The following is a 55,829-nucleotide window of genomic DNA, read 5'->3' as shown; positions in this document are numbered from 1 at the left end:
GCCGCCCGAGCGCGAGCGGCGCGAATATCCGCACGGCAGCGGCGACCGCAATGCCTTCTCGCCCACGCGCAAGGATCCGATGCCGCGCCACGAAGGCGGCACCCAGCGCAAGGCGCCGCCCGAACCCGATACCGCCGGATGATCGACGTCATCATCGTGGGCGGCGGGCCGGCCGGGCTGACCGCCGCCACCTACCTCCGGCGCTTCCATCGCGCGTGCCTGCTCATCGACGCCGGCGACAGCCGCGCGCGGTGGATCCCGGAAAGCAACAATTGCCCCGGCTTCCCGCAGGGCGTTTCGGGCGACGGCCTGCTGCGGCGCATGCGCGAGCAGGCGGCGACCGTGGACGTGCCGATCGAGGAGGCCACGGTGGACGCCATCGCCCCGCACGGCGACGGGTTCGAGGTGCGTGCGGATGGACGCAGCTGGCAGGCGCGGCGCGTGATCCTTGCGACCGGCGTGCGCGACCGCCTGCCGGACGAACCCTGGGTGGAGGCCGCGGTGGCCTGCCACGCGCTCCGGCTGTGTTCGATCTGCGACGCCTACGAGGCCAGCGACCTGTCGATCGGCGTGCTCGGGCCCAGCGAAGCCGTGGGCAGCCACGCCCTGTTCCTGCGCAGCTACTCGCCGTCCATCCATGTGCTTCCGCTTGACGCCGGCGACGGCGGCGAGACGGGCAACGCATCGCGCGATGCCGGTGCGAGCTGGCTGCCGGCAGGCGGACGCCTGGGCTTCGACGGACGGCGCTGCACGTGGACCACGCCCGGGGCCGAGCCGGTCGCCTTCGACACGGTCTATGCCTACCTCGGCTTCGACACCTGTGCGGGGCTGGCCCGCGCCGCCGGTGCGGAGCTCGATGACACCGGCGAGATCATCGTCGACCGCGACCAGCAGACGCGGCTGCCGGGGCTCTATGCCATCGGCGACGTGGTCAGCGGGCTGAACCAGATCTCGGTCGCGGTGGGGCAGGCCGCGATCGCCGCGACCCACATGCACAACGCGTTGCCGTTCGCGGCACGCGAGCGCAGCTGATCGCGCGGAAAACAAAAAACCCGCGCCGGAGCGCGGGTTTTCTGCTGTAGCTGGTGCCCAGGAGAGGACTCGAACCTCCACGGTTTTACCCGCTAGTACCTGAAACTAGTGCGTCTACCAATTCCGCCACCTGGGCAGGTGGGCGCGTATGGTGCAGCGCATCGACGAGTCTGTCAACGGTTGACGTGCACGGACCGCCACGACGCACGCGTACAATCGCCTGATGACGAAAACCACAGGCAAGGGCGGCTCCGGCCGCAACAGGAATGCCGCTAAGGCGGGCGCGGACGGGACCACCACCAGCAAGGCACGCAAGGGCAGCCCGCCCGCCGCGAAGAAGACCGCCAGGCCCGCCGCGGTCGGCGGCGAGCCCAGGGGCGGCGCCGCGCCGCCGGCCTGGATGCCCGATCCAGGACTGCTGCGCGCGATGAAGCCGCGCGATCCCACGGATGCGGCGCCGGCTTCCGTCCGGCCCGCGGGCGCGACGGATGTTGCAGCGCCCGCTGCCCGCACCACGCCCCCGGCCCCGCGTGCCGCATCGCGCGGCCGTGCCGGCGCGGGCTTCGTGGATCCGCAGGCCGCCCGCGAGGCAGGCCGCTACGAGAACCCGATCCCCAGCCGCGAGGCGATCCTGCAGGTGCTGTCGGACGCCGACGGCCCGCTCGACGCGGAGCGCGTGCAGCAGGTGCTGGGACTCGACGACCCCGACCAGGCCGCTGCGCTCGACAAGCGCATGGCCGCGATGCTGCGCGACGGCCAGGTGCTGAAGAACCGCCGCGGCGGCTTCGTGCCGGCCGCGCGCGCCGACCTGGTGCCGGGCACGATCATCGCCAACCCCGAGGGCTTCGGCTTCCTGCGCCCCGAGAGCGGCGTCGGCGACGACCTGTTCCTGCCGCCGTTCGAGATGCGCAAGGTCATGCATGGCGATCGCGTGCTCGGCAGCGTCACCGGCGTCGACCGCCGCGGCCGTCGCGAGGGTTCGATCGTCGAAGTGCTGGAGCGCCGCGTCACGCGCCTGATCGGACGGTTCACGCTCGACTCCGGCATCAGCTACGTGGTGCCGGACGACCGCCGCATCCAGCGCAACGTGCAGGTCCCGACCGATGCGCGCCTGGACGCGCGCGACGGCCAGCTCGTCGTGTGCGAGATCGTGACCCCGCCCGACAACCACCGGCCGCCGATCGGACGCGTGCTGGCGGTGCTGGGTGACCGGCTGACCGCCTCGATCGCGGTCGAGGCCGCGATCCATGGCCACGACATCCCGCACGAGTTCCCCGCCGAAGTGCTGGATGCGGCGGCGGCCGTGCCGGTGGACGTGCAGGCGGCGGAGGTCCCGGGCCGCCTCGACCTGCGCAAGCTGCCGCTGGTGACCATCGACGGCGAGGACGCGAAGGATTTCGACGACGCCGTGTACTGCGAGCCCAACCGCGACGGCTTCCGCCTGATCGTGGCCATTGCCGACGTCTCGCACTACGTGCGCCCGTCCGAGCCGCTGGACGTGGAGGCGCAGAAGCGCGCGACTTCGGTGTATTTCCCCGGCTTCGTCGTGCCGATGCTGCCGGAGACGCTGTCCAACGGCATCTGCTCGCTGAAGCCCAGGGTCGACCGGCTGTGCTTCGCCTGCGACATGCAGGTGGACCGCCGCGGCCACGTGGTGTCGTACGCGTTCCACGAGGCGGTGATGCATTCGCATGCGCGCCTGACCTATACCCAGGTGTGGAACGCGGTGGGCGATGGCGTGCCGGAGGCCGACCGCGATGCGGCGCAGGCCTTCATCGGTCCGCAGATGCAGCAGGTCCGCCAGCTGCACCAGCTCTACAAGGTGTTCGAGAAGGCACGCGCCCAGCGCGGCGCGATCGACTTCGAAACCTCGGAAGTGCGCTTCGTGCTCGGCCCGCAGGGCGAAGTCACCCAGGCCGGGATGATCCAGCGCAACGATGCCCACAAGCTGATCGAGGAGTGCATGATCTCGGCCAACGTCGCGGCCGCGCACGCGCTGCTGGAAGTCGGCGTCCCGGCGCCGTTCCGCGACCACGACCGCCCGCCGGAAGGCAAGTACGCCGACCTGCTGGAGTTCCTGAAGGAGTTCCAGCTGCGCCTGCCGCCGTGGGCCAAGGTTCGGCCCAAGGATTTCCGCAAGCTGCTCGAGACGGTGCGCGAGCGCCCCGACGCGGCGCTGCTGGAGTCGGTGCTGCTGCGCAGCCAGTCGCTGGCGGTGTACTCCCCGGACAACATCGGGCACTTCGGCCTGGCGCTGGAGGCCTACGCGCACTTCACCTCGCCGATCCGCCGCTATGCCGACCTGCTGGTGCATCGCGCGATCAAGCACGCGCTCACCGGCGGCCGCGCCGCCACCTACACCTATTCCGCGCACGAAATGGCGACGCTGTCGCTGCAGTGTTCCGAACGCTCGCGCCGCGCCGACGAGGCCCAGCGCGAGGTCGACGAGCGCTACCGCGCGGCGTGGATGGAAGAGCACGTGGGCCGCGAGTTCGACGGCGTGGTCAGCGGCGTCACCAGCTTCGGCCTGTTCGTGGAGCTGGCCGAATCGAAGGTCAATGGCCTGGTGCACGTGACCCAGCTGCCCAACGACTTCTACCAGTTCGATCCCATCCGCAAGACCCTGACCGGCCAGCGCTCCGGGCGCGAGCACCGGCTGGGTGACCAGGTACGGATCGTGGTGCTGAAGGCCAGCGTGGAGGAGCTCAAGATCGACTTCCGCCTGGTCGAGGACGGCCAGCACGCGAAGGGCGAGACCAGGCCGCCGGCGGCCCGCGGACCTTCCGCGAAGCGCGGCAAGCAGAAGCACTGACCAAGAGGGTCCGATGGGCAACAAGCAGAACCAGTGGATCGTCGGCATCAATGCCGTCGGTTCGGCCGTCGAGCACGACGCCGACAACGTGCGCGAGATCCTGCTCGAAGCGGGCGCGAAGAACCCGCGCATTTCCGCGATCGAGGAGGATGCGCGGCGTCGCGGCATCGAGGTGAGGCGGGTGTCGCAGCAGGCGCTGGACGGCGTCGCGGGCGGCCTGCGCCACCAGGGCGCGGTCGCGCGCTATGCCGCGGCGAAGACGCATGACGAGGACGACCTCCAGGGCCTCGTGGAGGCGGCGGAGGGCCGTGCGCTGCTGCTGGTGCTGGACGGCGTGCAGGATCCGCACAACCTCGGCGCCTGCCTGCGCAGCGCCGCGGCGGCCGGCGTGACCGCGGTCGTGATCCCCAAGGACAAGGCCGTGCAGGTCAACGCCACGGTGCGCAAGACGTCGGCCGGCGCCGCCGATGCGATCCCGGTGGTGCGCGTCACCAACCTGTCGCGCAGCCTGCGCGAGCTGCAGAAGCAGGGCGTGTGGATCTATGGCCTGGCCGGCGATTCCACCGCCTCGCTGTACGCCGTCGACCTGCGCGGAAACGTCGCCCTGGTCCTGGGCGGCGAGGCCGAAGGCCTGCGCCGGCTCACCCGCGAGCACTGCGACCAGCTGGTCGCGCTGCCGATGCCGGGTGCCGTCGAAGCCGGCGTCGAGAGCCTCAACGTCTCGGTGGCGGCGGGCGTGTGCCTGTTCGAAGCCGTGCGCCAGCGCCTCTGACGGCGGGGCTTGGCGTGGGGTCAAGAGCTCTTTGCCACGGATGACGTGGATTACGCGGATTTACGCGGATAGAGCAGGAACGATTCGGCGGAAGACCTTCCAGGCGAACGGCGAACGGCGAAGGCGAAGACAGTCAGTGGCATTCGCCGTTCGCCGGGGGGCTTCCATGCCGCTAGATGTTCTTCGCCTTATCCGCGTGAATCCGCGTAATCCGCGTGATCCGTGGCAAAGCTTTTCAAGAACGTGTTCGCCTCAACGCGATGTCGGCGGCGCCGCGTGCCGGCCCATGGCGTTGGCGATGATGCAGAAGAGCTGGGCGGTGCGCTCGGTGTCGTAGACGGCCGAGTGGGCGTCTTCGCTGTTCCAGTCCAGGCCCGCGGCCTGCACGGCGCGGGCGAGTACGGTCTGGCCATAGGCCAGGCCGGCCATGGTCACCGTGTCGAACACGCTGAAGGGATGGAAGGGGTTGCGCTTGTGGCCGCTGCGCGCGACCGCGGCGTTGAGGAAGTTGAGGTCGAAGTGCGCGTTGTGCCCGACCAGGATCGCGCGCTGGCAGCCATGCTTCTTCACCGCGGTGCGCACCGCGGTGAACACGTGTTCCAGCGCGTCCTTCTCCGCCTTGGCGAAGCGGAAGGGATGATCGAGGTCGATGCCGGTGATCTGCAGCGACTTCGGGTCGATCTCGGTGCCAGGTGCCGGGACCAGGTGCGCGCTTGCGCCCTCGCCAGCCACGTAGCGGCCCTCGGCGTCGAGGTCGATCGGCAGCACCGCGATTTCCAGCAGCGCGTGCCGGTTCCAGTCGAAGCCGCCGGTTTCCACGTCCACGACCACCGGCAGGTAGCCGCGGAAGCGGGCGGACATCGGCGCGAAGGCGGGCGTGGCCTCGGGGGCCGGGGGCGGGAGCGGACTGGTCACCGGCGCTAGTCTAGCCGAGCGTGGTGCCGGTCCAGTCCGGGCTCAGCGCCGGATACCGGGAACGATGCCGTCCCGGTGCCAGCGCAGCAGCATCGCAGCGCCCTGCTGGAGGAAGCCGGCATCGGCGGCAACGCCCGCCTCCGCGGCCAGGGCCTCGAGCTGCGCGCGCCCGCCGAGCTCGCCCGCCTCGTCCAGGCGCTGCAGCAGCCGCCAGGCCAGCGGGCTGGGTGCGTGGAAGCGCACGCGGCCATCCTCGGCGCGGTGGAGCAGCAGCAGGGTCGGCGCGGCGGGCGGGGCCTCGGGCAGGAAATCGGGACCGATACGCTGAACCGGCCAGGCATAGGCCAGCGGCCAGGCCAGTGGCGAGAGCAGTGGCCGGCCATCCAGCAGCGCGGCGGCCACGTCGAGGCCTGGCGCGTCCAGGCGGTCATGCGCGACGTCGTCCGCCGTGGCCTCGCTGACCTGCAGGGCCAGCTCGACCCATTCGTAATGCGCCAGCTCGGCGAGCCAGGGCTCGTGGCCGTCGCTGTCTTCGAGCCAGCGCAGGAATTCCCGCGGAATCTCCGGGAACAGCGGAGTGCGACAGCCGTGGTCGCGGTAGAACCGGCGCACCATCGCCGGCCAGGCATCCCCGCGGATGCGGCGGATCACCGGGAAGTTGCCGGCCAGCAGCCGGGAGACATTGTTGAAGAACAGGTCGCGGTAGACCTGCATGCGGCGCGGATCGACGCCGGGCGGCGACGGATGCCGGTCGGGGTCGCGGATGTGCGCGGCGAATGCCTCCTGCTCCGCGTGCATCTCAGGCCGCCAGGCTGCGTGCCGGCGCGCCGGCCAGGTGGCCGCGCACCACGTCGAGTTCGCCCAGCAATTCGTCGAACGGCGGGAAATCGAAGTCGCGTTCGAGCAGGGTCGGGCGCGGCCCGAGCAGGGCGTAGGCCTCGGCCAGCAGCGCCCAGACCGGATCCGACACTGCCGCCCCGTGGGTATCGATCTTCAGGTCGGGGGCCTCGTCGCGGTGCCCGGCGACGTGGATGTAGGCCACGCGCGCGCCCGGCAGGCCGCGCAGGAAGGTGCTGGCGTCGTAGCCGTGGTTGGTGGCGTTGACGATGATGTTGTTGACGTCGAGCAACAGGTCGCAGTCGGCTTCGGCGAGCACGGCGTTGACGAACTCGAGCTCGGTCAGCGGCGGCGCCTCGCCAGCGGCGCCCGGCACCGTGGCGTAGTAGGAGATGTTCTCCACCGCGATCCTGCGCCCCAGCGCGTCCTGCGCCTGGCGGATGCGCGCGGACACGTGGTGCACCGCTTCATCGCTGAAGGGCAGCGGCAGCAGGTCGTAGAGGTGGCCCAGGCTGTCGCCGCAGGCGCTGAGGTGTTCGCTGTAGACCGTGGCGCCGTGGTCGTCGAGGAAGCGCCGCAGCCTGACCAGGAAGGTGTCGTCGAGCGCCGCCGGGCCGCCCAGCGAAAGCGACAGTCCGTGGCAGGCGAGCGGATGCTTCGAGGCGAGTTCGGCGAAGGCCTCGCCCGGCGCGCCGCCGGCGCCGATCCAGTTTTCCGGCGCCGCTTCGAGGAAGTCGAAGCGCCCCGCGGGCGCCGCGCGCAGGTCACCAAGCAGGGCCCGCCGCAGGCCCAGGCCCACCGCGCGTGGCGGCAGTGGAGTCACGGTCGTGACTGGCCGTGGCGCGGCAGGCTGCGCGCCACGTCCTTCATCGCCTCAGGCGGCGCCGCCGCAGGCGCCGGAGCCCCCGCACTTGCCTTCACCACACTTGCCTTCCTGCGCGGCCTTGTCGGCATGGTCGCCCGAAGCCTTGCTGGCCGCGTGGTGCGCATCGTGCTCGGCCTTGTCGACGAAACCGTCGCCATTGGCATCGATGCCGGCGAAGTAGGACGGATCCTTCTCGGGATGGGCGGTGGCGAATTCCTCGGCGGAGATGCGGCCGTCGCCATCGCTGTCGGCGCGGTCCATGCCGCAGCGGCCTTCGGCATCTTTGACGGCGACCGGCACGTCGGCGGTGGCGGCGTCCTGCGCGGCGAGCATGTAGCCGCCGGCGAGCGGCGCCATCGAGAAGGCTGCGCCCGAAAGCGCGATGCCGCCGAGGGCGGTGGCCACGGCCAGGGCGACGGGCTTGGCGGTTGACTTCGACATCTTGGCGATCCTCGGGGGCGGCTCGGGCCGCGGGGGCGCCAGTATGCAGCAGCACCGTTCACGCGGCGTCGACGCCGCGGGGCCGGGCCTCAGGTCGTGGTGTTGGTGCCGTCCGCCTTCTCGCGCGGCGGCAGGTTGTCCTCGCCGCGAACCATGAACCAGATGTTCTCGGCGATGTTGGTGGCGTGGTCGCCGATTCGCTCGAGGTTCTTGGCCATGAACAGCAGGTGGGTGCAGCCGGTGATCGCGCGCGCGTCCTCCATCATGTAGGTCAGCAGCTCGCGGAACAGCCGGGTGTACTCGGCGTCGAGTTCGGCGTCGCGGTCGCGGACCGCCTGCGCGGTCTCCGGGTCATGGGCCGCATACGCCGCCAGCACGTCGCGCACCTGGCGCACGGCCAGCTCGCCCACGTGCTTCAGCCCGCGCGCCACCGGCAGCGCCGGCGCCTGGTTGAGCGCGATCGAGCGCTTGGCGATGTTGGCGGCATAGTCGCCGATGCGCTCGATGTCGGACACGATGCGCAGCGCGGCCAGGATCTCGCGCAGGTCGCGCGCCAGCGGGCCGCGCAGCGACAGCTTCATGGCGTCGTGGCTGACTTCGCGTTCCAGGGCGTCGATGGCCTCGTCGTTGGCGACGATATGGCCGGCGGCGCGGTCGTCGCGACGCTCCACCACGTCCAGCGCAGCCTCGAGCTGGGCCACGGCGAGCTCGCCCATGCGCAGGATCTCGGCGATCAGGCGCTGGCGCTCTTCGTCGTGGCTGCGGACGATATGGTCATTGGGAATTTTGTTCATCCGAACCGCCCGGTGATGTAGTCCTCGGTCTGCTGCTTCGAGGGATTGGAGAAGATGGTCTCGGTCGAATCGTGTTCGATCAGGTCGCCGAGGTACATGAAGGCGGTGTAGTCCGAGACGCGCGCGGCCTGCTGCATGTTGTGGGTCACGATGACGATCGTGTAGTCGACTTTCAGTTCCTCGATCAGCTGCTCGATGCGGCTGGTCGAGATCGGGTCCAGCGCCGAGGTGGGCTCGTCGAGCAGCAGCACCTCGGGCTTCAGCGCCACGGCGCGGGCGATGCACAGGCGCTGCTGCTGGCCGCCGGACAGGCCCAGCGCGCTCTGGCCCAGCTTGTCCTTGACCTCGTCCCAGATCGCGCCCTGGCGCAGCGCCGCCTCCACGCGCACGTCCATCTCGGCCTTCGACAGCTTCTCGTGGTGGCGGATGGCGTAGGCGATGTTCTCGTAGATCGTCATCGGGAACGGCACCGGCTTCTGGAACACCATGCCGACCTTGGAGCGCAGGCGGTTCATCGGGTACTTCGGCGACAGGATGTCCTCGCCGTCGAGCAGGATGCTGCCGCTTGCCACCTGGCCCGGGTACAGCGCGTAGATCCGGTTGAAGATCCGCAGCAGGGTCGACTTGCCGCAGCCGGACGGGCCGATCAGGGCGGTGACGCGCTTCTCGGGGATGTCCATGGCCACGCCGTGGATCGCCTGGAACTTGCCGTAGTGGAAGTCCAGCCCGCGCACCGACAGCTTCACCGGTGCCGGCCCGGTCGTGGTGCGGCGCGGCATGGCGGTGGTCAGCGTGGCGCGACCGTACTCGGTGGCTGCGGCGGCGGGTGCGTCGTTCATCGGAAGGGTCCAGGAATGGGTCGAGTCAGTCATGGGTCACACGATTGCGCAGCAGCAGGGCGCGTGCGCCAAGGCTGATCAGGAAGACGAAGGTGGTGAGCACCAGCGCGCCGGCCCAGGCCAGCTGCTGCCAGCTCTCGTAGGGGCTGCCGGCGAACTGGTACATCACCACCGGCACGCTGGCCATGGGTTGGCCGATGTCGCTGTTCCAGTACAGGTTGCCGAACGCGGTGAACAGCAGCGGCGCGGTCTCGCCGCTGATGCGCGCGAGCGACAGCAGGATGCCGGTGACGATGCCCGCCGAGGCGCTGCGGTACAGCACCTGCACGATCACCTTCCACTGCGGCACGCCCAGCGACAGGGCGGCCTCGCGCATCTGCGTCGGCACCAGCCGCAGCATCTCGTCGGTTGTGCGCAGGACCACCGGCAGCACGATGAAGGCCAGTGCCACCGCGCCGGCGACGGCGGAGAAGTTGCCGCCGCCGTGCATCACCAGCAGGGTGTAGACGAACAGGCCGAGCACGATGGACGGCGCCGACAGCAGGATGTCGTTGACGAAGCGCACCACCGTCGCCGTGCGGCTGGCGGCGCCGTACTCGGCCAGCCAGGTGCCGGCGGCCACGCCGAGCGGCGCGCCGATCAGGATCGCCAGGCCGCACATCACCGCCGAGCCGAACAGCGCGTTGCGCAGGCCGCCCTCGGCCATCGGCGGCGGTGTGTCCTGGGTGAACAGCTGCCAGTTGATGCCGGAGATGCCCTTGGACACCAGCGTCCACAGGATCCAGGCGAGGAACAACAGGCCCACCACCGCGGCCACGCAGGACAGCGAGAGGGCGATGACGTTGGTGATCCGCCGGCGCAGGTACAGCCGGTCGATGGCGGCGGCGGACATCAGTTGCCCTCCCGGCGCGCCAGGCGCGAAAGCATCAGCCGCGCCAGCGCCAGCACCACGAAGGTCACGATGAACAGCACGAAGCCGAGCAGCAGCAGCGCCGAGCGGTAGGTCTCGGTGGCTTCGCCGAAGTCGTTGGCGATCAGGGCGGCGATCGTCGTACCCGGCTCGAGCAGCGACGGTGTCAGGCGCACGCTGTTGCCGACCACGAAGGCGACCGCCATGGTCTCGCCCAGCGCGCGGCCGAGGCCGAGGAACACGCCGCCGATCACCGCCGAGCGCGTGTAGGGCAGCACCACGTCCCAGCAGACCTCCCAGCGCGTGGCGCCGAGCGCATAGGCCGACTCCTTCAGGCGGGTGGGCACGGTCAGGAAGACCTCGCGCATCACCGACGAAATGAAGGGCACGACCATGATCGCCAGGACCAGGCCCGCGGTGAGCACGCCGATGCCCAGCGGTGGGCCCTGGAACAGGATGCCGAGGCCGGGAATCGTGCCCAGGTGCTCGTTGAGCCAGGGCGTGACCGAGCGGGTCATCACCGGCACCAGCACGAACAGGCCCCACATGCCGTAGATGATCGACGGGATGCCGGCCAGCAGTTCGATCGCCGCACCCACCGGGCCGCGCATCCAGCGCGGCGCGACCTCGGTCAGGAAGACCGCGATGCCGAAGCTCACGGGCACCGCCAGCAGCATGGCGATGATCGCGGTGACCACGGTGCCGTAGATCGGCGCCAGCGCGCCGTAGCGGTTCTCGACCGGATTCCATTCGGCCGACATGAAGAACGACAGGCCCTGCGACTGCAGCGCCTCGCGGCCGCCCCAGAGCATCGACAGCATCGCGCTGGCGAGTGCGATCAGCACGAAGGCCACCGTGCCGACCAGGGCGTAGCGGAACCAGCGGTCGGCGCGCGCGTCGTTGACGTCGCGGCGGCCGGGTGCGGGGGCGGGCAGGGCGGTCACGTTCATCGGCGTCCGGGGGATGGAGGAAGCCCGCCGCGCATGCGGCGGGCACGAGCCTGTCCGGCCTTACTGGCCGTGCTGGAACTCGGTGGCCCAGTAGGCTTCGACCTGCTGGACGAGCTCGGCGGGCAGCGGGACGTAGTGCAGCTCGCTGGCCTGGGCCTGGCCGTCCTCGAACGCCCACTTGAAGAACTCCAGCGCGGCCCGGCTGCGCGCCGGATCCTTGGGCTGCTTGGGCATCAGCATGAAGTTGGTGGCGGTGATCGGCCAGGAGTCCGCGCCCGGTGCGTTGGTGATCACCAGGTTGAAGTCGGTGGCCGAGGCCCAGTCGGCGGTGCGGGCCGCGGCGGCGAAGCTGTCCGCGCTGGGCTCGACGAACTGGCCTTCGGCGTTCTGCAGCGAGGCGTAGGGCATGGTGTTCTGCAGCGCATAGGCGAGCTCGACATAGCCGATCGCGCCCTGGATCTGCTGCACGTAGGACGCGACGCCCTCGTTGCCCTTGCCGCCCACGCCGAGCGGCCAGGACACCGAAGTGCCTTCGCCCACCGTGGTCTTCCAGTCGGGGCTGACCTTCGACAGGTAGTTGGTGAAGTTGAAGCTGGTGCCCGAACCGTCGGAGCGGTGCACGATGCTGATCTTGCCGTCGGGCAGCGCCAGGCCGGGGTTGAGCGCGGCGATCTCGGGCGCGTTCCAGGTGGCGACCTTGCCCAGGAAGATGTCGGCGAGCAGCGGGCCGGTCAGCTTCAGCGCGCCGGGCGCGAGGCCTTCGATGTTGACCACCGGCACCACGCCGCCGATCGCGGAGGGGAACTGGCCAAGGTTGGCTTCGGCGAGCTCCTCGCTCGACAGCGGCTTGTCGCTCGAACCGAAGTCGACGGTCCCGGCCTTGACCTGGGCGATGCCACCGCCCGAGCCGATGGACTGGTAGTTGACCTGCTGGCCGGTGGCCGCGTTGTAGTCCGCCGACCACTTCGAAACCAGCGGATAGATGAAGGAGGCGCCCGCGCCGGACACCTGGCTGGCGACGCGCTCGCCGGCGGCATTCGCGGCGCCGTTCGACGATGCGTCGCCCGAGGGCTGGCAGGCCACGGCGAACAGCGCCGAAGCGAGGGCGAGCGAAGCGATGCGCAACTTGGGGAGGGTCATGACAGGTTCCGATGTGGGCGAAGGGCGATGCGGCAAGCCCACATTGGATGATGTTTTTATGACAGCTTCATGACGGCAGGTTCCGCACGGGGCCCGGGGCACCATGCGAGCCGACGAAAAAAGGGCCCCGGAGGGGCCCGAAATGGAGCGTTCCAGCGAGAGGAGGAGAGGATCTTTCGACCGGCCCGGGACGCGTGTGGACGCCCGCAGGTGGCCGCGGCAGGCATTTCACCCCGCGGTGGTGACTCCACGATGTCGCTGCGGTGACGGCTGCATGACAGACGCCTGCCTTCAATAACTCCGGCACTGGCGGAAACGCACCGGCCGCTCGCTGCCGGGCGGCGGCGTGAGCTGGATCCGCGACGAGGCCAGGGCGGGATAGCGCTCCACCAGCGGGCAGATCGCGGCCACCGGATCGTCACCGGAGTCGGCCAGGATCACCTCGAGCGTGGAGGCGGTGCTCCAGAGCGTCCTGGCCACCATCGGCAGGGTGGCGACGGCCGCGGCGAGCTCGCGCCGCTGCAGTTCGAGGGTCGCGGGATCGGGGTTGGCCACCGGTCCGGCCGGGCGGGTCCCCGTCGCGTTGTCGGCCTGCGGGGCCGTCGCGGCCGGCAAGGGGGTGCCGCCCGTGCGCGATGCCGGACGGGCTGCCGGCAACAGCGAGAACACCGCGACCCCGACGACCAGCGCCGCCAGCCAGCCGGCAAGGCTGCGTTCGCGCGCGCGCTTGCGGGCGGCCTCGCTGATCGGCGCGACCACCGTCGCCGGCAGCAGCGGGCGCAGCTCCGGCCACAGCGCGTTGCCGTCCAGCAGCTCGATCGGCTGCCCGCGCGCGGCGCGGCGGGCATCGCCGTCGATCCGCCCCTGAGTGACCAGCAGCCCGCCGGCCGCGCCGGCCACGCCCATGGTGGCGGCCAGCTCGTTCACCGCAGGCGGGCCCAGCACGAAGGCGCTGCCATGCTTGACCCTCAGCAGCCACTGTCCGCCATCGCGGACCAGGATGTCGTCATCGTCGCCGGCCGGCGACTCGCGGTCGACCACGCGTTCGTAGCCGCGGCGGCGCAGCGCCTCCAGCACGATCCCGATGAAGGCACGCCAGGACATCGCCGACAGCGCGGCGATGCCGGCATCCGTCTCGTGCCGACGGCGCAGCGGGCCGTGCGCGAACCAGGTCGCGGCACCGCCCACCGCCAGCGTGGCCACGATCGCCAGGAGCCATTGCAGCATGCGTTTCCCCCATGTCCTTTTCGTTGCGCAGCATAGACGCAAGCGCGGCCGAGGCGGCCCGCCGCGCGGCGGGTTCAGCCGAAGTGCTTGGCCAGCACCCGCCGGATTTCGGACTCGATCGGACCCTGCATGGCCGCGAGCAGGAAGCCCAGTTCGGCCTGCACGTGCACTACGCCCGGCAGCAGCGCGATGCGGCCATCGACGCCGGTGCGGTTGAAGTGCAGCGCATCGTCCTGCCAGCGGCATTCGACGCCGAAGCGCTCCACCAGCTTGTCGGCCACCTGCTGCACGGCGGCGCGCGCGCCTGGCAGGGGCAGCTGGTGCGGGTGCTGGATGTCGATGTCGGCCATGGCGCGTCCGTATGCAAGGGGACGCCATTCTGGCGGCGCGCGGTCGGCGATCCAAGTGCCCGCGCGTGATAGATTCCCCCGCGCATGGACACCCTCAGGCTGCGCTTCGACACCGCTGGCAACGACCATCCGCTTTCCGCAGGCGTGCACGGCGTGGGCCGGTCGCGCGACGGCGCCGGCCTGGAGCCGGTCGAGGCGTCGCCGATCGTGAATTTCTGCGTCGACCGCCGCGGTGTATGGCTGGCCGTGCCGGACGGCACGCGCGGCGTGCACGTCAACGGCAGGCCGGTGCTGCGCATGGCGATGCTGCGGGTCGGCGACGCGATCTTCGTCGATGGCAGCGGCATCCGCCTGGTGTCCTCGCGGGCACCGGCGCAGCCCACGGGTGGCTTCGGCGACAGCACCGGCGAGCCCGGCGACGTGCGCATCGTGCTGCGCGGCGTGGGCGGCCGCTACCACGGCCGCTGTTTCACGCTCGAGCGGCCGCGCCTGGTCGGACGTGCGCACGAGGCCGACATCCGCATCGACGAACCGGCCTTCGCCGAGCGCCACGCCCGCCTGGAGCTGCTGCGCGGCGACGTGGTGCTGCGCGACCTCGGATCGGCCGACGGCAGCCTGGTCAATGGCGAACCGGTGCGCGACGCGGTGCTGAAGCCGGGCGACCAGGTGGTGTTCGATGCCCACCACCGCTTCGTGCTCGAGGCGCCGGTCGGACCCACGGCTACGCCGACCCACGATGCGGACGATGCGGGCGCGGAGGCGTCCGTGGGACGCACCCGCGGCGTGATGCACCTGCCGTGGCTGGTGCTTGCGGCGGCCCTGCTGGCGGGACTGCTGGCCCTGCTACTGCTGTTCGGTACGGGCTGACGCGGGGACGACCGGTCGCGTCGTCCGGCTGCGCCGGCGGAGCAGGCGCCATCCGAGGAGGACGGCAAGGATCGCCGCGTACAGCAGCGGTTCGCGGACATCCGACTTCACCACCCACCAGAAGTGCAGCACCGCGAGCACCGCGATGGCGTAGACCAAGCGGTGCAGGCGGCCCCAGTTGCGGCCCAGGCGGCGCATCCATCCGCGGGTCGAGGTCACGGCCAGCGGAAGCAGCAGCAGCCATGCCGCGAAGCCAACGGTGATATAGGGCCGCTCGGCGATCTCCACGAAGACCTGGCTCCACCAGCCGCGCAGGTCCAGTACCAGCCACGCGCTGAAATGCAGGCTGGCATAGGCGAAGGCCCAGAGCCCGAGCAGGCGGCGGAAGCGCAACAGCTCCGGGCGCCCCAGCCACTGGCGCAGCGGCGAGATCGCCAGCGTCACCAGCAGCAGCCGCAGCGCCCACAGCCCGAGTTCGTGTTCGATGGCGGCGACCGGATCCGCGCCGAGCGCGTCGATGTCACTGCCTCCGACCTGCCAGGCCTTCCAGCCGAGCAGGGCGAGCGGCGCGAGCGCCAGCGCGTGCACGACCGCCTTGGCGACGGCCATTCCCCACGCGCCGGAAGCCTTCCGCTCAGTACCAGCGCGCAAGGTCCATGCCCTGGTAAAGCGAGGCGACCTGGTCGGCATAGCCGTTGAACGGCCGGGTGGGGATGCGGTCGGCGAACAGGCGGTTGGCGTCGCCGGCGATGCGGCGCTCGGTCGCCTGGCTCCAGCGCGGGTGGTCCACCGCCGGATTCACGTTGGCGAAGAAGCCGTACTCGCGCGGCTGCATGTCGTTCCACGAGGTCGGCGGCGCCTTGCGCAGGAACTCGATGGCCACGATCGACTTGATGCCCTTGAAGCCGTACTTCCAGGGCACGACCAGGCGCAGCGGCGCGCCGTTCTGCTGCGGCAGCGCGCGGCCGTACATGCCGGTCACGAGCAGGGTCAGCGGATGCATGGCCTCGTCGATGCGCAGCCCTTCGCGATACGGCCAGTCGATGATCGGCGCGCGGATGCCGGGCATCTGGCGCGGGTCGGCGAGGGTGGTGAAGGCGACGAACTTCGCGTCCGAGGTCGGCTCGAAGCGCCTGAGCACGTCGGCCAGCGGCACGCCCAGCCAGGGAATGACCATCGACCAGCCTTCCACGCAGCGCATCCGGTAGACGCGCTCCTCGGGCGCCAGGCCCTTGAGCAGGGTCTCCAGCGGGACGGTGCCGGGCTTCGCGCACGCGCCGCCGACCGCGACCGACCAGGGCGAGGTGACCAGGGTCTTCGCCGCCCGCGAGGGATCGGCCTTGCCGCTGCCGAATTCGTAGAAGTTGTTGTACGAGGTGGCGTCCTCGTAGCGGGTCCGGGCCTCGTCGGTGCCGAAGCCTCCGCTGCGCGCGGCGGCCGTGGCGCGGGGGACGTCGACCGGCGGCGGTGGCTCGCCTCGGCAGCCGGCGACCGTCAGCGCCGGTGCCAGCGCGAGGGCTTTCAGCAACCGGCGGCGGTCGCGGTAGACCGCCTCGCCGGTGATCGCGGACTCCGGCACGGGCGGAAGGCGGCTGCGGGCCATCGGATATTCCTCGCGGGACTGTGCAGGGGATTCATCCTACGCGCGGACCCGTGCATGCGCGGTCGCGCGCCGCCGGTGCATGCCCGGTGTTGCGTTGCGGCATACTGGATCGTCCCCCGTGACCCGAGGATCCGCCATGGCGCGCGCCTACAATTTCAGCCCCGGCCCCGCGATGCTGCCCGAATCCGTGCTGCTCGAAGCGCGTGCCACCATGCTGGAATATGGCGACGCCGGCGCCTCGATCGTCGAGATCAGCCATCGCGGCGCCGAGTTCATCGACATCGCCGCGCGCGCCGAGGCCGACCTGCGCGAGCTGCTCGCGATTCCGGCCGACTATGCGGTGCTGTTCCTCCCCGGTGGCGCCACGACCCAGCAGGCGCTGCTGCCGCTGAACTTCGCCGCGCCCGGCCAGCGCGCCGACTACGTGCTCACCGGCCACTGGGGCGCGACCGCGACCCGGCAGGCGGCGCCGTACGTCGACCTCAACGTGGCGGCGAGCAGCGAGGCCGACGGCTACCGCAGCATCCCGCCGGTGGACCAGTGGAAGCTGTCGAAGGACGCGGCCTACGTGCACGTCACCGCCAACGAGACCATCCACGGCGTGGAGTTCCGTCCTTCGAAGCCGGGTGGGCATGCGTTCCCCGATACCGGCGACGTGCCGCTGTTCGCCGACTTCAGCTCCAGCATCGCGTCCGAGCCGGTCGATATCCCGCGCTTCGGTGCCATCTATGCCGGCGCGCAGAAGAACCTGGGCCCGGTGGGCATCGGCGTGGTGATCGTGCGCAGGGACCTGCTGGCGCGCGCCGGGCAGCCGCGTGCCGACATCTTCGACTACCGGCTGCAGCTGGCCGCCGACTCGATGCTCAACACGCCGCCGACCTGGAACTGGTACGTGGCCGGCCTGACCTTCCGCTGGATGCTCGAGCAGGGCGGCGTCGAGGCCTTTGCACGCCGCAGCGACGACAAGGCCGGGCTGCTGTATGCCGCGATCGACGGCTCCGGCGGCTTCTACCGCAACGAGGTCGACCGCGCGGTGCGCTCGCGCATGAACGTGCCGTTCTTCCTGCACGACCCGGCGCTCGACGAAGCCTTCCTGGCGCAGGCGCGCGAGGCCGGACTCATCGGACTGAAGGGCCACCGGGTCACCGGCGGCATGCGCGCGTCGATCTACAACCCGATGCCGCTGGAAGGCGTGCAGGCGCTGGTCGACCTCATGCAGGACTTCCAGCGCCGCCATGGCTGAGGACGGGTTGCGCCAGGACTGGCTGGCATCGCCGGGTCGCGCGCTGTCGGGCGGCTTCGAAGTGCCCGGTGACAAGTCGGTTTCCCACCGGGCGGTGATGTTCGCCGCGCTGGCCGACGGCTGCTCGCGCATCGACGGCTTCCTCGAAGGCGAGGACACCCGCGCCACGGCGGCGATCTTCTCGCGGATGGGCGTGCGCATCGAAGCGCCGTCGTCCGCGTGCCGCATCGTCCACGGGGTCGGACTCGACGGCCTGCATGCGCCCGCGGGCGTGCTCGACTGCGGCAATTCCGGTACCGCGATGCGCCTGCTGGCGGGCCTGCTGGCGGGGCAGGCGTTCGACACCGTGCTTGCCGGCGATGCCTCGCTGTCCGCGCGGCCGATGCTGCGGGTGATGTCGCCGCTGCGCCGCATGGGCGCGCACATCGCCTCCGACGACGGCGAGCGGCCGCCGCTGCGGATCAGCGGCCCGCGCGCGCTGCACGGGATCGGGTTCGAATCACCGGTGGCGAGCGCGCAGGTGAAGTCGGCCGTGCTGCTGGCGGGCCTCTATGCCCGCGGCGAGACCAGCGTGCGCGAGCCGCATCCCACGCGCGACTACACCGAGCGCATGCTCGCCGCCTTCGGCTGGCCGGTGGCCTGGTCGCCCGGCGAGGCGCGGCTGTCCGGCGGACATCGCCTGGTGGCGCGGGACATCGCGGTGCCGGGCGACTTCTCCTCGGCGGCATTTCTCATCGTCGCGGCCTGCCTGGTGCCGGGTTCGTCGCTGCTGCTGCGCGCGGTGGGCGTCGACCCGCGACGCACCGGGTTGTTGGAGGCGCTACGCGGAATGGGCGCGGACATCCGCGAGACCGGACGCCGCGAAGGGCTGTGCGGACCGGTGGTCGACATCTCCGTGCAGCATGCGCCGCTGCGCGGCATCGACCTGCCGGTTGCCCTGGTCCCGGACATGATCGACGAATTCCCGGTCTTCGCGGTGGCTGCGGCCTGTGCCCGGGGCCGCACGCGGGTCTCGGGTGCCGCCGAACTGCGGGTCAAGGAATCCGACCGCATCAGCGCAATGGCGGCGGGGCTGCAGGCGCTCGGCGCGCGCGTGGACGAGACACCGGATGGCCTGGTGATCGAAGGCGGCGCGCTGCGTGGCGGGCGGGTCGACAGCCGTGGGGACCATCGCATCGCCATGGCCTTTGCCGTCGCCGCGCAGATGGCCACCGGCGAGGTGCGGATCGCGGACGTCGCGAACGTCGCCACGTCGTTTCCGGGATTCGAGGCGCTCGCGCAGGCGGCGGGATTCGGCCTGCGTCCCCTCGCGCCGGACTGACTCGCGCGGGACCGGCGCGCCCGGACTGGAAGCCGCCTCAGCGGTCGATGCGGAAGGTCACCGGGACCTGGACGTCGGCAGCCACCGTCCGGCCGCCGCGCACGGCAGGCTCGAAGGTCCACTGGCGCACGGCGTCCACCGCGGCCTGATCGAGCGCGCGCGAGCCGCTGCGGCGGATCACCTCGACGCTTGCGGGCCTGCCGTCCGCGCCGACGTTCGCGCCGACCAGCACCGTGCCCTCTTCGCGCCTGCGATAGGCCTCGACCGGATACTCGGGTTCGACCCGGGCCAATGGCGACGCCTCGCGATCCGGCCCTGCCGATGCGGGCGCCGGGGCAGTCGTCCGGGTTCGGTCACGCTCGTCGGCGGCGCGCGCCTCGCGGCTGGCGCGTCGCGCGTCGTCCTCGGTGCGCTCGCGTTCGGCCGCGGCATCCTGTCCGTCACCGATGGCCACGGGCGGTGGGGGCAGGGCCTCCGGCGCCGGACCCATGCCCGAGCGCTGGTTGTAGATGAACCAGCCGAAGGCCAGCAGGGCCAGCAGCAACACGAACCAGAGCAGGGGCGCGGCGGTCCTGCGCCGGGGTTCCTCCGGCGGTCGCGACGGGGGCGGGGTCTGCGGATCGGGATTGGCCATGGCGCGCTCCTCGGGCGGCGTCGGTGGCCCGAGGCTTCCACATGCGGGGTTGACGGCGCGTGTGCGCCGCCCGCGAGGCCTCAGCGTGCCCTGTTGAAGGCGATCGGCACGTTGACCACGCCGGACACCGGCGCGCCATCGCGCATCGCCGGCCGGAAGCGCCAGCGCTGCGCGGCGGCCACGGCCGCGCGGTCGAGGTCCCTGGAGCCGCTGCTCGACGCCACGTCCACCTGCGCGGGCACGCCACGCGCGTCCACCTGGATCCGCAGCAGCACTTCCCCGGACTCGCCGCGCCGGAGTGCGCGCGTCGGGTAGCGCGGGCTCGGCGACTCGATCGGCACCGGTGAGCTTGCGGACAGCTCGACGGGCGCGGCCACCGGTGCGGGGGCGGCTTCGGCGGCGGCCCGGGCATCGGGATCCGGCGCGGCAGGCTCTTCGATGCGGTCACCGGATCCAGTGGCATCAGGCAGGGGCGGCGGCGATGTCGCTGCGGTGCCGGACGCCGGTGGTGCCGGCAGCGGTCGGAAGAGCGGCGCAGCCGCGGCCGGAGGCTGCTCGTCGGGGCGGTAGGGCGTGTCGCCGCGCTGCCCCATCCACAGGAGCAGGAACACGATCAGGCCAGCAGCCAGGCCAGCGGCCACGAGCCACCAGCCACGGAGGGTGGGAAGGGGCAGGCTTCTGCGCGGGGGCGTCTGGGACATGGGGGACCTTGGCATCGCGTTGGCCCGATTCTGCCATGGGGCCGCGGAGCAAACCCCGCGGTGACGCGCGATAATGGCCGGCCCGACACTCACGAGGCGACGCGATGCTCGATCCCAACCTGCTGCGCCAAGACCCTGCCGCCCTGGCCGCACGCCTGGGCGAAAGCCGCGGCTTCGCGCTGGATGCCGTCGCGCTGGAGCGCCTGGAGGCCGAGCGCAAGTCGCTGCAGGTCCGCACCCAGGAGCTGCAGAACCTGCGCAACACGCGCAGCAAGGACATCGGCAAGCTGATGGGATCGCTGGCCCGGCTGACCGCCGCCGGCGAGCTGGAGCAGGCGGACGCGGATCGCGCGCGCGCGGACGCGCTCAAGGCCGAAGTGGCCGGCTTCGGCGAGGAGCTCAAGGCGTCCGAGGTCGAGCTCGAACGCATCCGCGGCGAGCTCGAGGCCGTCGCGCTGGGCCTGCCGAACCTGCCTGACGCGAGCGTGCCGCATGGCGTGGACGAGTCCGGCAACGTCGAGCAGCACCGCTGGGGCACCCCGCGCGAGTTCGATTTCGAGGTCCGCGACCACGTCGACCTGGGTGCCCGCAACGGCTGGCTCGACGGCGAGGCCGCGGCGAAGCTGTCCGGCGCCCGCTTCACCGTGCTGCGCGGGCAGCTCGCGCGCCTGCATCGCGCGCTGGCGCAGTTCATGCTCGACCTGCACGTGGACGAACACGGCTACGCCGAGACCAGCGTCCCGGTGCTGGTCAACGCCACGTCCATGCGCGGCACGGGACAGCTTCCGAAATTCGAGGACGACCTGTTCTCGACCGTGGTGGGCGAGGGCGAGTCCGCCTCCCGGCGCTACCTGGTCCCGACCGCCGAGGTGCCGCTGACCAACCTCGTGGCCGACTCGATCATCGAGGCCACCGGCCTGCCGCTGCGCATGGCGGCGCACTCGATGTGCTTCCGCGCCGAGGCCGGCGCCCATGGCCGCGACACCCGCGGCATGATCCGCCAGCACCAGTTCGAGAAGGTCGAGCTGGTCTCGGTCACCCCGCCCGAGGACAGCGACGCCGAGCACGAGCGCATGACCCGCTGCGCGGAGACCGTGCTGGAGCGGCTTGGACTGCCGTACCGGCGCATGCTGCTGTGCACCGGCGACATGGGCTTCGCCGCGCGCAAGACCTACGACCTCGAGGTGTGGCTGCCGTCGCAGCAGACCTGGCGCGAGATTTCATCCTGCTCGAACTGCGGCGACTTCCAGGCCCGCCGCATGCTGGCGCGCTGGCGTGCCGAAGCCGGTGCGAAGCCGGAGCTGGTGCACACGCTCAACGGTTCGGGCGTGGCGGTCGGGCGTGCGCTGGTCGCGGTGATGGAGAACCGCCAGCAGGCCGACGGTTCGATCACGGTGCCCGAGGTGCTTCGGCCCTATATGGGCGGGCTCGCGTCGATTTCCTGAGCCGGCGGCGGCGCGGCCATCCTTGACGGGTCGTAATGGCCGCCTCCCGGGGCAGCTGTTAGCCCGTTTCCGGCCCGTTCGTTGCGAAACAGGCCGAAAAATGGTCAAATATGGCTCCATTGTTCTACCGGAGCGGTCGCGATGCAGGATCTGAACGATCTCTATTACTTCGCCATGGTCGTCGACCACAGCGGCTTCGCAGCTGCCGAACGTGCCCTGGGCATTCCCAAGTCGCGGCTGTCGCGGCGCATCAGCCAGCTCGAGACCGAGCTTGGCGTCCGCCTGCTGCAGCGTTCGACCCGCCGCTTCGCCGTCACCGACGTCGGGCAGAGTGTGTACCGCCACGCACAGTCGATGCTGGCCGAAGCGACCGCTGCGCGCGAAGTGGTCGACCGCCTGAGCGCCGAGCCCCGCGGCGTGGTGCGCGCCAGCGTTCCGGTGGGCCTCGCGCAGCAGCAGATGCCGCAGCTGCTGCCGGAGTTCCTCGCGCGCTATCCGCAGGTCCGCGTGCAGATGCATGTCTCCAACCGCCGCGTCGACGTGATCAACGAGGGCTTCGACGTCGCCATCCGCGTGCGCAACAAGCTCGATGACGACGGCAGCCTGGTCATGCGCAGCTTCGGCCAGATCCAGGAGCTGCTGGTGGCGAGCCCGACCTACCTCGATCGCGCGGGGCGGCCCTCCACGCCGGAGGAGCTCAACGACCACACCACCATGACCATGGGCGAGGACGAAGTGCGGCAGCGCTGGGAGCTCCAGGGTGCCGACGGCGAGACCCGCCGCATCGAGCTCAAGCCGCGCGTGGCCGGCTTCGACTTCCCGATGCTGATGGCCCTGGCCCGGCAGGGCCTCGGCATCACCATGCTGCCGGAGACGCTGTGCGCCGACGCCGTGCGCAGCGGCGAACTGGAAGTCGTGCTGCCGGAATGGCGCCTGCCACAGGGCATCGCGCACCTGGTGTTCGCATCACGGCGCGGCCTGCTGCCGGCGGTGCGCGTGTTCATCGACTTCCTCGCCGAACGCCTGCCGCCGCTGATCGAGGCTTCGCGCCTGGATTGCCAGGGCACCGGTCGCGACGCCGCGGATCCGGGCCCGGCCAAGGCCGCGTAGACGCGGCGGGCGCGCCGCGATGGCGCGCCCTGCGTCGCGGCGCATGCGACAATCCCGCGGCGCTGCCCGCGCACGTCGGACCGCTGTCCGGCCTGGCGTCGGGCAACGCCGCGACGCGTTCCCGGAAGAGTGGCCGAGCGGTTGAAGGCACCGGTCTTGAAAACCGGCAATGGGCAACCATTCGTGGGTTCGAATCCCACCTCTTCCGCCATGAATGCGATGGCTCCCACGCTTGCGGCCCCCCCGACGTCACGGTTAGCCTCGCGCTGGGGGATCCAAGAACGTCTCACGAGGGGACAAGGATGACCATCAGGGTCTACGTGGTGGATGACCACGCACTGGTTCGCGCAGGGATGCGCATGATCCTGTCGGCCGAGGCCGACATCGAAGTGGTGGGTGAAGCGGAGAGCGGCGAGGAGGCCTTGCCGGAAATCCGTGCGTTGAAGCCCGACATCGTGCTCTGCGACCTGCACCTGCCAGGCGTCAGTGGGCTCGAAATCACCGAGCGCATCGTGCGCGGCGAATACGGGCCGAAAGTGATCGTGGTGTCGGTGCTCGAGGACGGCCCCATGCCCAAGCGCATGATCGCCGCGGGCGCGGCCGGCTACGTCGGGAAGGGTGGCGATGCGCGTGAACTGCTGCGCGCGGTGCGCGAAGTGGCGTCGGGGCGCCGGTTCCTCGCAAGCCGGGTGGCGCAGTCGCTGGCCCTGTCAGGCCTGGACGCGAGCGAGTCGCCGTTCGACGCACTGTCGCCGCGTGAAACCGAAGTGGCGATGCTGCTGATCCAGGGCATGCGCCAGGAGGAAATCGCGCGCAGGCTGAGCCTGAGCGCGAAGACCATCAACACGCACAAGACGCGACTGTTCGAGAAGCTGCGGGTGCACGACAGCATCGCGCTCGCCCGCCTGGCCAGCCAGTACGGCATGGCCGACCCCGCGCACGCCATCGTCTAGCGGCGCGGGGGTGGCCCGGGATCAGGCGCCGGTCGGCGCCTGGTCCTCCTGATCGCTTCCATCGGCATCCGTATCCGTGCCGGCGGAACGGCTGGCGTCCGACGCCTGGACCGCGGCCGTGGCGGCCGGCGATTCCTGCACCGCGCTCCCGTCGACCGCCGCATCGGCGCTGGCGGGCGCGTCGTCGGCACCGGCCGTTTCGGGGCCATCGAACAGGCCGCGTGACGGCCGCGGGGCCGGCGGTGGCTCGTCGGCGGCTGCGCTGCTGCGTTCGGCAGCGGCGTCAGCGTTCGACTTGGCGGCGGCGTCCGCACCACGGGCGGGGGCCGCGGCGCTCGTGGCGCCCACGTCCGATGCCGCGACTACGGCTGGAGCTGCAGGAGCCGGCGCTGCAACTTCTGCCGCTGCAGGAGCCGGCGTCGCAACTTCCGCCACGGCAGGAGCCGGCGCTGCGACCTCCGCTGCAGCAAGGGCGGGCGTTGCGTTGGCATCTGTCGCGTCCTTCTCGGCAACCGCGTCCTTCGCAGCGACCGCGTCCTGGCGATCCGCTGCATGGCGGACATCTGCGGGGGCCGTCGAAGGTGCTGCTGCCGTCTCCGCCGCCACCGGCGCAGGCGGAGCAGCCGCTGCCGCCGTGGCGGCGGCGTCGGCCACATCCACGGTGCCGGCGGCGATCGCGTCGACCTGGACCGGCGCGTCGGAACGCGTCGGCGAGGCCTCGAGTGCCTGCGGCGCGTCTTTCGACTCCTCGGTCACGGCGGCTGCGTCCGCGCGCGGCATCACCCGCTGCGAAGGCGTGGTGTCATCCGCCGCGGAGACGGCGACCGTGGCGGCAGCCGCCGGCGTCGCCCGATCGCTGCGCCGGGGCGCCGGGCGCGCCTGGCCCTCGTCGTCGGAGAAATCGAACTCCGGCTGCGAGCTGCGGGCAACCGGCACGTCCGCGGTATCTTCGGCCGACTCGCCATCCACCGTCGAAACGGCGTCGGCTGCCGCACCCTCGGCACCACCGCGACGGCGGCGACGGCCACCACGGCGGCCACGGCGGCGCTTCTGCGCGCCATCACCCGACTCGTCACCGCTGTCCTCGTCATGGCCGGCATCGTCGCCGGTGTCCAGGGCATCGTCCGTGGGACGCACGCGCGGGTTGGCGACGTCGTCACTGGCGGGCGTCGCCTGGCGGGGCGCTTCGGCCACCGGCACGGGACGCACCACCGCCTGCTCATCGGCTGCCGAAGTTGCGGCGGCCGCGGCGGCGACGGGCGTCGCCGCGAGGGCGGACGTCGCCAGCGTCTCGACGGCGTCCTGCGACGAACCCTCAGCCTTGCCCTGGCCCTGCTCGCCGCGACGCCCGCGGCCCTGGCCGTTGCGCTCGCCGTCGCCGCGCTCGCGCGTCTCGCGCACCGGCTTCTCGCGCGGTTGCTTCTCGCGCGGCGGCTTCGGCGCGCTGGACTGGCCGTTCTGGCCACCGGACGCGGACTGCGCACCCTGGCCGTTCTGGCCGGAGGCCTTCTGCCTGCCGCCCTGGGCCTGGCCCTGCTCGCCGCCACCACGGCGGCCATCACGGCGGCCGCCGTCGCGGCGCTCGCTGGCGCTGCGGTTGCCACGGCCGTCGCGCTCCTGGCGCGGGCCGCGATCGCCGCGCTCACCGCGACGCGGCTCGCCGGAGGCGGCGGCCGCCGGCTTCGGGCTGTCCGCACCGGGTTGGCCGACGAACAGCGCCTTCAGCCAGCCGACGATGCCACCGCTGGCAGCCAGCGGCGCCGCGACGGGTGCCGCGGCGACCGGTGCAGGCGCAGGCGCCGGCTCCGGGGCCGCCACGGGCTCCGGGCGGGGCTCGCGCACGGGGGCCGGCCTCGCATGCTGGACCTTGGTGACGGCGGCCGCCGGCACGTTCAGGTTGGCCTTGGTGAGCGCGATGGTCGCGACCTTGCGCGGCGTGCCGCGACGGTAGCTCGGCTTGGCCGACTCCTCGTCGAGCTCGTTTGCGCGCAGACGGGTCACTTCGTAGTGCGGCGTATGCAGCAGCTCGTCGGCCACGATCACGATCGGCGCCTTGTGGCGCGACTCGATCTCGCGCAGCGCGCTGCGCTTCTCGTTGAGCAGGTAGTTGGCGATCTCGACCGGGGCCTGCACCAGCACCTGTCCGGTGTTGTCCTTCATCGCGTGCTCTTCGGCGAGGCGGATGATCGCCAGCGCCAGCGATTCGACGCTGCGCATGCGGCCATGGCCCTCGCAGCGCGGGCAGACGATCTGGCTCGACTCGCCCAGGCTCGCGCGCAGGCGCTGGCGGCTCATTTCGAGCAGCCCGAAGCGCGAGATACGGCCGAGCTGAACGCGCGCACGGTCATACTTGAGCGCGTTCTGCAGGCGGTTCTCGACGTCGCGCTGGTGCTTGTTCGACGACATGTCGATGAAATCGATCACCACCAGGCCGCCGAGGTCGCGCAGGCGCAGCTGGCGGGCGACTTCATCGGCCGCCTCGAGGTTGGTGTGGAACGCGGTTTCCTCGATGTCGCCGCCCTTGGTGGCGCGCGCCGAGTTCACGTCGACCGCGGTCAGCGCCTCGGTCTGGTCGATCACCAGCGCGCCGCCCGAGGGCAGGCGGATGGTGCGCTCGTACGCGTTCTCGATCTGCGACTCGATCTGGAAGCGGTTGAACAGCGGCACGTCGTCGGTGTAGTGCTTGAGCTTGCGCAGGTTGTGCGGCATCACCTGCTCGACGAATTCCTTCGCCTCCTCGTACATCTCCGGCGTATCGACGAGGATCTCGCCGACATCGGCGCGCATGTAGTCACGCAGCGCCCGGATGATCAGGCGCGATTCCTGGTAGATCAGGAACGGGGCCGGCTTCGACAGCGCCGCCTCGGCCACCGCCTTCCAGACCGACAGCAGGTAGTCGAGGTCCCACTGCAGCTCTTCCGCGTCACGGCCGACGCCGGCGGTGCGGATGATCACGCCCATGTCGTCGGGGATCTGCAGCGCGTCCATCGCGCGCTTGAGCTCGGCCCGGTCCTCGCCCTCGATCCGGCGCGAGACGCCGCCGGCGGTGGGCGAGTTCGGCATCAGCACCATGTAGCGGCCGGCCAGCGAGATGAACGTGGTCAGGGCGGCGCCCTTGTTGCCACGCTCGTCCTTGTCGACCTGGACCACCACTTCCTGGCCTTCGCGCAGGAGCTCCTTGATGCCGGCCTTGTTGTGGTCGACGCCGGAGGCGAAGTAGTCGCGGGAGATTTCCTTCAGCGGCAGGAAGCCGTGGCGTTCGGCGCCGTATTCGATGAAGGCGGCTTCAAGGGAGGGCTCGATGCGGGTGATGCGGCCCTTGTAGATGTTGGACTTCTTCTGTTCCTTCGACGGTTGCTCGATGTCGATGTCGTACAGGTTCTGGCCGTCGACGATGGCAACGCGCAGCTCCTCGGCCTGCGTCGCGTTGATCAGCATTCGCTTCATTGTTGCGTCCTCGCGCGCTCTCGCACGCGGAACGCCGGGGCGTTTCGCCTGGATGTGGCCCGCCGCCGGCGCGTGAGCGCCAGGCGGCCCTGGTTGCTTCCAGCGCTGCACACCACGGCGGACCGCGGGAGCGCTTGTTCCATATTGCAGTCTGTTTCGGGCCGGCGGCTGCGCATGCCGGTCCGGATAGGGACTGGCCTGCGCGCCGCGCGGGACATGTTCAGCGCCGGTGCCAGGCACCGGGCGATCACAGGACCTGCCGTCCAACCGCTAACATGGCTGCCCCGGGGGCAGTGGCCGCGCTCTGGAGGGACTCGCGGAAGAGCGGCTTTTGGCCGGCGAACTTCCAGCGAAATCAGGACCTTATCTCGCTCGCCGAGTGTAGCAGAAAAAGAATTCAGGTCGGATGCCCCAGAGGGCACCCCGCCGCACCAGGAGCTCCAGATGACCGATGCAGGCAAGACCCCAGCCACCGGCGGCGTACGCACGGTCCGGATCGCCGAGGACCGCGATGGCCAGAGGCTGGACAACTTCCTGCTCGGGTACCTGAAGGGGGCGCCACGCTCGCTGGTCTACAAGATCGTGCGCAGCGGCCAGGTGCGCGTGAACGGGGGCCGCGTGCGCGCCGACCGGCGCCTCGAGGGCGGTGACGAGATCCGCATCCCGCCGGTGCGGATCGAGGATCCCGCGGACAAGGGCAGTCCGGCGCCGGGCCTGATGGAGGCCATGGCGGCCAGCATCGTGTTCGAGGACGCCCGGCTGCTGGCCATCAACAAGCCGTCGGGCGTGGCCAGCCACGGCGGCAGCGGCATCAGCTTCGGGGTGATCGAGACCCTGCGGGCGCTGCGGCCCAACCAGGAGCTGGAGCTGGTGCACCGGCTTGATCGCGACACCTCCGGCCTGATGGTGGTGGCCAAGAAGCGTTCGGCCCTCTCCGAGCTCCAGGCCCTGCTGCGCGAGGATGCCGGGGCGGGGCTGCGCAAGCGGTACCTGGCCCTGCTGCTCGGGCGGATGCCGGACGGCGTCATGAGCGTCGATGCCGCGCTGCACGTCGGCCTGCGCCAGGGCGGCGAGCGCCACGTCCAGGTCGATCCCGCAGGCAAGCCTTCGCTCAGCCACTTCCGCGTGCTCGAGCGGCGCGGGGGGCAGTCCTATTGCGAGGTCCGGATCGAGACCGGTCGCACCCACCAGATCCGCGTGCACGCGCGGCACATCGGCCATGCCGTGGCCGGCGACGACAAGTACGGGGACGCCGAGGCCAACCGCCGCCTGCGCGACCGGATCGGGCTGCGCCGGCTGTTCCTGCACGCGGCGTCGCTGGAATTCGCGCTCGACGGCGGACGCGTGCCCTACGTGCTCACCGCGCCCCTGGCGCCGGACCTGGTCGAGGCGCTGGACCGGCTGGCCTGAGCGGGAGGCGGGCTCAGGACGCCAGCTCGTCCGTCCGCGCGGCGCAGATGAAGTCGTTTTCGCTGAGTCCGCCCACGTCGTGGGTCGACCAGCGCACCTCGCAGCGGTCGTAGTGCACGCCCAGGTCGGGGTGGTGGTCCTCGCGGTTGGCCATGTGCGCCAGCGCGTTCACGAACGACATCGTGTGGCGGTAGTCGGGGAAGCGAAAAGTCCGCACCAGGGCCTTGCCGTCCTCGGCCAGCCGCCATTCGGGCACTTCGGGCAGCAGTTCGCGGACGCGGGCTTCCGCCAGGCGATGTTCGGCGCCGCGGCGCGGCAGGCAGTGGGCGCGGTCGAGGGGAATGAGGTCGGACATGTCGGGCTCCTGGAGGCGGCGGGGCTGAACGCGGCGTGTCATGCCGCGCGGTCTCGGCGGCGCGGGCCGGCAAACCCCGGCGGGTTCGCTAGAATACCCGGATGATCCAGATCTCCGATTCCGCGCAGACCCACTTCCGCAAGCTGGTCGAGCGCGAGGCCGTGCCGGGCATGGGCGTGCGCCTCGCGGCCAGCCGTGCCGGCACGCCGCAGGCGGACGTGCGCCTCGAGTTCGCCGCGCCCGACGAGCTGCGCGGCGACGAATGGGCGGTGGACTGCGACGGGTTCACGCTGTGGCTCGACGCCGACAGCGTGCCCTTCCTCGAGGGTGCGGAGATCGACTACGCCGCGCTCGCGACCGGCGGCCAGCTGCAGATCCGCGCGCCGCGCATCAAGGGGGTGAAGCCCGACGGCGAGGCCTCCCTGGTCGAACGCGTGCGCTGGACGATCGAGCACGTGGTCAATCCGCAGCTGGCCTCGCACGGCGGCCACGTCGCGGTGCAGGAGGTCAGCGCCGAGGGCGTGGTCCTGCTGCGCTTCGGCGGCGGCTGCCACGGCTGCGGCATGGCCGACGTCACCCTGAAGCAGGGCATCGAGAAGACCCTGATGGACCAGGTGCCGGGCGTGACCGCGGTGCGCGACGCGACCGACCATGACACCGGTGCGGCCCCGTACATCCCGCGCGCGACGGCCTGATCCCCGGTCCCGCTTCGACGCCGACGGATGTTCTCTTCCGCCGAACTGATCGAAGCCCTTCGCCGCCGCATGCGGCGCTCACTGCGTCCGCCGCCCCCGCCTGGCGAGTTCCCGCCGGGCTGGCGCGACTGGTTCGACGCGATGGCCCTGCGCCCCGGCTCGGTGAGCGGGGCGCGGCCCGACGACGTGATCGCGGTGGTCGCCGCGCGCGAACCGCTCCCGCCGCCCGGCATCGTCGAACAGCTCGGACGCTGGCGTGCGTTCGCCTCCCTGTGGCGTCAGGACTGGCAGCCGGCGAGCCGCGACGAGCGCTCGACGCGGGTCGCGGCGATGTCGGGCAGCCTGCTGCTGCACCTGCTGTTCGGCGCGGCGCTCGTGTGGCTCATGGTGTTCCGGCCACCGTTCGCCCGGTTCGAGGAGGCGGCCGCTCGCGAGGGCGAGACGCATGTCCTGCAGGTCGAGTACATCGGCGAGGGTACGCCTGCCGACGCCACGGGCGGCGGGGCCGCCGACGCACCCCCGACCCCGCGCGAGCTGCAGGCGGCCGCGGCTTCGGCCGCGCCGCGGGTTCCCCGACCGGAGCCTGTGCCCCAGCCGTCGCCGCCTGAGCCCCGGCCCGAGCCGGAGACCGCGCAGCCGCCCACCTCGACCACGCCTCCGCCGCTCCCGGAGCGCCCCGTGGCGATCGAGGTGCCCGAGCTGCGCGCGCCCGCACTGCCCGCGCCGCAGGCGCTCCAGGTCACCGAGGTCGAAGTCGCCGACAGCCGCCACGTGGTGCCGCCTCCGCGCGAGGTGGAGATGCGCGCGCCCGACACCCGGCCCGCCAAGGTCGCGGTGCGCAGCCGTAATGTCGAAGTGGTCGCTCCCGTTGCCATCCAGGCACCGGCGGCGCGCGCGCCCGCGGTCCCGGTTGCGGTTCCGGAGGCGTCGCCACGCGGCGTGGCGGTGGCCGAGCGCGAGGTCGTGCTGGTGGAGACGCCACAGGTGCAGCTTCGTCGCGTGCCCACCGCATCCGGTCCCGCGACCCGTGAAGCACGCGTCGATGCGCCAGCGGTCCCGAGCCGCGACGTGCCGATGCCCGCGACGCCGCCGGCGCCGGCTGCCGGCGCAGAGGGGGCGGCGCGTGCCGCGGCGGACGCGCGTGACGGCACGGCCGATGCGCAAGCGGCGGCGGTCTCGAGCGGACGCCCGGACACCGACCGCGGCGCGCGCAGCCCGGCCACCTCGGCCGGCGCCGGCGTCCGCGCCGGCCAGCCGCCCGGGGCGCTGCCCTCACGCACTACGGCCGACGATTGGGGCGACTCGAGCCGCAACGCTCCGGGTGGCCAGGTCGGCACGCCGGGCGCGGCCGGACTGTTCGACGGCGAGGGCCGGCCGCGGCTTGCCGACGGAGGCCGCGTTGGCGGCGGGCTGCCGCCGGGCACCATCACCGAGGACTTCGAGAACATCGACCGCCACGGCACCTGGCTCAAGCGTCCGCCCTACGACTACGAACCGACGTCCTTCGACCGCTTCTGGATGCCCAGCGAGACGCTGCTCGAGGAGTGGGTGCGCAAGAGCGTCACCGAGGTGCGCATTCCCATCCCGGGAACCACCAAGACGATCCGCTGCATGACCGTGATGCTGGCCCTCGGTGGCGCCTGCGACATCGTCGACCCGAACCTGCAGGAGCAGCCCGCGCGTGCGCGCAAGCCGCCGGACGTGCCGTTCAAGCGCGAGCTGATCGAGGACCAGGAAGCGTTGGGGCCTCCGCCGCCGCAGTCCTGAGCCGCTGCGGCAGCCAGACGGCATGAAGCCCGCGCTGGGCGGGCTTCATGCTTGCCGCTGGAGCCGGCTGGGCCGGCGACGGTCAGTTGATGCTGTGGACGCCGTGCAGGTCGCGCAGCTGGGTCGGGCGCGAGCTGAACCACGCCGCGAGGTCGGCGATCTGCTGGTCGTCGAGGTCGGCGGCCTGGTTGGACATCAGCGCATGCTCGCGGTCGCCGGAGCGGTAGGCCTGCAGCGCGTGGGCGAGGTAGTCACGGTACTGCCCGCCGATCCGCGGATAGGTCGGGTCCAGCGGCGTGTTGCCGTCGGCGCCATGACAGTCCACGCAGGACTGGCCGGTGGCCGCACCCTTGGTGTTGGCGCGGGTTTCGCCTTCGGCGACCCGGCCCTGGGGCAGGGCGTTGACCGTGGTCGCGCGCGTGGTTCCCGGTTCGGCGGGCGCGCCGCCGCAGGCCGACAGGACGAGGCTGGCGCCGAGTGCCACGGCGAGGCCGAGTGCGGAAGTCTTCATGGAGCGGCTCACTGCGTCAGGCCCGAAAGGAAGGCGGCGATATCGGCGATGTCCTGGTCGGAGAAGCTCTGGGCCTGGACCTCCATGGTCGGATGCTTGCGCGTGCCGTTGCGATACTCGGTGAGGGCATTGACCAGGTACTCGGGCGACTGGCCGCCGATCATCGGCACGTGGTAGTGCGGGTAGGCGTTCTTGTAGCCCTCGATGCCGTGGCAGCCCACGCAGGTATAGGTGAGTCCGCGGCCCGTCTCGGGATTGCCGGCGGCCTGCTGCGCGGAGGCGGCGGGCGAGTGCGTGGCAAAGGCGAGGGCAAGGCAGGCGGCGATCTGCAACGGTCGCATCATGTCGGGTTCCGCTTCCTGTGGCTGTGTGGTTGGCTGGTGCCCACGACATCTCTCCCCGTCGCAGACCGTCGCCGGAGTATAGCGAGCGGTTCGGGACCTGTTAACGGTGCCGGTGCACACGCGGCGGCCGGGGTCTGGAAGAATCGCGACCGGGCGGCAGCATGACCTTCGGCCGATAGGCGCCGGTGGGGCAGTGATGTACCTTGCTACCACACCATTCTGGCTCGCCCTCACCATGCACGCTATCCGCCCTGTCGTCCGACGTCGTATCGCCGGTCCCGCCGCCCTGTTCCTGGCCTCCATGCTGCTGCTTGCAGGCTGCGGCAACAGTGCCGGCGAGGACGGCAAGAAGGAGGATGAAGCCCCGCCGCCGGTGACCGTGGAGGCCGTGGCCGCCGAGCCGCGCGCGATGGCCGCCAGCTACAGCGGCAGCGCCTCGCTCGAGGCGCGCGCCGAAGCCCAGGTGGTCGCCAAGACCTCCGGCGTCGCGCTGCAGGTGCTGGTGGAGGAGGGCGACCTGGTGCGCGCCGGCCAGCCGCTGGTTCGCATCGATGCCGACCGCGCGCGGCTCAACCTGGCCCAGGCCGACGTGCAGGTGAAGAAGCTCGAGGCCAACTTCCGCCGCGCCAGCGAGCTGGTCAAGCAGCAGATGGTCAGCGTGGGCGACCACGACCAGCTGCGCTACGACCTCGAGAACGCGCGGGCGATGCTGCGGATGGCCCAGCTGGAACTGTCGTACACCAGCGTCACCGCGCCGATCTCCGGCGTGGTCGCCTCGCGCTCGATCAAGCCGGGCAACTTCGTCCAGATCAACACCCCGATCATCCGCATCGTCGACAACTCGCGCCTGGAGGCCACGCTCAACGTGCCCGAGCGCGACCTGACCACGCTGCGCGAGGGCCTGCCCGTGCGCATGCAGGTCGACGCGCTGCAGGGCCGGACCTTCCAGGGCGTGGTGGACCGCATCGCGCCGGTGGTGGACTCGGGCAGCGGCACGTTCCGCGTGGTCTGCGCCTTCGATCCCGACGACGACGGCGCACTGCAGCCGGGCATGTTCGCGCGCATCGGCATCGACTACGACAGCCGCGCCGCGGCGCTGGCGATCCCGCGCACGGCGCTGCTGGAGGACGACGGCGAGCCGGCCGTGTACGTGGTGCGCGACGGCAAGGCCGTGCGCACCGCCATCACCACCGGCTATGTCGACGGCGCCTTCATCGAAGTACGCGAGGGACTGGTCGAGGGCGAGCGCGTGGTCACCGCCGGCAAGGTCGCGCTGCGCGACGGCAGCGCGGTGCAGGTGATCGGTGATGCGCCGGTCGCGGTCGCCGCGGCCGAGGGCGACGCGAAGGCTGAAGGCGCGCAGTGATGTCGACCCAGCAGGGGAACGGGATGGAACACTCTGCCGAGGGGGCGGCTGCCGGGGGCGTCGACGGAACCGTGCGCGCCGACGGCCTGGTCGGATTCTCGGTACGGCGCCGGGTGACGGTGGCGATGGTGACGGTCAGCATGCTGCTGTTCGGACTGATCGCGCTCGGCAACCTCAAGGTCAACCTGCTGCCGGACATCAGCTATCCGACGCTGACCGTGCGCACCGAATACACCGGCGCCGCGCCGCAGGAAATCGAGACCCTGGTCAGCGAGCCGGTCGAAGAGGCCCTGGGCGTGGTCAAGGGCGTGCGCAAGCTGCGCTCGGTCTCGCGCACCGGGCAGAGCGACGTGGTGCTCGAGTTCGCCTGGGGCACCGACATGGACCAGGCCAGCCTCGAGGTGCGCGACAAGCTCGACACGCTGGCACTGCCGCTCGAGGTCGAGCCGCCGGTGCTGCTGCGCTTCAACCCGTCCACCGAGCCGATCCTGCGCCTGGCGCTGAGCGCGGGCGAGGGCGACGGCGATGCGTCGCGACAGCTCACCCTGCTGCGCCGCTACGCCGACGACGATCTCAAGAAGAAGCTGGAGCCGGTGACCGGCGTCGCCGCGATCAAGATCGGCGGCGGTCTCGAGGACGAGATCCAGGTCGAGCTCGACCTGCAGGCGCTGGCACGCATCGGCCTTGCGCCGGATGCCGTGGTCCAGCGCCTGCGCGAGGAGAACATCAACCTGTCCGGCGGGCGCCTCGAACAGGGCACCCAGCGCTACCTGGTGCGCACCATCAACCAGTTCGCGACCGTGGACGAGATCCGCGGGATGCTGGTCGCCACCCAGTCGGGTGGCGGCGGTGCCGGCGGCGCGGACGAGGTGGCGCGCATCGCGGCCGCCTCGGGCGACGCCTCGGTGATGGCCGCGGCGATGTCGGCACAGAGCGCGGCTGCGGCCTCCAACCGGGTCGTGGCGGACGGCCGCGCCGTGCGCCTGGGCGACGTCGCCGAGGTCCGCCAGGGCTGGAAGGAACGCGAGGCGATCATCCGCCTGGACGGGCGCGAGGCGGTGGAGCTCGCGATCTACAAGGAAGGCGACGCCAACACCGTGGCCACGGCGGCGGCGGTCGACGAGCGCCTGCAGCGGATCCGCAAGGAGCTGCCGCCCGGCGTGGCGCTGGACGTGGTCGACGACCAGGCCCGTTTCATCCGCGCCGCGATCTCCGACGTGCGCACCGACGCGCTGTTCGGCGGCACGCTGGCGATCCTGGTGATCTTCCTGTTCCTGCGCAGCGGCTGGAGCACCTTCGTGGTCGGCATCTCGCTGCCGGTCTCGATCATCACCACCTTCTTCTTCATGGACCAGATGGGCCTGAGCCTCAACGTCATGTCGCTGGGCGGCCTTGCGCTGGCCACCGGCCTGGTGGTCGACGACTCGATCGTGGTGCTGGAGAGCATCGCCAAGGCGCGCGAGCGCGGGCTTGGGATCATCGACGCGGCCATCGCCGGGACGCGCGAGGTCGGCATGGCCGTGGTGGCGTCCACGCTGACGATCATCGCGGTGTTCCTGCCGCTGGTGTTCGTCGAGGGCATCGCCGGCCAGCTGTTCCGCGACCAGGCACTGACCATCGCGCTGGCGGTCGGCATCTCGCTGGTGGTGGCGATGACCCTGATCCCGATGCTGAGCGCGCTGAAGTCGCCGGCGCCGATGGCATTCCAGGAAGAAGAGCCGCATCCGCCGTGGCGTCCGACGTCGCGCTGGCAGCGTCCGTTCGCGGCGGCGTCGCGCTGGACGGGCCGCTCCATGCGTGGCGCCGCGTTCGGCCTCTCCTGGGTGCTGATCCGCGCCGGACGGCTGCTGTCGACGGTGGTCGGCCGGCCGATGGGCGCGGCCAGCCGGATGGCGATGGCGCCCTACGACCGTGCCGAGCGCGGCTACCTGCGCGTGCTGCCGGGTGCGCTCGCGCGGCCACGCCTGGTGCTGGGCGTGGCGGCTGCCGCCTTCGTCCTCAGCATGGCGATCGTGCCGACGCTGGGCACCGACCTGATCCCGCAGCTGGCGCAGGACCGGTTCGAGATGACGATGCGCCTGCCGCCCGGCACGCCGCTGCGCGAGACCGACGCCATGATGCGTCGCGTGCAGCAGGCGCACGCGGACGACGAGGGCGTGTCCGTGCTGTTCGGCGTCAGCGGCACCGGCACGCGCCTGGACGCCAACCCCACCGACAGCGGCGAGAACGTCGGCAAGCTGTCGGTGGTGATGGAGGGCGGTGGCAGCGAGGCCGTGGAGGCGCGGCTGACCGAGGGCCTGCGCGAGACGATGCAGGGCCAGGCCGGCGCGCAGGTGGACTTCAGCCGGCCGGCGCTCTTCAGCTTCTCCAGCCCGCTGGAGATCGAGCTGCGCGGCCACGATCTCGACCAGCTCGCCGCCGCCGGCGGCCGCCTGGCCGAGCTGCTGCGGCAAAGCCCGAACTACGCCGACGTGAAATCGACGGTGGAGCAGGGCGCGCCCGAGATCCGCATCGTCTTCGACCAGGAACGCGCCGGGGCGATGGGCCTGACGACGCGCCAGGTGGCCGACGCGGTGGTCAACTCGGTGCGCGGCGAAGTGGCCACGCGCTACGACTTCCGCGACCGCAAGATCGACGTGCTGGTGCGCGCTCGCGAGTCCGAACGTGATTCGGTGCGCGCCATCCGCGACCTGATCATCAACCCCGGCGCGGCGCGCCCGGTGCGCCTGTCGACCGTCGCCGACGTGGTCGCGACCACCGGCCCGAGCGAGATCCATCGCGCCGACCTGGGCCGGGTCGCCGTGGTGTCGGCCAACCTGCGCGACATCGACCTGGGTGCCGCGGTGCAGGACGTCGAAGCGCTGGTGGCCGCCAATCCGCTGGGCGCCGGCATCGGGATGCACATCGGCGGCCAGGGCGAGGAGCTGGCGGAGTCGATGTCCTCGCTGCTGTTCGCCTTCGGCCTGGCGATCTTCATGGTCTACCTGGTGATGGCCTCGCAGTTCGAGTCGCTGCTGCACCCGTTCGTGATCCTGTTCACCATCCCGCTGGCGATGGTCGGCGCGGTGCTGGCGCTGCTCATGACCGGCAACACGATCTCGGTCGTGGTGTTCATCGGCCTGATCCTGATGGTGGGCCTGGTGGTCAAGAACGCGATCATCCTGATCGACAAGGTCAACCAGCTGCGCGAGGCCGGGGTGGCTAAGCGCGATGCCCTGGTGGAGGGCGCGCGCTCGCGCCTGCGGCCGATCGTGATGACCACGCTGTCCACGCTGTTCGGCTTCATGCCGCTGGCCCTGGCCTTCGGCGAGGGCGCGGAGGTGCGCTCGCCGATGGCGATCACGGTGATCGGCGGCCTGCTGGTGTCGACCCTGCTGACCCTGCTGGTGATCCCGGTGGTCTACGACCTGCTCGACCGCCGCGGCGACGCCTGGTACCTCGAGCGTGGCCGCCGCGCGCGCATCGCCGCCGGCAACGACACCGATGCCGATCGCGAATCCGGCGGGCTGCCGGCATGACCGTCGCCGAGTTCAGTCTGCGGCGGCCGGTCACCACGGTGATGCTGTTCGTGTCGCTGGTGGTGGTCGGGCTGATCGCGGCCTTCCGCCTGCCGCTGGAGGCGCTGCCCGACGTGTCGGCGCCGTTCCTGTTCGTGCAGCTGCCCTACGAGGGGTCGTCGCCGGAGGAAGTGGAGCGCAACCTGCTGCGTCCGGCCGAAGAGGCGCTGGCCACGATGACCGGCATCAAACGGATGCGCGGCCAGGCCGATGCCAACGGCGCCGGCGTGTTCCTGGAGTTCCGCGACTGGAACCGGGACATCGCGATCACCGCGTCCGAGGCGCGCGAGCGCCTGGATGCGATCCGCGACGAGCTTCCCGACGACTTCCGCCGCTACTTCGTCTTCAAGTGGTCGAGCGGCGACCAGGCGATCCTGCGCGTGCGCCTGGCCGGCGACGTCGACTTGTCGGCGTCCTACGACCTGCTGGACCGGCTGCTCAAGCGGCGCATCGAGCGCGTGCCCGGTGTCGCCCGGGTGGAGATCAACGGCGCGCCCGCCAACGAGGTCGAGATCGCGATCGATCCGGACCGGCTCAACGCGCACGGCGTGGCGCTGAACACGCTGGCCGAGCGCCTGCGCACGGTCAATTTCTCGGTCTCGGCCGGCATGCTCGAGGACGGCGGCGTGCGCCTGCGCGTGCAGCCGCAGGGCGAGATCGCCTCGCTCGACCAGCTGCGTGAACTGGTCATCGACCAGGCCGGGTTGCGCCTGGGCGACGTCGCCGAGGTGCACCTGAAGCCTGCGCGCATGGAGTACGCGCGCCGTCTCGACGGGCGCAAGGCGGTGGGCCTGGAGGTGTTCAAGGAGCGCGATGCGAACCTCGTGGAGGTTTCGCGCGGGGCGCTGGCCGAGCTGCGTGCCGCGGCGGACGAACCGGGCCTGGAAGGCATCGACTTCAAGGTGATGCAGGACATGGGTGACACCGTGACCAGCTCGCTGATCGAGCTGGCGGAAGCCGGCGCCGTCGGGCTGCTGCTCTCGATCGCGGTGTTGTTCTTCTTCCTGCGCCACTGGCCGTCGACGCTGATGGTGACGCTGGCGATCCCGATCTGTTTCATCATGACCCTCGGGTTCATGCATTTCTTCGGCGTCACCCTCAACGTGCTGAGCCTGATGGGCCTGCTGCTCGCGGTGGGCATGCTGGTCGACAACGCCGTGGTGGTAGTGGAGAGCATCTACCAGGAGCGCGAGCGCGATCCGGGCAACCCGGTGCGGGCCTCGCTGGCCGGGACGAAGCACGTCGCCATCGCGCTTTCGGCGGGCACCCTGTGCCACTGCATCGTGTTCCTGCCCAACCTGCTGGGCGAGGTCAACGACATCAGCATCTTCATGGCCCAGATCGCGATCACCATCTCGGTGTCGCTGCTGGCTTCGTGGCTGGTCGCGGTCAGCCTGATCCCGATGCTCTCGGCGCGCATGCGCACGCCGCCGGCGCTGGTGGAGAAGGGCGGCGCGATCCGCCGGCTGCAGGACCGCTACGCGCGACTGCTGCGCTGGACCCTGGCGCACCGCGGCTGGAGCGTGGCGGGCATCGTGCTGGTGGTCGCGCTGAGCCTGGTGCCGATCAAGGGCACCACCTTCGACATGTTCGGCGGCGGCGACCAAGGCGAGATCCAGCTCTACTACAAGTGGAACGGCGGCTACACGCTGCCGCAGATGTCGGAGGAGGTGGCGCGGGTCGAAGCCTTTCTCGAGGACAACCGCGAGCGCTTCCGCATCACCCAGGTCTATTCGTACTTCAGCGAAGGCGACGACGCCGGAACGTTGATCACCTTCGAGGATGGCATCGCCGACGTGCGGCCGCTGTCGGAAGCGATCAGCAAGGAGCTGCCGAAGTCGGCACGCGCCGAGGTCGGCGTCTCCGGTCCGGGCGGGCAGGGCGGTGGCGGGGGTGGCATGGGCCAGAACGTCAGCGTGCAGCTGGTGGGCGACAGCGCATCGGTGCTGCGCGAACTGGGCGATGGGCTGGTCCCCATGCTCGAGGCCCGGCCGGAGCTGCGCGACGTGCGCATCGATGGCGGCGCCAGCACCGATGAACTGGCGGTACGCGTCGACCGCGACCGCGCCGCGGCCTTCGGCTTCAGCGCGCAGCAGGTGTCGTCGTTCGTGTCGATGGCACTGCGTGGCACCCAGCTGCGCGAGTACCGGAGGGAAGAAACCGAGGTGCCGGTCTGGGTGCGCTTCAGCGGCGCGCAGGAGTACGGGCCGGCCGACATCGCCGGGTTCATGGTGCGCTCGCCGGACGGGCGCCAGGTGCCACTTTCGGCGATGGTCGACCTGGAGGTGACGCCTTCGGCGACCCAGATCACGCGCCACGACCGCCAGACCGCGCTCGGCGTGCAGGCCAACCTGGAAGGCGAGGCGACGATGGAGGAGGCGCGCAAGGCCATGGAAGCCGTGCTGGGTTCGGTGTCCCTGCCGCCGGGCTATGGCCACTCGTTCTCCGGCAGCGGTTTCGAGGAAAGCGAGCAGGCGGTGCAGCAGATGCTGTTCAACTTCGTGCTGGCGCTGGTGATGATCTACGTGGTGATGGCGGCGGTGTTCGAGTCGCTGCTGTTCCCGTCGGCGATCATGAGCTGCGTGCTGTTCTCGATCCTCGGGGTGTTCTGGCTGTTCTGGATCACCGGCACCTCGTTCACGATCATGGCCTTCATCGGCATCCTGGTGCTGATGGGCGTGGTGGTGAACAACGGCATCGTGATGGTCGAGCACATCAACAACCTGCGCCGCCGTGGCCTGTCGCGCACCGATGCGCTGGTCGAAGGCAGCCGCGAACGCCTGCGCCCGATCCTGATGACCATGGGCACGGCGATCCTGGCGATGGTGCCGATCTCGCTCAGCGAGACGGTGGTGCTGGGCGGCCTTGCGTATTCGCCGATGGCGCGCGCGGTGGCCGGCGGCCTGGCGTTCTCGACCGTGGTCAGTCTGCTGTTCCTGCCGACGATCTACGCGATCCTCGACGACCTGGCCAACGGCACCTCGCGCCTGCTGCGGCGGGCGCGTGGGCCAGGCAGGGAAGGCCGGGTGGCGGACGCGGCGGCCTGAGGCGATCGCGGCTGTAGCCGCTCCTGCAGGAGCGGCTCGCCGGGCAGCGACACCGGCGACCCCGACCCGGCGCCCCGCTGTAGGAGCGGCTACAGCCGCGATCGGGCTGGCCTCAGGCGAACACCTTGCCCAGGATCCTCAGCCCGCCCGTCCACACGCCGATCGCGGTGCCCAGGCTGGTCAGGAAGAAGTTGAGCAGCACCCGCGCGACGCGGTTGCGCCACCAGCCGCGCGCGGTGTTCACGTCCTCGCGCAGCGCCATGAAATCGGCGTAGGTCGGCTTGCGGAGCGCCGCCTCGACCACCGCGCTGACCGTGCCCGACGCCAGCGCCGGATGCAGGGGCGTCAGCGGCGAGGCCACGAAGGCCGACAGGATGCTCAACGGGTGGCCGCCCGCGATCGCGCAGCCGAGCGCACCCAGCGTGCCGGTGACCAGCACCCACTGCAGCATCAGGTCCGTGCCCACGTCCAGGCCGCCCTGCCAGAAGCCCCAGGCGAAGCCGCCGATCACCACGGTGGCGATCACCAGCTCCATCCACGGGACGCGCGACTTCGGCTTCACCTCTTCCAGTGACTGGCGCACCTGCGCGGGCGGCGCCACGTCGTCGCGCAGGTGGTTGGCCAGGCCCTTGAGGTGTCCCGCGCCGACCACGGCCAGCACCTCGCGCGCGCCTGCCGGCACCTCGCGCAGGCGTGCGGCCATGTAGCGGTCGCGCTCGGCGATGATCACCTCGTAGAGCTCGGGGGTCTCGCCGGCGAACTCGCTGAAGCTCGACTCCAGCACGTCGCCCTGCTTGAGCCGCTCGATCTCGTCCTCGCCGACCTCGTCGCTGGACAGCAGCCCCATCAGCAGGCTGGCGCTGACCTTGGCGCGGCCCCACCAGCCCAGGCGCTGCATGGCGCGCTTGAAAGTCACGCCGACGTTGCGGTCGATGAGCTGGAGCGACAGGCCGCGTGCGTTGGCGTCGGCGGCCGCGGCCTTGAGCTCCGCGCCGGGTTCGACGCCCATCTGCTCGGCCAGGCGGCGCTGGTAGGCGGCCAGCGCCAGGTTGGCGGCAAACAGCGGGGTCTTGCCCTCGCGCAGCACCTTGACCAGGTCCATCCGTCCCAGCGCCTCGGGATCGGTCATGGCCTGCAGCCGCTGCTCGTCCAGCTCGACCGCGACCGTGTCATAGGCGCCGGTGGCGATCGCCGCGCGCACTGCATCGACGCTGGCGCGCGAGACGTGGGCGGTGCCCAGCAGGGTGTAGCGCACGCCGTCGCGCTCGACGATGGTGTGCGGCTGGCTGGCAAGGTCGAAGCCCGCGCCGGCAGGTCCGGAGGCGTCGGCGCGTGGGGCGGCGGGGCCGGGCCCTGCGTCAGGCAGGGCGGGAGTGTCGGTCATGGAAGTCCGTGGTCGCGCGCAGGCGCGTCAGTCGCGGTAGCGGCGCAGCAGGTCGCCGTAGGCGTCGATGCGGCGGTCGCGCAGGAAGGGCCAGATGCGGCGCACGTGCTCGCTGCGGCCCAGGTCGACCTCGCAGGTGAGCACGGTGGCATCGCCGCCGGCCTCGGCCAGGAACTCGCCCTGCGGTCCCAGCACGTGGCTGTTGCCCCAGAAGTCGATGCCCGACGCGCCGACCGGCGACGGCTCGTGGCCGACGCGGTTGCAGCTCAGGACCGGCAGGCCGTTGGCGACGGCGTGGCCGCGGTGGCTCAGGATCCAGGCGTCGCGCTGGCGGTCCTTCTCTGCCTGGTCGTCATCCGGATCCCAGCCGATGGCCGTGGGGTAGAGCAGCAGTTCGGCGCCGGCCAGCGCCATCAGGCGTGCCGCCTCGGGATACCACTGGTCCCAGCACACGAGCACGCCGAGCCGGCCGACCGAGGTGTCGATCGGCTCGAAGCCGAGGTCGCCCGGGGTGAAGTAGAACTTCTCGTAGAAGCCCGGGTCGTCGGGGATGTGCATCTTGCGGTAGCGGCCCGCGGTCGAGCCGTCGGCGTCGAAGACCACGGCCGTGTTGTGGTACAGGCCGGTGGCGCGCTTCTCGAACAGCGAGCTGACCAGCACCACGCCATGCTGCTTCGCCAGCGCGCCCAGGCGCTCGGTGCTGGGGCCGGGGATGGTCTCGGCGAGGTCGAACGCGTCCACGCACTCGTGCTGGCAGAAATAGGCGCCGTTGTGCAGCTCCTGCAGCAGCACCAGCTTCGCGCCCTGGCGCGCGGCTTCGGCGACGCGGGCCTCGATCACCTCGAGGTTCTCCGCGGCGCTGCCGTGGTTGCGCTCCTGGACGAGCGCGACGGGAAGGGTCTTCGTGGTCATGGCAGGGCCCCTGTGGCGATGATGCAGGTGAGCCGGCCATTGTAGGCCGGCCCGCCTGTCCCTCAGGTAAGGCCGGCGGGCAGCTGCATCGAGATGCAGTGCAGGCTGCCGTTCTGCCAGATCAGCGCGCGGCAGGGCACCTGGACGATCTCGCGCCCGGGATGGGCCCGGGCCAGCACGGCGGCCGCCGTGTCATCGGCCGGGTCGCCATAGGCCGGCATCAGGACCGCGCCGTTGATGATCAGGTAGTTCGCGTAGCTCGCGGCGAGGCGCCGGCCGCCGTCGAGGACCGGCTGCGGCCAGGGCAGCGGGAACAGGCGGTAGCGACGACCGTCGACGGTGCGCAGCGCCGCGATCTCGGCCGCCATCGCCGACAGCTCGGCATGGTGCGGATCGGCCGGGTCGTCGCAGGCCTGGAACACGATGGCGTCGTCGGGGGCGAAGCGGGCGAGGGTGTCGACGTGGGCGTCGGTGTCGTCGCCCTCCAGGTAGCCGTGCTCCAGCCAGAGCACGCGCTCCTGCCGCAGCCATGCCCGCAGGCGCTGCTCCAGGTCCTCCCGGCTGGAGGACGGGTGCCGCTCTTGCAGGCAGCGCCAGGTGGTCAGCAGGCTGCCCGCCCCGTCGGTTTCGATCGCTCCACCTTCCAGTGCAAAATCAATCGATTGCACCGAACTCCTGCGGAAGATTCCAGCTTCGTGGAGGCGCTGCACCAGCTGGTCGTCCTCGCTGGCCTCGAACTTCCCGCCCCAGCCGGTGAAGCGGAAATCCAGAAGCGAGAACTCCTCCGCCCCGACCAGGGTGACCGGCCCGGTGTCGCGCAGCCAGGTGTCGTCATAGGGCAGGGTGATGAACCCGACCCGGGCCATGTCGATGCGGTTGGAGGCCAGCCGCGCGCGCGCATAGGCCTCGACGTCCTCGTCGGCCACGCAGACCAGCACCGGCTGGAACCGGGTGATCGCCGCGACGTGGGCGATATAGGTCTCCTCGACGTCGCCCAGGCGCTCGGCCCAGTCGGTGCCGGCGTGCGGCCACGCGAGGAGGATCGCGGACTGGGGCTCCCACTCCGCGGGGAAACGCAGGGTCTGCAAGGTCATTCGCTCAGCGGATCGGCGGCTTGGGACCGGTCTCGCCGGCTGCGGCCTGGTTGGCGACCGCGTCGATCACGCGGCTGTTCTCGAAGTACACGGTGAACGCGGGATAGCCCCAGCGGTGGATGGTCGGCCACTGGCGCTTCTGGCCGCCGCGGGGATCCATGCGCTGGGCAGGCGCGCCGAAGCGGGCCTCGACCTGCGACATGGTCATGCCGCGCGCGGGCATGGCGACGGCCGCCTCGTGCTGGACGCGCTCGATGAGCAGGGTGTCGGCACGCGCTGCGCCGGCAGCGGCGAGCAGGGCGGCGGTGGTCAGTGCAATCGTCAGGCGCATCTTGGTCTCCCCGGAGGCTGCATCGCTTGCAGCCGCAGCGTTTTAACAGATCGCGCGTGTCCGGTCGTGGATGCCTGGCCGAACCGGGCGCCCGGTCACGCGAACCGACGGCGGCGAAAACGCGGAAGGCCGCATCGCTGCGGCCTTCCGGGCGTCGCTGGTGGCTGCCGCATGCGATGCACGCGCAGCCGCCCTGGCAGCCTGCTCAGCGCTGGCGGGCCTTGAAACGCGGGTTGGACTTGCAGATGACGAAGATCTTGCCACGGCGACGAACGACCTTGCAGTCGCGGTGACGGGCCTTCGCCGACTTCAGGGAGGACAGGACCTTCATGACGAACCTCTGAATATGGGTGGGGCAAACAAGCCGGCAATTCTAGCGGGCCCGGTGGCCCGGGATCAAGTACTTGCAGGGCGCGCCGTGCGGGCCGGTCTAGAATGGCCACCCCCCACGGAGACCATCATGACCCAGCCCGCCATCCCGGTATTGACCATCGACGGCCCCTCCGGCTCCGGCAAGGGCACGATCAGCCGTGCCGTGGCCGCGCGCCTGGGCTGGCACTACCTGGACTCGGGTGCCCTGTACCGGGCGGTCGGGGTGGCCGCCGGATGGGCCGACCTTGACCTGGACGATGCCGGCGCCCTGGTGCGCTGCGCCTTCGACACCGAAATCGGCTTCCGCGACGATCCCCACGGGGAACCCCGGGTGCTGGTCAACGGCCATGACGCGACCGACGAGCTGAGGACGGAGACCGCCGGCGCCGCCGCTTCGGCCATCGCCGCGATCCCGGAGGTCCGGTCGGCGCTCAAGGAGCGCCAGCGCGCCTTCCGCCAGCCCCCCGGACTGGTCGCCGACGGGCGCGACATGGGTACGGTCATCTTCCCCGATGCCGCTTGGAAGGTGTTCCTCACCGCGAGCGCCGAGGAGCGTGCCGAAAGGCGCTATAAGCAGTTGAAGGACAAGGGGGTTTCGGTTACCTTGGACGGTCTGCTGCGGGAGATCCTGGCCCGCGACGCGCGCGATGCCAGCCGCGCGGTGGCACCGTTGCGACCGGCGGAAGACGCCGTGCGCATCGACACCACCGGCCAGGGCATCGCTGTCGTGGTCGAACGCGTCCTGGCCCTCGTGCCCGGCCTCGTGGACTGAGCCCCCGCCGCAGATGGCCCCGCGTGGCAGACGCCGCGCGGATTTTCCGTTTCCAACCAGCACTCACGGCAAGGCGCAATCCCGCGCACGCCGACAACGGGTGGACCGGTCAGGCGCGCTGCGCGCACCCGGTCTGTTTCATCAACAGAGTATTTTTCCAATGACCGAATCATTCGCAGAACTGTTCGAAGCCAGCCAGGCGAACCTCGCCAAGCTGAAGCCCGGCTCGATCGTCACCGGCACCGTGATCCAGGTGCGCACCGACGTCGTCGTCATCAACGCCGGCCTCAAGTCCGAAGGCATCGTGCCGATCGAACAGTTCCGTAACGACGCCGGCGAGATCGACGTCGCCGAGGGCGACATCGTCAAGGTCGCGCTCGATTCCCTCGAGAACGGCTTCGGCGAGACCGTGCTGTCGCGCGAGAAGGCCAAGCGCGCCATGGTGTGGGACGAGCTCGAGGAAGCCCTCGAGAAGAACGAGACCGTCACCGGCAAGATCAGCGGCAAGGTCAAGGGCGGCTTCACCGTCGACATCAAGGACGTCCGCGCATTCCTGCCCGGTTCGCTGGTCGATGTGCGCCCCGTGCGCGACCCGGTGTACCTGGAAGGCAAGGAACTCGAGTTCAAGCTCATCAAGCTCGACCGCAAGCGCAACAACGTGGTCGTCTCCCGCCGTGCGGTGGTCGAGAGCGAGCACTCGGAAGAGCGCGAGCAGCTGATGGAGAAGCTGGTCGAGGGCGCCGTGCTGAAGGGCGTCGTCAAGAACCTGACCGACTACGGCGCGTTCGTCGACCTCGGCGGCATCGACGGCCTGCTGCACATCACCGACATGGCCTGGAAGCGCGTGCGTCATCCGTCCGAAGTCGTGGAAGTGGGCCAGGAGCTCGACGTCCGCGTGCTCAAGTACGACCGCGAGCGCAACCGCGTCAGCCTCGGCCTCAAGCAGCTGGGCGAGGATCCGTGGGACAACATCGCCCGCCGCTACCCGTCCAACACCCGCGTGTTCGGCAAGGTCTCCAACGTCACCGATTACGGCGCGTTCGTCGAGATCGAGCCGGGCGTCGAGGGCCTGGTGCACGTGTCCGAGATGGACTGGACCAACAAGAACGTCAACCCGGCCAAGGTGGTGCAGGTCGGTGACGAGCTCGAGGTCATGGTGCTGGACGTCGACGAAGAGCGTCGCCGCATCTCGCTGGGCATCAAGCAGGTCACGTCCAACCCGTGGGAGACCTTCGCGGCCATCCACAAGAAGGGCGACAAGGTCGAAGGCCAGATCAAGTCGATCACCGACTTCGGCATCTTCATCGGCCTGGACGGCGGCATTGACGGCCTGATCCACCTCTCCGACATGAGCTGGAACACCAGCGGCGAAGACGTGGCGCGCGAGCTGAAGAAGGGCGACACCCTCGAGGCCGTGGTGCTGGCGGTGGACCCGGAGCGCGAGCGCATCAGCCTGGGCGTCAAGCAGCTCGAGCAGGATCCGTTCGGCCAGTTCATGGCCAACCATCCGCGCGGCTCCAAGATCACCGGCACCGTCAAGGAAGTCGACGCCAAGGGCGCCGTGATCGAAGTGGCCGATGGCGTGGAAGGCTACGTCGCCGCCCGCGACATCGCCGACGAGCGCGTCGATGACGCCACGCAGTTCCTGAAGGTGGGCCAGGCCATCGAGGCCAAGTTCACCGGCATGGACCGCAAGGGCCGCACCCTTCAGCTGTCGATCAAGGCGAAGGACGAGGCCGAGGTGGCCGAGACCCTGGCCGAGTACAACCGTGCTTCGGCGGATGCTTCCAGCGGCACCACCAAGCTGGGCGCGCTGCTGCGCGAGCAGCTGGACAGCAAGTCCGAGTAATACCTGAAGTATCCAGCGGCGACCCGGTGCGAGCCGGGTCGCCGTTGGCTTGTTCGAGGGTGGCCAGGGGGCACATGACCAAGTCCGAACTCATCGAGATCCTGTCCCAGCGCCAGGGGCACCTCAAGGCCGACGACGTCGACCTGGCGGTGAAGTCGCTGCTGGAGATGATGGGTGGTGCGCTGGCCAACGGCGAACGCATCGAAGTCCGCGGTTTCGGCAGCTTCTCGCTGCACTACCGTCCGCCCCGTACCGGGCGCAATCCGAAGACCGGCGAGGCCGTGGCCCTGCCCGGCAAGCACGTTCCCCATTTCAAGCCGGGCAAGGAGCTGCGCGAACGCGTCAGCGACGTCATGCCGCTCCCGGTCGACGACTGATGGGCCTCATCCGCGGCTGACTGCGGGCCCGTGGCCGGCTAAGCTAGCCGCCCATGCGTCCGATCCGCATCCTCATCGGCATGCTGTGCCTCGTTGCAGGCGTCGCGGTCGGTGCACTCAATCCCCAGACGGTCGAACTCGACCTCGGCCTTGCCGTGTTCCGGCCGACGCTGGGCCTGGCATTGCTGGGCACGCTGCTCGCAGGCGCACTGGTCGGCGGGCTGGCGACGATGGCCTCCATCGTGCCGTCCCTGCGCAGGCGCAGGCAGGCGCCCACCCCCCACGCACCGGATGCGAACTGATGGCCTTCATCACCGAGTGGTTCTGGTTTTTCCTGCTGTTGCCGATCGCGGCCCTGTCGGGCTGGGTGATCGGCCGCCGTGGCGGCGAGCGGCACAGCGACAGCCAGGTCAGCAAGCTCTCCACCACCTATTTCCGTGGCCTGAACTACCTGCTCAGCGAAGAGCCGGACAAGGCCATCGAACTGTTCCTGCACATCGCCGAGCTCGACAAGGACACCTTCGAGACCCAGATCGCGCTGGGCCACCTGTTCCGTCGGCGCGGCGAGGTCGACCGCGCGATCCGCCTGCACCAGGGACTGGTGCAGCGGCCCGACCTCAACGACCAGCAGAAGGTCCAGGCCCTGCTCGCGCTTGGCGAGGACTACATGCGTTCGGGTCTCCTCGACCGTGCCGAGACGGTGTTCACCGAGCTGGCCGCGCTCGACCAGCGCGCACCGCAGGCGCTCAAGCACCTGATCGGCATCTACCAGGCCGAGCGCGACTGGCCCAAGGCGATCGAGAACGCGACCCGCTACGAGCAGGTCACCGGCGAGCCCATGGGCAAGCTGATCGGCCAGTTCGAATGCGAGCTCGCCGAGCGGCTGCGCGTGGCCGGGGACCGCGAGGGTGCCCGCGCGGCTGTCGCGCGCGCCTATGCCGCGGATTCGAGTTCGGTGCGCGCCGGCATGCTCGAGGGCCGGCTGGAGCTCGACGCCGGCAACGACGCCGCCGCCATCCGCGCCTACGAGCGCGCGGCCCGCCACGACGCCGACTTCCTGCCGGAGATCCTGCCGCCGCTGCGCTCGGCCTACGACCGCGTCGGCGATCTGCCCGGTGCCCGCGCCTTCCTCACCGAGATGAGCGAGCACTACCGGGGCGTGGCGCCGGTGCTCGCGCTCACCCACCTGGTGGAGGCGGAGGAGGGCGTGCCTGCCGCCCGCCGCTTCCTCGCCCAGCAGCTCAAGGACCGGCCTTCCGTGCGCGGCGAAGCCGCCCTGATCGAGCTCACCCTGGCCGAAGGCGGCAACGAGGCCGCGACCCTGCACGAGCTTCGCCACATCACCGACCAGCTGCTGGTCCGCAACCCCGCCTACCGCTGCAACCGCTGCGGCTTCGGCGCGCGCAGCCACCACTGGCAGTGCCCGTCCTGCAAGGAGTGGGGCAGCATCAAGCCGCTGCTCAACTACGCCGTGGTCTGAGCGCATGGGCGGCGCGGACTGGAACGGCCTGCTGCCGTGGCTGGCGGTGGTCGCGGCAATCGCCGCGGCTGGCGCCTGGCTGGCGCGCGCCTACGCCCTGCGCCGTGGGCTGATGGACCTTCCGGGTGAACGCCGCAGCCACAGCGTGCCGACGCCACGGGGTGGCGGAATCGGCATCACCCTGGCCTGGATCCTGTCCTGCGGCCTCTTCGGACTGTCGGGACGGATCCCGGCCGCGCTGGCGCTCGCGGCCGCCGCGGCCAGCCTCCTGGTGGCGGCGGCCGGCTACGTCGACGACCACCGTCCGCTCTCGCCCTGGTGGCGGCTGGCGGCGCACGTGGGCGCCGGGATCCTGCTCGCGGCGGGCGTGCTCGCCGTCCACGGTGCGCCCTGGCTGGCCCTGGCGGCTATCGCCGCGGTGCCGGTGCTGGTGAACGTGTGGAACTTCATGGACGGGATCGACGGCATCGCCGCCAGCCAGGCCGCGCTGGCCGCGCTCGGGCTGGCGGGGCTGGCCACGCTCTCGCCGCACGCCGCCGGCGGCCTGGCGCCGGCCGTGGCGCCGGCGCTGGTGCTCGCGGCGGCCTGCATCGGATTCCTGCCGTTCAACTTCCCCAGGGCACGCATCTTCTTGGGCGATGTCGGCAGTGGCACGCTGGGCGTCGCGCTGGCCGTGGTCGTGCTGCTGCTGCTCCAGGGAGCCGGGCCGGGTCAGGCAGCGGGAATGCTTGTGCTGGCCGTCCTTCCGTTGTCGGCCTTCCTGATTGACGCGGCTTTGACGCTCGGCGGGCGCATGGTGCGTCGCGAGCAGTGGTGGACGCCCCACGTCAGCCATGCATACCAGCGCCTGGCGGGCCGGGTCGGGTGGCATGTCCCGGTGACGCTGGCCTATGCGGGGTGGACCATCCTCGCGGCCATCGTGGCGGGAGCGGCCTCTGCCGGCGGCTTCGCCGCTAGACTAGCGGTTTGCGCGGGCATCCTGGCCGCCGGAACCCTTGCATGGCGCGCCGCGCGTGGCGCGGGTGCACGAGAGCAGAAGGATAGGCCCAGAGGATGACCAGCCTGAACGACCGCATCCGGACCAGCCTGCCGCGGGCCTCGGTGGTGCTGCACGACGTGTTCATGGTCTGGCTGACCTGGGCTGGCCTGAACCACTTCCGCCAGTCGGCGATGGACCAGGTGGCGTCCACGCCGCTGCTGTCGCCGGAGATGCTGCTGATCCTGATCGTGCAGGGCCTGATCTTCTGGCAGGTCGGCCTGTATCGGGGCGTCTGGCGCTTCGCGAGCATCCCCGACCTGGTGAATATCGTGAAGGCCAGCCTGTTCGGCCTGCTCGCGATCCTGCCCCTGCTGTTCTTCGTGTTCGACCGCGCCGGACAGGTGCCGCGGACGGTGATGCTGGCCTATCCGGTCGTGCTGTCGGCGCTGCTGGGCATGCCGCGGCTGCTTTACCGGGCCTGGAAGGACCACGGCAACGAGCGCACCGACAAGGCGGCGCTGCGGGTGCTGATCCTGGGCGCGGGGCAGGCGGGCGAGGCGCTGGTGCGAGACCTGCGCAGGGTCGGTGCCTACCAGCCGGTCGGATTCCTGGACGACGCGGCCAAGCTGCGCGGCAGCCATGTGCAGGGCCTGCCGGTGCTCGGAAAGATCGAGGACGTGGGCGAGATCGCGCCGGAAACCGCGGCCCGACTGCTGGTGATCGCGATGCCCTCGCTGGACGCGACCGCCATGCGCCGTGTGGTCGCGGCCTGCGAGCGCACCGGGCTGCCCTTCCGCACCGTTCCCCGCCTCAACGACCTGCTGGAAGGCCGTTCGCTGCCGGGCGAACTCAAGGAGGTCGCGATCGAGGACCTCCTCGGCCGCAAGCCGGTCACGCCGGACTGGAAGGCGATCCGCGGCTGGCTGGGTGGGCGCAGCGTGCTGGTCACCGGCGCCGGCGGCTCGATCGGGGCCGAACTGTGTCGCCAGTGCGCCCGCCACGGCGCGCGCCAGATCATCCTGATCGAGATCGACGAGCTGGCGCTGCTGACCATGCAGAACGAGCTGCGCCGGGACTTCCCGCAGATCGAGTGCCTGCCGGTGCTCGGCGACTGCGGCGATCCGGCGGTGATCCGCCACGCGCTGTCGCTCTCACAGCCCGAGGCGGTGTTCCACGCCGCGGCCTACAAGCAGGTGCCCGTCCTCGAGGCCCAGCTGCGCGAGGCGGTGCGCAACAACGTGCTGGCCACCGCGACCGTCGCCCGGGAGGCGCAGGCGGCCGGCGTCGGCACCTTCGTGCTGATCTCGACCGACAAGGCCGTGGATCCGGTCAACGTGCTCGGCGCCAGCAAGCGCCTGGCGGAAATGGTCTGCCAGGCGATGAACGGGCTCGAGGGCACGCGCTTCGTGACCGTGCGATTCGGCAACGTGCTCGATTCCGCCGGCAGCGTGGTGCCGCTGTTCCGCGCGCAGATCCGCAGTGGCGGGCCGGTCACGGTGACCGATCCGGAAGTCACCCGCTATTTCATGACTATCCCCGAGGCCTGCCAGCTGATCCTGCAGGCGGTGGCGATTGGTGCCCGGCAGGCGGTCTACACACTGGACATGGGCGAACCGGTGTCGATCCGCCTGCTGGCGGAGCAGATGATCACCCTGGCAGGCAAGCAGCCGGGACGCGACATCGCGATCGTCTACACCGGCCTGCGCCCGGGCGAGAAGCTGCACGAAACCCTGTTCCACGCCGACGAACGCTACCGCCCGACGGCGCACCCGAAGATCCTCCAGGCGGAGGCGCGCGGCGTCTCCAGCGAACGGATCACCGCCGCCATGGCGCGCCTGCGCGACGCGGTGTCGAGCTACGACCTCGAAACCCTGGACCAGGCCCTGCGTGACGCCGTCCCGGAATTCGCGCCGCTGGTGCGCGATGACGAACCCGCGGCCGCCACGGTGGTCGCTTTTCCCGCAAGGAACGCCAGACGCACATGAACAGACGCATCCGCAAGGCGGTCTTCCCGGTCGCCGGACTCGGGACCCGCTTCCTCCCGGCCACCAAGACGGTGCCCAAGGAGATGCTGCCGATCGTCGACCGGCCGCTCATCCAGTACGCCGTGGACGAAGCGGTCGACGCCGGCTGCGACACGATGGTGTTCGTCACCAACCGCTACAAGCACGCGGTCGCCGACTATTTCGACAAGGCCTATGAGCTGGAGCAGAAGCTCGAGGCGGCCGGCAAGGTCGAGCTGCTCGAGGTCATCCGCAACGTGCTGCCGCCGAACGTGCGCGCCGTGTTCGTGACCCAGGCCGAGGCCCTGGGCCTGGGCCATGCGGTGCTCTGCGCGAAGCCGGTCGTGGGCGACGAGCCTTTCGCGGTGATCCTGCCCGACGACCTCATCTGGAACCGCGGCCCCGGTGCGCTGAGCCAGATGGCCGATGTCGCCGAAGCGACCGGTTCAAGCGTGATCGCCACCCAGGCGGTCGCACCTGAACAGGTGTCGAGCTACGGCATCGTCGCGACGGATGAATTCAGCGACCGCCGTGGGCGGATCACCGCAATCGTGGAGAAGCCCAGGCCGGGCGACGCGCCCAGCAACCTCGCCGTGGTCGGGCGCTATGTGCTGTCGCCGCGCATCTTCGCCCTGCTGGAGGCCACGGCTCCCGGCGCCGGTGGCGAGATCCAGCTGACCGACGCGATCTCGGCCCTGCTGGCCGAGGAACCGGTGCTCGCGTACCGCTTCCAGGGCACGCGATTCGACTGCGGGACCCACCTCGGCCTCATCGAGGCGACCATCCGCCATGCACTGGACCACGAGGCGCTCAGCGAGGCGGCACAGGGCTTCATGCGCGATGCGCTGGCTGAACTGGGCGTGGTCGACTCCTGATTGGTGCCATCGGTGGTCCGGGTGACATCCTGCGGAAAGCAGGGGTATATTCCGGAGGTCAGGAATGGGGTGAGAGGCCTCATGATCGCTTGACAGCACACCACCAAGGGAGAGACCGCTTCATGAAGCTTGCAACAACTTTCGCGGGCCTGACGCTCGCCATGGCCGCTGCATACAGCGTGCCCACTGCTGCCCAGGAACTGGAAATGCACTCCAACTCCTCGGCGCCTGCTGCGCGTTGCCAGGCCTCGCTGCCGATGTCGGAACTCGCGATCCGAAAGCGCCCGCTCACGATCCAGAATGACAGCGTCGACACCGGTGCGTGGGTCACCTGCGGCTTCGAGTTCGACTCCGGCTACGCGGCCGGCGGCATGGCGACACTGGTCGATGCCTACTTCACCAACTATTCCAGCACCGCGCAGACGTTGAACTGCTCGGGCGTCACCGGCTACGAAGGCGGCGAAAACGAGTACGTCGGTCTCACCCTCGAGCTGGCCCCCGGCGCCACCGGCGAAGACGCCAACCTGTTCTGGTACGCGGACGACTTCGAGGGCGGTGGCATGAGCACCGGCCTGGTCATGATCAACTGCTACCTGCCGCCGGGCGTGGGCATCAATGACAGCTACGTGTACTGGGTCGAAGAAGTAGCTCCGGTCTGAGTTCCTGTCGAAACGGGTGCCGGGAAACCGGCACCTTTTTTTTGCCCTCTGCGATCGCGCACACTGGGGCTTCGCAAATATCTCGGCTGTGCACATGAATCCAGGCACCAGACTTCCGCTCGTTGTCGCCGCCGTCGTGGTGGTGGCCGTCATCGCCGGCACGTTCATCCTGCGGCGTGGCGAGGCTCCCGGCCCCGCGGACGTCCCGCAGTCGACCGCAGCCGCTGCCGCGGATCCCGTGGCGCAGGCGCCCGCGCCGGCGAACCGGAACGCGCGGCCCGCACGCGCATCGGGCGAATCGCTCGAGCAGCAGGTCGCGACCCAGCTCGACCGTCGCGTCGAGTCACGGGCGCAGCACGCCGCGCGCACGCGTGAGCTCAGGGAGCAGTCCGCCGCGCGCTATGCCAGCGAGCAGGTGGATCCGGCCTGGGCACCGCAGAAGGAGAGCCAGCTGACCGGGATCGCGTCGAACGAGGCGTTTGCGCAGGCCGGCGCCAAGCCAACCAGCCTCTCGGTGGACTGCCGCAGCAGCATGTGTCGCGTGGACGGCGCGTTCGAAACGCGGAGCCAGGCCGAGGACTGGGTGATGATGTACATGTCCAGCGTGGGCGGCACGATGCCGAACTCCATCGTGTCGCGCACCCAGGCCGAGGACGGGTCCACGCGCGTCGAGATCTACGGGCGCGCACGCTGAGCGCAGCCATCCCCGCCCGCGCGTTGCACATGTGACCGGATCGAAGGGACGCCAGCGGCGTCCCCTTGATCCGTGTGGATCACAGCGCTTCGAAGATTCCCGCCGCGCCCATGCCGGTGCCGATGCACATGGTCACCATGCCGTACTTCTGCTTCCTGCGGCGCATGCCGTGGACGATCGTGGCCGTGCGCACCGCGCCGGTGGCGCCGAGCGGATGGCCCAGCGCGATGGCGCCGCCGAGCGGGTTGACCTTGTCGGGGTCGAGTTCCGAGTCACGGATCACGGCCAGTGCCTGGGCGGCGAAGGCCTCGTTGAGCTCGATCCAGTCGAGCTGGTCCTTCGTCAGGCCGGCCTGCCTGAGCGCCTTCGGGATGGCTGCGATCGGCCCGATGCCCATCACCTCCGGGCGCACGCCGGCAACGGAGTACGACACGAAGCGGGCGAGCGGCGTCAGGCCGTAATCCCTGATCGCCTGCTCGGACGCCACCAGCACGGCGCCGGCGCCATCGCTCATCTGCGACGAGTTGCCCGCGGTCACGGTTCCACCGAACTGGCCGTTGCGGAACACCGGGCGCAGCTTGGCCAGGCCTTCGATCGAGGTGTCTGCACGCGGGCCTTCGTCCTGCTCGACCAGCAGCTTCTTCAGGCGCACGGCGTTGCCGCCCAGGTCCGGCTGGCGTGAGACGACCTCCAGCGCGGAGATCTCATCGCGGAACTCGCCGGCCTTCTGCGCGGCCAGCGCCTTCTGGTGCGAGGCGAGGGCAAAGGCGTCCTGGTCCTCGCGCGAGACCTTCCACTCCTCGGCCACCTTCTCGGCGGTGATGCCCATGCCGTAGGCGATGGCGACGTGGTCGTCGCGGAACACGGCCGGCGACAGCGCAACCTTGTTGCCCATCATCGGCACCATGCTCATGCTCTCGGTGCCGCCGGCCAGCACCAGGTCGGCGTTGCCGAGGCGGATCTGGTCGGCGGCGAGCGCCACGGCCTGCAGGCCGGACGAGCAGAAGCGGTTGATGGTCTGCGCGGCCACCGTGTCGGGCAGGCCGGCCAGCAGCACGCCAATGCGTGCCACGTTCATGCCCTGCTCGCCCTCGGGCATCGCGCAGCCGATGATGGCGTCGTCGATGCGGTTGACGTCGATGCCCGGCGCCTGCGCGACCACGGCCTTCAGCACGTGGGCGAGCATGTCATCGGGTCGGGTGTTGCGGAACACGCCCTTGGGCGCCTTGCCCACCGGGGTGCGGGTGGCGGCGACGATGTAGGCGTCCTGGATCTGCTTGCTCATTGTCTTGTCCTCTTCGTCGGTCGCGTCAGTTGCGCAGCGGCTTGCCGGTCTTGAGCATGTGCGCGATGCGCGCCTGGGTCTTCTCCTGCTGCGCGAGCTCGACGAAGTGCTGGCGCTCGAGCCGCAGCAGCCAGTCCTCGTCGACCACGGCGTTGCGGTCCACGTCGCCGCCGCTGACGATGGTCGCGATGCGGGTGGCGATCTCGTAGTCGTACTCGCTGATGAAGCGGCCCTCGAGCATGTTCTCCAGCAGCATGCGGAAGGTGGCGACGCCGACGTCGCCGGCCACGCGGATGCGCCGCGCGGGCAGGGGCGGGCGGTAGCCGGTCTCGGCCAGGCCACGCGCTTCCTGCCTGGCGATGTGCAGCAGTTCATGGGCGTTGAACACGACCTTGTCCTGCGCGCGCATCAGGCCGAGTTCCTTCGCCTCGACCGCGGAGGTCGAGACCTTGGCCATGGCGACGGCCTCGAACACCGCCTTGAGTTCGGCGAAGACGTCCCCG

Annotated in this window: 50 protein-coding genes, 2 tRNA genes and 2 pseudogenes (2 of these 54 running past the window's edge); 27 read left to right on the top strand and 27 right to left on the bottom strand. The window is 70.7% G+C overall.

Translation table 11 applies throughout. The features are described from left to right. A protein-coding gene (locus tag JG616_RS01260) for a hypothetical protein (protein WP_199362156.1) crosses the window boundary here: on the top strand, positions 1-142 show its 3' portion. Its footprint begins 74 nt before the window's first position; only the last 142 of its 216 coding nucleotides appear in the window; the start codon falls outside the window, past its left edge; it ends in the stop codon at positions 140-142. Continuing rightward, positions 139-1,032, top strand: coding sequence for an NAD(P)/FAD-dependent oxidoreductase (locus JG616_RS01255; RefSeq protein ID WP_199362155.1), 894 nt, complete (start codon positions 139-141; stop codon positions 1,030-1,032). Before JG616_RS01260 ends, JG616_RS01255 begins: the two co-directional genes overlap by 4 nt. Positions 1,033-1,083: 51 nt before the next feature. Here JG616_RS01255 and JG616_RS01250 read toward each other — a convergent pair. Continuing rightward, positions 1,084-1,168 (bottom strand) — tRNA-Leu (locus tag JG616_RS01250). Positions 1,169-1,255: 87 nt separating this feature from the next. On the opposite strand from JG616_RS01250, the gene rnr reads away from it, so the two are divergent. Both rnr and rlmB read left to right on the top strand, forming a co-directional pair. Further along, positions 1,256-3,844 (top strand): ribonuclease R, encoded by a 2,589-nt coding sequence (gene rnr / locus JG616_RS01245; RefSeq protein ID WP_199391427.1) that lies wholly within the window; start codon positions 1,256-1,258, stop codon positions 3,842-3,844. Between the two features lie 13 nt (positions 3,845-3,857). Beyond that, positions 3,858-4,616, top strand: coding sequence for a 23S rRNA (guanosine(2251)-2'-O)-methyltransferase RlmB (gene rlmB, locus JG616_RS01240; protein WP_199391426.1), 759 nt, complete (start codon positions 3,858-3,860; stop codon positions 4,614-4,616). A 252-nt stretch (positions 4,617-4,868) separates the two neighbouring features. Here the strand turns inward: rlmB and rnt are convergent, their stop codons facing one another. The 11 genes from rnt to JG616_RS01185 form a co-directional block, all read right to left on the bottom strand. Beyond that, the gene (rnt, locus tag JG616_RS01235) at positions 4,869-5,477 is read right to left on the bottom strand and encodes a ribonuclease T (RefSeq protein WP_199391925.1); all 609 of its coding nucleotides are present in this window, start codon (positions 5,475-5,477) and stop codon (positions 4,869-4,871) included. Positions 5,478-5,573: 96 nt separating this feature from the next. Next, the gene (locus JG616_RS01230; protein ID WP_199362152.1) at positions 5,574-6,329 is read right to left on the bottom strand and encodes a putative DNA-binding domain-containing protein; all 756 of its coding nucleotides are present in this window, start codon (positions 6,327-6,329) and stop codon (positions 5,574-5,576) included. A gap of 1 nt (position 6,330) precedes the next feature. Next, positions 6,331-7,191 (bottom strand): DUF692 domain-containing protein, encoded by an 861-nt coding sequence (locus tag JG616_RS01225; protein ID WP_343224955.1) that lies wholly within the window; start codon positions 7,189-7,191, stop codon positions 6,331-6,333. Between the two features lie 51 nt (positions 7,192-7,242). Further along, a complete protein-coding gene (locus tag JG616_RS01220; protein ID WP_199391425.1) occupies positions 7,243-7,674 on the bottom strand; it encodes a hypothetical protein in 432 nt (143 codons plus the stop codon). Between the two features lie 89 nt (positions 7,675-7,763). Beyond that, positions 7,764-8,468 (bottom strand): phosphate signaling complex protein PhoU, encoded by a 705-nt coding sequence (gene phoU, locus JG616_RS01215; RefSeq protein WP_199391424.1) that lies wholly within the window; start codon positions 8,466-8,468, stop codon positions 7,764-7,766. Next, positions 8,465-9,247: a phosphate ABC transporter ATP-binding protein PstB gene (gene pstB, locus JG616_RS01210; protein WP_199362266.1), complete on the bottom strand. Its 783-nt coding sequence runs from the start codon at positions 9,245-9,247 to the stop codon at positions 8,465-8,467. Before pstB ends, phoU begins: the two co-directional genes overlap by 4 nt. Positions 9,248-9,332: 85 nt before the next feature. Further along, on the bottom strand, positions 9,333-10,199 hold the full coding sequence (gene pstA / locus JG616_RS01205) for a phosphate ABC transporter permease PstA (protein ID WP_199362149.1): 867 nt from the start codon (positions 10,197-10,199) through the stop codon (positions 9,333-9,335). Further along, positions 10,199-11,167 (bottom strand): phosphate ABC transporter permease subunit PstC, encoded by a 969-nt coding sequence (pstC, locus tag JG616_RS01200; RefSeq protein ID WP_199391423.1) that lies wholly within the window; start codon positions 11,165-11,167, stop codon positions 10,199-10,201. Before pstC ends, pstA begins: the two co-directional genes overlap by 1 nt. Before the next feature lie 60 nt (positions 11,168-11,227). After that, positions 11,228-12,307 carry a phosphate ABC transporter substrate-binding protein PstS gene (gene pstS, locus JG616_RS01195; RefSeq protein ID WP_199391422.1) on the bottom strand — a complete coding sequence of 360 codons (1,080 nt, stop codon included), beginning with the start codon at positions 12,305-12,307 and terminating at the stop codon, positions 11,228-11,230. A 291-nt stretch (positions 12,308-12,598) separates the two neighbouring features. Continuing rightward, a complete protein-coding gene (locus JG616_RS01190) occupies positions 12,599-13,534 on the bottom strand; it encodes a restriction endonuclease (protein ID WP_199391421.1) in 936 nt (311 codons plus the stop codon). Between the two features lie 74 nt (positions 13,535-13,608). Further along, a complete protein-coding gene (locus JG616_RS01185) occupies positions 13,609-13,884 on the bottom strand; it encodes a polyhydroxyalkanoic acid system family protein (RefSeq protein WP_199362145.1) in 276 nt (91 codons plus the stop codon). Between the two features lie 84 nt (positions 13,885-13,968). Between JG616_RS01185 and JG616_RS01180 the strand changes: the two genes are divergently transcribed. Continuing rightward, positions 13,969-14,751 carry an FHA domain-containing protein gene (locus tag JG616_RS01180; protein WP_199391420.1) on the top strand — a complete coding sequence of 261 codons (783 nt, stop codon included), beginning with the start codon at positions 13,969-13,971 and terminating at the stop codon, positions 14,749-14,751. Here the strand turns inward: JG616_RS01180 and JG616_RS01175 are convergent. Next, positions 14,728-15,360, bottom strand: a complete 633-nt coding sequence (locus JG616_RS01175; protein WP_199391419.1) for a protein-methionine-sulfoxide reductase heme-binding subunit MsrQ — start codon at positions 15,358-15,360, stop codon at positions 14,728-14,730. The two genes, JG616_RS01180 and JG616_RS01175, sit on opposite strands and share 24 nt — an antisense overlap. A 25-nt stretch (positions 15,361-15,385) precedes the next feature. After that, a complete protein-coding gene (gene msrP / locus JG616_RS01170; protein WP_199391418.1) occupies positions 15,386-16,354 on the bottom strand; it encodes a protein-methionine-sulfoxide reductase catalytic subunit MsrP in 969 nt (322 codons plus the stop codon). Positions 16,355-16,490: 136 nt separating this feature from the next. Here msrP and serC point away from each other — a divergent pair, with 136 nt between their 5' ends. Together serC and aroA are read left to right on the top strand one after the other, a co-directional pair. Further along, on the top strand, positions 16,491-17,597 hold the full coding sequence (gene serC / locus JG616_RS01165; protein WP_199391417.1) for a 3-phosphoserine/phosphohydroxythreonine transaminase: 1,107 nt from the start codon (positions 16,491-16,493) through the stop codon (positions 17,595-17,597). After that, positions 17,530-18,918: pseudogene (aroA, locus tag JG616_RS01160) on the top strand (3-phosphoshikimate 1-carboxyvinyltransferase); the annotation flags it as partial. The gene serC and the pseudogene aroA, both read left to right, overlap by 68 nt. A 37-nt stretch (positions 18,919-18,955) precedes the next feature. On the opposite strand, the gene JG616_RS01155 reads toward aroA, so the two are convergent. Beyond that, the gene (locus tag JG616_RS01155) at positions 18,956-19,552 is read right to left on the bottom strand and encodes an energy transducer TonB (RefSeq protein ID WP_199391415.1); all 597 of its coding nucleotides are present in this window, start codon (positions 19,550-19,552) and stop codon (positions 18,956-18,958) included. Between the two features lie 80 nt (positions 19,553-19,632). Beyond that, a complete protein-coding gene (locus tag JG616_RS01150; protein ID WP_199391414.1) occupies positions 19,633-20,253 on the bottom strand; it encodes an energy transducer TonB in 621 nt (206 codons plus the stop codon). A 104-nt stretch (positions 20,254-20,357) separates the two neighbouring features. On the opposite strand from JG616_RS01150, the gene serS reads away from it, so the two are divergent. The 4 genes from serS (at position 20,358) to JG616_RS01130 (ending at position 23,761) form a co-directional block, all read left to right on the top strand. Next, positions 20,358-21,698 (top strand): serine--tRNA ligase, encoded by a 1,341-nt coding sequence (gene serS / locus JG616_RS01145; RefSeq protein WP_199391413.1) that lies wholly within the window; start codon positions 20,358-20,360, stop codon positions 21,696-21,698. A gap of 141 nt (positions 21,699-21,839) precedes the next feature. Beyond that, positions 21,840-22,808 carry a LysR family transcriptional regulator gene (locus JG616_RS01140; protein ID WP_199391412.1) on the top strand — a complete coding sequence of 323 codons (969 nt, stop codon included), beginning with the start codon at positions 21,840-21,842 and terminating at the stop codon, positions 22,806-22,808. A 123-nt stretch (positions 22,809-22,931) separates the two neighbouring features. Further along, positions 22,932-23,019 (top strand) — tRNA-Ser (locus JG616_RS01135). Positions 23,020-23,110: 91 nt separating this feature from the next. After that, complete coding sequence (locus tag JG616_RS01130) at positions 23,111-23,761, top strand: response regulator (protein ID WP_199362136.1); 651 nt, start codon at positions 23,111-23,113, stop codon at positions 23,759-23,761. Positions 23,762-23,782: 21 nt separating this feature from the next. On the opposite strand, the gene JG616_RS01125 is transcribed toward JG616_RS01130, so the two are convergent. Beyond that, positions 23,783-27,208, bottom strand: a complete 3,426-nt coding sequence (locus tag JG616_RS01125; protein ID WP_199391411.1) for an Rne/Rng family ribonuclease — start codon at positions 27,206-27,208, stop codon at positions 23,783-23,785. A gap of 444 nt (positions 27,209-27,652) precedes the next feature. Here JG616_RS01125 and JG616_RS01120 point away from each other — a divergent pair, with 444 nt between their 5' ends. Continuing rightward, positions 27,653-28,618, top strand: coding sequence for an RluA family pseudouridine synthase (locus JG616_RS01120; RefSeq protein WP_199362134.1), 966 nt, complete (start codon positions 27,653-27,655; stop codon positions 28,616-28,618). A 13-nt stretch (positions 28,619-28,631) separates the two neighbouring features. On the opposite strand, the gene JG616_RS01115 is transcribed toward JG616_RS01120, so the two are convergent. Further along, positions 28,632-28,973 (bottom strand): 4a-hydroxytetrahydrobiopterin dehydratase, encoded by a 342-nt coding sequence (locus JG616_RS01115; protein WP_199362133.1) that lies wholly within the window; start codon positions 28,971-28,973, stop codon positions 28,632-28,634. Between the two features lie 101 nt (positions 28,974-29,074). Here JG616_RS01115 and JG616_RS01110 point away from each other — a divergent pair, with 101 nt between their 5' ends. Together JG616_RS01110 and JG616_RS01105 are read left to right on the top strand one after the other, a co-directional pair. Next, entirely contained in the window at positions 29,075-29,668 is a 594-nt protein-coding gene (locus JG616_RS01110; protein ID WP_199362132.1) for an NfuA family Fe-S biogenesis protein, read from the top strand. 27 nt (positions 29,669-29,695) lie between these two features. Then, entirely contained in the window at positions 29,696-31,435 is a 1,740-nt protein-coding gene (locus tag JG616_RS01105) for a hypothetical protein (protein ID WP_199391410.1), read from the top strand. A gap of 82 nt (positions 31,436-31,517) precedes the next feature. Here the strand turns inward: JG616_RS01105 and JG616_RS01100 are convergent, their stop codons facing one another. Together JG616_RS01100 and JG616_RS01095 are read right to left on the bottom strand one after the other, a co-directional pair. Further along, a complete protein-coding gene (locus JG616_RS01100; protein WP_199362130.1) occupies positions 31,518-31,946 on the bottom strand; it encodes a cytochrome c in 429 nt (142 codons plus the stop codon). A gap of 8 nt (positions 31,947-31,954) precedes the next feature. Next, positions 31,955-32,287 carry a c-type cytochrome gene (locus JG616_RS01095; protein ID WP_199362264.1) on the bottom strand — a complete coding sequence of 111 codons (333 nt, stop codon included), beginning with the start codon at positions 32,285-32,287 and terminating at the stop codon, positions 31,955-31,957. A 238-nt stretch (positions 32,288-32,525) separates the two neighbouring features. On the opposite strand from JG616_RS01095, the gene JG616_RS01090 reads away from it, so the two are divergent. The 3 genes and pseudogenes from JG616_RS01090 to JG616_RS01080 all read left to right on the top strand — a co-directional run bounded on the left by JG616_RS01090 (position 32,526) and on the right by JG616_RS01080 (position 40,260). Then, positions 32,526-33,656: an efflux RND transporter periplasmic adaptor subunit gene (locus JG616_RS01090; protein ID WP_199362129.1), complete on the top strand. Its 1,131-nt coding sequence runs from the start codon at positions 32,526-32,528 to the stop codon at positions 33,654-33,656. A gap of 83 nt (positions 33,657-33,739) precedes the next feature. Continuing rightward, positions 33,740-37,174, top strand: a pseudogene (locus tag JG616_RS01085) (efflux RND transporter permease subunit); the annotation flags it as partial. Further along, positions 37,171-40,260: an efflux RND transporter permease subunit gene (locus tag JG616_RS01080; RefSeq protein WP_199391408.1), complete on the top strand. Its 3,090-nt coding sequence runs from the start codon at positions 37,171-37,173 to the stop codon at positions 40,258-40,260. The pseudogene JG616_RS01085 and the gene JG616_RS01080, both read left to right, overlap by 4 nt. Before the next feature lie 112 nt (positions 40,261-40,372). Here the strand turns inward: JG616_RS01080 and JG616_RS01075 are convergent, their stop codons facing one another. From JG616_RS01075 to ykgO, 5 genes are all read right to left on the bottom strand, one after another. Further along, complete coding sequence (locus tag JG616_RS01075) at positions 40,373-41,644, bottom strand: TraB/GumN family protein (protein WP_199391407.1); 1,272 nt, start codon at positions 41,642-41,644, stop codon at positions 40,373-40,375. A 27-nt stretch (positions 41,645-41,671) separates the two neighbouring features. Next, positions 41,672-42,556 (bottom strand): carbon-nitrogen hydrolase, encoded by an 885-nt coding sequence (locus JG616_RS01070; protein WP_199362125.1) that lies wholly within the window; start codon positions 42,554-42,556, stop codon positions 41,672-41,674. 62 nt (positions 42,557-42,618) lie between these two features. Next, positions 42,619-43,650, bottom strand: coding sequence for an agmatine deiminase family protein (locus JG616_RS01065; RefSeq protein WP_199362124.1), 1,032 nt, complete (start codon positions 43,648-43,650; stop codon positions 42,619-42,621). Between the two features lie 4 nt (positions 43,651-43,654). Next, entirely contained in the window at positions 43,655-43,981 is a 327-nt protein-coding gene (locus tag JG616_RS01060) for a hypothetical protein (RefSeq protein ID WP_199391406.1), read from the bottom strand. 205 nt (positions 43,982-44,186) lie between these two features. Further along, the gene (gene ykgO / locus JG616_RS01055) at positions 44,187-44,312 is read right to left on the bottom strand and encodes a type B 50S ribosomal protein L36 (RefSeq protein ID WP_005409283.1); all 126 of its coding nucleotides are present in this window, start codon (positions 44,310-44,312) and stop codon (positions 44,187-44,189) included. Between the two features lie 129 nt (positions 44,313-44,441). On the opposite strand from ykgO, the gene cmk reads away from it, so the two are divergent. The 10 genes from cmk (at position 44,442) to JG616_RS01005 (ending at position 54,041) form a co-directional block, all read left to right on the top strand. Continuing rightward, the gene (gene cmk, locus JG616_RS01050; RefSeq protein ID WP_199391405.1) at positions 44,442-45,125 is read left to right on the top strand and encodes a (d)CMP kinase; all 684 of its coding nucleotides are present in this window, start codon (positions 44,442-44,444) and stop codon (positions 45,123-45,125) included. A gap of 160 nt (positions 45,126-45,285) precedes the next feature. After that, positions 45,286-46,974 (top strand): 30S ribosomal protein S1, encoded by a 1,689-nt coding sequence (rpsA, locus tag JG616_RS01045; protein ID WP_199362121.1) that lies wholly within the window; start codon positions 45,286-45,288, stop codon positions 46,972-46,974. Positions 46,975-47,033: 59 nt separating this feature from the next. Then, the gene (locus tag JG616_RS01040) at positions 47,034-47,351 is read left to right on the top strand and encodes an integration host factor subunit beta (RefSeq protein WP_255531823.1); all 318 of its coding nucleotides are present in this window, start codon (positions 47,034-47,036) and stop codon (positions 47,349-47,351) included. A gap of 53 nt (positions 47,352-47,404) precedes the next feature. After that, a complete protein-coding gene (locus tag JG616_RS01035) occupies positions 47,405-47,653 on the top strand; it encodes a lipopolysaccharide assembly protein LapA domain-containing protein (protein ID WP_199362119.1) in 249 nt (82 codons plus the stop codon). Beyond that, positions 47,653-48,831, top strand: a complete 1,179-nt coding sequence (gene lapB, locus JG616_RS01030; protein WP_199362118.1) for a lipopolysaccharide assembly protein LapB — start codon at positions 47,653-47,655, stop codon at positions 48,829-48,831. Before JG616_RS01035 ends, lapB begins: the two co-directional genes overlap by 1 nt. A 4-nt stretch (positions 48,832-48,835) precedes the next feature. Beyond that, positions 48,836-49,888: a glycosyl transferase gene (locus tag JG616_RS01025; protein ID WP_199391404.1), complete on the top strand. Its 1,053-nt coding sequence runs from the start codon at positions 48,836-48,838 to the stop codon at positions 49,886-49,888. After that, positions 49,885-51,795, top strand: a complete 1,911-nt coding sequence (locus tag JG616_RS01020) for a nucleoside-diphosphate sugar epimerase/dehydratase (RefSeq protein WP_199391403.1) — start codon at positions 49,885-49,887, stop codon at positions 51,793-51,795. Before JG616_RS01025 ends, JG616_RS01020 begins: the two co-directional genes overlap by 4 nt. Continuing rightward, complete coding sequence (galU, locus tag JG616_RS01015) at positions 51,792-52,688, top strand: UTP--glucose-1-phosphate uridylyltransferase GalU (RefSeq protein WP_199362115.1); 897 nt, start codon at positions 51,792-51,794, stop codon at positions 52,686-52,688. Before JG616_RS01020 ends, galU begins: the two co-directional genes overlap by 4 nt. Before the next feature lie 122 nt (positions 52,689-52,810). Next, positions 52,811-53,347 (top strand): hypothetical protein, encoded by a 537-nt coding sequence (locus JG616_RS01010; protein ID WP_199362114.1) that lies wholly within the window; start codon positions 52,811-52,813, stop codon positions 53,345-53,347. Between the two features lie 94 nt (positions 53,348-53,441). Continuing rightward, on the top strand, positions 53,442-54,041 hold the full coding sequence (locus JG616_RS01005) for a hypothetical protein (RefSeq protein WP_199391401.1): 600 nt from the start codon (positions 53,442-53,444) through the stop codon (positions 54,039-54,041). Between the two features lie 79 nt (positions 54,042-54,120). On the opposite strand, the gene JG616_RS01000 is transcribed toward JG616_RS01005, so the two are convergent. Together JG616_RS01000 and JG616_RS00995 are read right to left on the bottom strand one after the other, a co-directional pair. Continuing rightward, a complete protein-coding gene (locus JG616_RS01000; RefSeq protein WP_199362112.1) occupies positions 54,121-55,326 on the bottom strand; it encodes an acetyl-CoA C-acyltransferase in 1,206 nt (401 codons plus the stop codon). A gap of 25 nt (positions 55,327-55,351) precedes the next feature. Next, on the bottom strand, positions 55,352-55,829 hold the 3' portion of the coding sequence (locus JG616_RS00995) for a 3-hydroxyacyl-CoA dehydrogenase/enoyl-CoA hydratase family protein (protein ID WP_199391400.1). 1,895 nt of this gene lie beyond the right edge of the window; the window shows 478 of its 2,373 coding nt (coding positions 1,896-2,373); its start codon lies beyond the right edge, outside the window — the gene reads right to left on this strand; its stop codon occupies positions 55,352-55,354.

The sequence above is a fragment of the Luteimonas sp. MC1895 genome (assembly GCF_016457215.1).
In the GTDB taxonomy this organism is placed as follows: domain Bacteria; phylum Pseudomonadota; class Gammaproteobacteria; order Xanthomonadales; family Xanthomonadaceae; genus Luteimonas.
The sequence above is the reverse complement of the archived record's forward strand: the minus strand, read 5'-3'. Positions and strand labels throughout refer to the sequence as shown.

Excerpts from the sequence above, each read along its gene's own strand:
- JG616_RS01255 (WP_199362155.1), top strand. The coding sequence starts at position 139 with ATGATCGACGTCATCATCGTGGGCGGCGGGCCGGCCGGGCTGACCGCC.
- rnr (WP_199391427.1), top strand. The coding sequence starts at position 1,256 with ATGACGAAAACCACAGGCAAGGGCGGCTCCGGCCGCAACAGGAATGCC.
- rlmB (WP_199391426.1), top strand. The coding sequence starts at position 3,858 with ATGGGCAACAAGCAGAACCAGTGGATCGTCGGCATCAATGCCGTCGGT.
- rnt (WP_199391925.1), bottom strand. The coding sequence starts at position 5,477 with ATGTCCGCCCGCTTCCGCGGCTACCTGCCGGTGGTCGTGGACGTGGAA.
- JG616_RS01230 (WP_199362152.1), bottom strand. The coding sequence starts at position 6,329 with ATGCACGCGGAGCAGGAGGCATTCGCCGCGCACATCCGCGACCCCGAC.
- JG616_RS01220 (WP_199391425.1), bottom strand. The coding sequence starts at position 7,674 with ATGTCGAAGTCAACCGCCAAGCCCGTCGCCCTGGCCGTGGCCACCGCC.
- phoU (WP_199391424.1), bottom strand. The coding sequence starts at position 8,468 with ATGAACAAAATTCCCAATGACCATATCGTCCGCAGCCACGACGAAGAG.
- pstB (WP_199362266.1), bottom strand. The coding sequence starts at position 9,247 with ATGCCGCGCCGCACCACGACCGGGCCGGCACCGGTGAAGCTGTCGGTG.
- pstA (WP_199362149.1), bottom strand. The coding sequence starts at position 10,199 with ATGTCCGCCGCCGCCATCGACCGGCTGTACCTGCGCCGGCGGATCACC.
- pstC (WP_199391423.1), bottom strand. The coding sequence starts at position 11,167 with ATGAACGTGACCGCCCTGCCCGCCCCCGCACCCGGCCGCCGCGACGTC.
- pstS (WP_199391422.1), bottom strand. The coding sequence starts at position 12,307 with ATGACCCTCCCCAAGTTGCGCATCGCTTCGCTCGCCCTCGCTTCGGCG.
- JG616_RS01190 (WP_199391421.1), bottom strand. The coding sequence starts at position 13,534 with ATGCTGCAATGGCTCCTGGCGATCGTGGCCACGCTGGCGGTGGGCGGT.
- JG616_RS01185 (WP_199362145.1), bottom strand. The coding sequence starts at position 13,884 with ATGGCCGACATCGACATCCAGCACCCGCACCAGCTGCCCCTGCCAGGC.
- JG616_RS01180 (WP_199391420.1), top strand. The coding sequence starts at position 13,969 with ATGGACACCCTCAGGCTGCGCTTCGACACCGCTGGCAACGACCATCCG.
- JG616_RS01175 (WP_199391419.1), bottom strand. The coding sequence starts at position 15,360 with ATGGCCGTCGCCAAGGCGGTCGTGCACGCGCTGGCGCTCGCGCCGCTC.
- msrP (WP_199391418.1), bottom strand. The coding sequence starts at position 16,354 with ATGGCCCGCAGCCGCCTTCCGCCCGTGCCGGAGTCCGCGATCACCGGC.
- serC (WP_199391417.1), top strand. The coding sequence starts at position 16,491 with ATGGCGCGCGCCTACAATTTCAGCCCCGGCCCCGCGATGCTGCCCGAA.
- JG616_RS01155 (WP_199391415.1), bottom strand. The coding sequence starts at position 19,552 with ATGGCCAATCCCGATCCGCAGACCCCGCCCCCGTCGCGACCGCCGGAG.
- JG616_RS01150 (WP_199391414.1), bottom strand. The coding sequence starts at position 20,253 with ATGTCCCAGACGCCCCCGCGCAGAAGCCTGCCCCTTCCCACCCTCCGT.
- serS (WP_199391413.1), top strand. The coding sequence starts at position 20,358 with ATGCTCGATCCCAACCTGCTGCGCCAAGACCCTGCCGCCCTGGCCGCA.
- JG616_RS01140 (WP_199391412.1), top strand. The coding sequence starts at position 21,840 with ATGCAGGATCTGAACGATCTCTATTACTTCGCCATGGTCGTCGACCAC.
- JG616_RS01130 (WP_199362136.1), top strand. The coding sequence starts at position 23,111 with ATGACCATCAGGGTCTACGTGGTGGATGACCACGCACTGGTTCGCGCA.
- JG616_RS01125 (WP_199391411.1), bottom strand. The coding sequence starts at position 27,208 with ATGAAGCGAATGCTGATCAACGCGACGCAGGCCGAGGAGCTGCGCGTT.
- JG616_RS01120 (WP_199362134.1), top strand. The coding sequence starts at position 27,653 with ATGACCGATGCAGGCAAGACCCCAGCCACCGGCGGCGTACGCACGGTC.
- JG616_RS01115 (WP_199362133.1), bottom strand. The coding sequence starts at position 28,973 with ATGTCCGACCTCATTCCCCTCGACCGCGCCCACTGCCTGCCGCGCCGC.
- JG616_RS01110 (WP_199362132.1), top strand. The coding sequence starts at position 29,075 with ATGATCCAGATCTCCGATTCCGCGCAGACCCACTTCCGCAAGCTGGTC.
- JG616_RS01105 (WP_199391410.1), top strand. The coding sequence starts at position 29,696 with ATGTTCTCTTCCGCCGAACTGATCGAAGCCCTTCGCCGCCGCATGCGG.
- JG616_RS01100 (WP_199362130.1), bottom strand. The coding sequence starts at position 31,946 with ATGAAGACTTCCGCACTCGGCCTCGCCGTGGCACTCGGCGCCAGCCTC.
- JG616_RS01095 (WP_199362264.1), bottom strand. The coding sequence starts at position 32,287 with ATGCGACCGTTGCAGATCGCCGCCTGCCTTGCCCTCGCCTTTGCCACG.
- JG616_RS01090 (WP_199362129.1), top strand. The coding sequence starts at position 32,526 with ATGCACGCTATCCGCCCTGTCGTCCGACGTCGTATCGCCGGTCCCGCC.
- JG616_RS01080 (WP_199391408.1), top strand. The coding sequence starts at position 37,171 with ATGACCGTCGCCGAGTTCAGTCTGCGGCGGCCGGTCACCACGGTGATG.
- JG616_RS01075 (WP_199391407.1), bottom strand. The coding sequence starts at position 41,644 with ATGACCGACACTCCCGCCCTGCCTGACGCAGGGCCCGGCCCCGCCGCC.
- JG616_RS01070 (WP_199362125.1), bottom strand. The coding sequence starts at position 42,556 with ATGACCACGAAGACCCTTCCCGTCGCGCTCGTCCAGGAGCGCAACCAC.
- JG616_RS01065 (WP_199362124.1), bottom strand. The coding sequence starts at position 43,650 with ATGACCTTGCAGACCCTGCGTTTCCCCGCGGAGTGGGAGCCCCAGTCC.
- JG616_RS01060 (WP_199391406.1), bottom strand. The coding sequence starts at position 43,981 with ATGCGCCTGACGATTGCACTGACCACCGCCGCCCTGCTCGCCGCTGCC.
- ykgO (WP_005409283.1), bottom strand. The coding sequence starts at position 44,312 with ATGAAGGTCCTGTCCTCCCTGAAGTCGGCGAAGGCCCGTCACCGCGAC.
- cmk (WP_199391405.1), top strand. The coding sequence starts at position 44,442 with ATGACCCAGCCCGCCATCCCGGTATTGACCATCGACGGCCCCTCCGGC.
- rpsA (WP_199362121.1), top strand. The coding sequence starts at position 45,286 with ATGACCGAATCATTCGCAGAACTGTTCGAAGCCAGCCAGGCGAACCTC.
- JG616_RS01035 (WP_199362119.1), top strand. The coding sequence starts at position 47,405 with ATGCGTCCGATCCGCATCCTCATCGGCATGCTGTGCCTCGTTGCAGGC.
- lapB (WP_199362118.1), top strand. The coding sequence starts at position 47,653 with ATGGCCTTCATCACCGAGTGGTTCTGGTTTTTCCTGCTGTTGCCGATC.
- JG616_RS01025 (WP_199391404.1), top strand. The coding sequence starts at position 48,836 with ATGGGCGGCGCGGACTGGAACGGCCTGCTGCCGTGGCTGGCGGTGGTC.
- JG616_RS01020 (WP_199391403.1), top strand. The coding sequence starts at position 49,885 with ATGACCAGCCTGAACGACCGCATCCGGACCAGCCTGCCGCGGGCCTCG.
- galU (WP_199362115.1), top strand. The coding sequence starts at position 51,792 with ATGAACAGACGCATCCGCAAGGCGGTCTTCCCGGTCGCCGGACTCGGG.
- JG616_RS01010 (WP_199362114.1), top strand. The coding sequence starts at position 52,811 with ATGAAGCTTGCAACAACTTTCGCGGGCCTGACGCTCGCCATGGCCGCT.
- JG616_RS01005 (WP_199391401.1), top strand. The coding sequence starts at position 53,442 with ATGAATCCAGGCACCAGACTTCCGCTCGTTGTCGCCGCCGTCGTGGTG.
- JG616_RS01000 (WP_199362112.1), bottom strand. The coding sequence starts at position 55,326 with ATGAGCAAGCAGATCCAGGACGCCTACATCGTCGCCGCCACCCGCACC.